Source organism: Emticicia agri (genome assembly GCF_004168285.1).
Taxonomy (GTDB): Bacteria; Bacteroidota; Bacteroidia; order Cytophagales; family Spirosomataceae; genus Emticicia; species Emticicia agri.
On sequence record NZ_SEWF01000010.1, the window covers coordinates 1 to 57,671 of the forward strand.

General features: G+C 38.9%; 49 protein-coding genes (1 of these 49 running past the window's edge). 30 read left to right on the plus strand and 19 right to left on the minus strand.

The annotated features are described in order from the left end of the window. Window positions 1–264 precede the first annotated feature (264 nt). Both EWM59_RS08550 and EWM59_RS08555 read right to left on the minus strand, forming a co-directional pair. Window positions 265–927 carry a 3-keto-disaccharide hydrolase gene (locus EWM59_RS08550; RefSeq protein WP_130020546.1) on the minus strand — a complete coding sequence of 221 codons (663 nt, stop codon included), beginning with the start codon at window positions 925–927 and terminating at the stop codon, window positions 265–267. A gap of 72 nt (window positions 928–999) precedes the next feature. Beyond that, a complete protein-coding gene (locus tag EWM59_RS08555) occupies window positions 1,000–2,268 on the minus strand; it encodes an acyltransferase family protein (RefSeq protein WP_130020547.1) in 1,269 nt (422 codons plus the stop codon). A gap of 171 nt (window positions 2,269–2,439) precedes the next feature. Here EWM59_RS08555 and gnd point away from each other — a divergent pair, with 171 nt between their 5' ends. The 3 genes from gnd to EWM59_RS08570 are packed head-to-tail and all read left to right on the plus strand — an operon-like array spanning window position 2,440 to window position 5,236. Then, window positions 2,440–3,342: a phosphogluconate dehydrogenase (NAD(+)-dependent, decarboxylating) gene (gene gnd, locus EWM59_RS08560; protein ID WP_130020548.1), complete on the plus strand. Its 903-nt coding sequence runs from the start codon at window positions 2,440–2,442 to the stop codon at window positions 3,340–3,342. A 9-nt stretch (window positions 3,343–3,351) separates the two neighbouring features. Further along, window positions 3,352–4,797, plus strand: a complete 1,446-nt coding sequence (locus tag EWM59_RS08565; RefSeq protein WP_130020549.1) for a gluconokinase — start codon at window positions 3,352–3,354, stop codon at window positions 4,795–4,797. Further along, on the plus strand, window positions 4,787–5,236 hold the full coding sequence (locus EWM59_RS08570) for a RidA family protein (protein WP_130020550.1): 450 nt from the start codon (window positions 4,787–4,789) through the stop codon (window positions 5,234–5,236). The genes EWM59_RS08565 and EWM59_RS08570 overlap by 11 nt, the downstream gene beginning before the upstream one ends. 50 nt (window positions 5,237–5,286) lie before the next feature. Here the strand turns inward: EWM59_RS08570 and EWM59_RS08575 are convergent, their stop codons facing one another. From EWM59_RS08575 to EWM59_RS08590, 4 genes are all read right to left on the minus strand, one after another. Continuing rightward, the gene (locus EWM59_RS08575; protein WP_165372145.1) at window positions 5,287–5,784 is read right to left on the minus strand and encodes a GtrA family protein; all 498 of its coding nucleotides are present in this window, start codon (window positions 5,782–5,784) and stop codon (window positions 5,287–5,289) included. 252 nt (window positions 5,785–6,036) lie between these two features. After that, a complete protein-coding gene (locus tag EWM59_RS08580; RefSeq protein WP_130020552.1) occupies window positions 6,037–7,746 on the minus strand; it encodes an alpha/beta hydrolase in 1,710 nt (569 codons plus the stop codon). Between the two features lie 24 nt (window positions 7,747–7,770). Then, complete coding sequence (locus EWM59_RS08585) at window positions 7,771–8,532, minus strand: cupin domain-containing protein (protein WP_130020553.1); 762 nt, start codon at window positions 8,530–8,532, stop codon at window positions 7,771–7,773. A gap of 4 nt (window positions 8,533–8,536) precedes the next feature. After that, on the minus strand, window positions 8,537–9,133 hold the full coding sequence (locus EWM59_RS08590) for a YdeI/OmpD-associated family protein (RefSeq protein ID WP_130020554.1): 597 nt from the start codon (window positions 9,131–9,133) through the stop codon (window positions 8,537–8,539). A 383-nt stretch (window positions 9,134–9,516) separates the two neighbouring features. On the opposite strand from EWM59_RS08590, the gene EWM59_RS08595 reads away from it, so the two are divergent. Continuing rightward, the gene (locus EWM59_RS08595; protein WP_130020555.1) at window positions 9,517–9,879 is read left to right on the plus strand and encodes a DoxX family protein; all 363 of its coding nucleotides are present in this window, start codon (window positions 9,517–9,519) and stop codon (window positions 9,877–9,879) included. On the opposite strand, the gene EWM59_RS08600 is transcribed toward EWM59_RS08595, so the two are convergent. Further along, complete coding sequence (locus EWM59_RS08600) at window positions 9,859–10,086, minus strand: hypothetical protein (protein ID WP_130020556.1); 228 nt, start codon at window positions 10,084–10,086, stop codon at window positions 9,859–9,861. The two genes, EWM59_RS08595 and EWM59_RS08600, sit on opposite strands and share 21 nt — an antisense overlap. A gap of 38 nt (window positions 10,087–10,124) precedes the next feature. Further along, entirely contained in the window at window positions 10,125–11,177 is a 1,053-nt protein-coding gene (gene rlmN, locus EWM59_RS08605; RefSeq protein ID WP_130020557.1) for a dual-specificity RNA methyltransferase RlmN, read from the minus strand. A gap of 140 nt (window positions 11,178–11,317) precedes the next feature. Here rlmN and EWM59_RS08610 point away from each other — a divergent pair, with 140 nt between their 5' ends. The 8 genes from EWM59_RS08610 to EWM59_RS08645 all read left to right on the plus strand — a co-directional run bounded on the left by EWM59_RS08610 (window position 11,318) and on the right by EWM59_RS08645 (window position 27,639). Beyond that, window positions 11,318–12,115, plus strand: a complete 798-nt coding sequence (locus EWM59_RS08610) for an SDR family oxidoreductase (protein WP_130020558.1) — start codon at window positions 11,318–11,320, stop codon at window positions 12,113–12,115. A gap of 249 nt (window positions 12,116–12,364) precedes the next feature. Then, complete coding sequence (locus tag EWM59_RS08615) at window positions 12,365–15,544, plus strand: SusC/RagA family TonB-linked outer membrane protein (RefSeq protein WP_130020559.1); 3,180 nt, start codon at window positions 12,365–12,367, stop codon at window positions 15,542–15,544. A 21-nt stretch (window positions 15,545–15,565) separates the two neighbouring features. Then, window positions 15,566–17,095 carry a SusD/RagB family nutrient-binding outer membrane lipoprotein gene (locus EWM59_RS08620; protein ID WP_130020560.1) on the plus strand — a complete coding sequence of 510 codons (1,530 nt, stop codon included), beginning with the start codon at window positions 15,566–15,568 and terminating at the stop codon, window positions 17,093–17,095. Between the two features lie 308 nt (window positions 17,096–17,403). Next, entirely contained in the window at window positions 17,404–20,592 is a 3,189-nt protein-coding gene (locus EWM59_RS08625) for a SusC/RagA family TonB-linked outer membrane protein (RefSeq protein WP_130020561.1), read from the plus strand. 70 nt (window positions 20,593–20,662) lie between these two features. Then, entirely contained in the window at window positions 20,663–22,105 is a 1,443-nt protein-coding gene (locus EWM59_RS08630) for a SusD/RagB family nutrient-binding outer membrane lipoprotein (RefSeq protein WP_130020562.1), read from the plus strand. 330 nt (window positions 22,106–22,435) lie between these two features. Further along, window positions 22,436–25,456 carry a SusC/RagA family TonB-linked outer membrane protein gene (locus tag EWM59_RS08635; protein ID WP_130020563.1) on the plus strand — a complete coding sequence of 1,007 codons (3,021 nt, stop codon included), beginning with the start codon at window positions 22,436–22,438 and terminating at the stop codon, window positions 25,454–25,456. Window positions 25,457–25,478: 22 nt separating this feature from the next. Further along, window positions 25,479–26,876, plus strand: a complete 1,398-nt coding sequence (locus tag EWM59_RS08640; protein WP_130020564.1) for a RagB/SusD family nutrient uptake outer membrane protein — start codon at window positions 25,479–25,481, stop codon at window positions 26,874–26,876. Between the two features lie 109 nt (window positions 26,877–26,985). Continuing rightward, window positions 26,986–27,639: a hypothetical protein gene (locus EWM59_RS08645; RefSeq protein WP_130020565.1), complete on the plus strand. Its 654-nt coding sequence runs from the start codon at window positions 26,986–26,988 to the stop codon at window positions 27,637–27,639. 73 nt (window positions 27,640–27,712) lie between these two features. On the opposite strand, the gene EWM59_RS08650 is transcribed toward EWM59_RS08645, so the two are convergent. Together EWM59_RS08650 and EWM59_RS08655 are read right to left on the minus strand one after the other, a co-directional pair. Next, complete coding sequence (locus EWM59_RS08650) at window positions 27,713–28,861, minus strand: cysteine desulfurase family protein (RefSeq protein ID WP_130020566.1); 1,149 nt, start codon at window positions 28,859–28,861, stop codon at window positions 27,713–27,715. Window positions 28,862–28,965: 104 nt separating this feature from the next. Further along, window positions 28,966–29,433 carry an Lrp/AsnC family transcriptional regulator gene (locus EWM59_RS08655; RefSeq protein ID WP_130020567.1) on the minus strand — a complete coding sequence of 156 codons (468 nt, stop codon included), beginning with the start codon at window positions 29,431–29,433 and terminating at the stop codon, window positions 28,966–28,968. Between the two features lie 148 nt (window positions 29,434–29,581). On the opposite strand from EWM59_RS08655, the gene rocD reads away from it, so the two are divergent. Next, window positions 29,582–30,820: an ornithine--oxo-acid transaminase gene (rocD, locus tag EWM59_RS08660; protein ID WP_130020568.1), complete on the plus strand. Its 1,239-nt coding sequence runs from the start codon at window positions 29,582–29,584 to the stop codon at window positions 30,818–30,820. Window positions 30,821–30,836: 16 nt separating this feature from the next. Here the strand turns inward: rocD and EWM59_RS08665 are convergent, their stop codons facing one another. The 4 genes from EWM59_RS08665 to EWM59_RS08680 form a co-directional block, all read right to left on the minus strand. Continuing rightward, window positions 30,837–31,391, minus strand: a complete 555-nt coding sequence (locus EWM59_RS08665) for a hypothetical protein (protein WP_130020569.1) — start codon at window positions 31,389–31,391, stop codon at window positions 30,837–30,839. Window positions 31,392–31,470: 79 nt separating this feature from the next. After that, on the minus strand, window positions 31,471–32,358 hold the full coding sequence (locus EWM59_RS08670; protein ID WP_130020570.1) for an FKBP-type peptidyl-prolyl cis-trans isomerase: 888 nt from the start codon (window positions 32,356–32,358) through the stop codon (window positions 31,471–31,473). A 14-nt stretch (window positions 32,359–32,372) separates the two neighbouring features. Beyond that, the gene (gene bamJ / locus EWM59_RS08675; RefSeq protein ID WP_130020571.1) at window positions 32,373–33,215 is read right to left on the minus strand and encodes a BamJ family beta-barrel-assembly machinery protein; all 843 of its coding nucleotides are present in this window, start codon (window positions 33,213–33,215) and stop codon (window positions 32,373–32,375) included. 38 nt (window positions 33,216–33,253) lie between these two features. Continuing rightward, window positions 33,254–34,294: a DHH family phosphoesterase gene (locus EWM59_RS08680; RefSeq protein WP_130020572.1), complete on the minus strand. Its 1,041-nt coding sequence runs from the start codon at window positions 34,292–34,294 to the stop codon at window positions 33,254–33,256. A gap of 224 nt (window positions 34,295–34,518) precedes the next feature. Between EWM59_RS08680 and EWM59_RS08685 the strand changes: the two genes are divergently transcribed. Continuing rightward, window positions 34,519–36,021 (plus strand): glycoside hydrolase family 32 protein, encoded by a 1,503-nt coding sequence (locus EWM59_RS08685; protein WP_130020573.1) that lies wholly within the window; start codon window positions 34,519–34,521, stop codon window positions 36,019–36,021. A gap of 37 nt (window positions 36,022–36,058) precedes the next feature. Here the strand turns inward: EWM59_RS08685 and EWM59_RS08690 are convergent, their stop codons facing one another. After that, the gene (locus EWM59_RS08690) at window positions 36,059–36,268 is read right to left on the minus strand and encodes a hypothetical protein (RefSeq protein WP_130020574.1); all 210 of its coding nucleotides are present in this window, start codon (window positions 36,266–36,268) and stop codon (window positions 36,059–36,061) included. Window positions 36,269–36,334: 66 nt separating this feature from the next. Between EWM59_RS08690 and EWM59_RS08695 the strand changes: the two genes are divergently transcribed. The 15 genes from EWM59_RS08695 to EWM59_RS08765 all read left to right on the plus strand — a co-directional run bounded on the left by EWM59_RS08695 (window position 36,335) and on the right by EWM59_RS08765 (window position 50,957). Beyond that, window positions 36,335–37,732 (plus strand): Gfo/Idh/MocA family protein, encoded by a 1,398-nt coding sequence (locus tag EWM59_RS08695; RefSeq protein ID WP_130020575.1) that lies wholly within the window; start codon window positions 36,335–36,337, stop codon window positions 37,730–37,732. Window positions 37,733–37,736: 4 nt separating this feature from the next. Beyond that, entirely contained in the window at window positions 37,737–38,129 is a 393-nt protein-coding gene (locus EWM59_RS08700) for a hypothetical protein (protein WP_130020576.1), read from the plus strand. Window positions 38,130–38,383: 254 nt separating this feature from the next. Beyond that, complete coding sequence (locus EWM59_RS08705; protein WP_207219957.1) at window positions 38,384–38,794, plus strand: PH domain-containing protein; 411 nt, start codon at window positions 38,384–38,386, stop codon at window positions 38,792–38,794. A gap of 4 nt (window positions 38,795–38,798) precedes the next feature. Continuing rightward, on the plus strand, window positions 38,799–40,223 hold the full coding sequence (locus tag EWM59_RS08710) for an anthranilate synthase component I family protein (protein WP_130020577.1): 1,425 nt from the start codon (window positions 38,799–38,801) through the stop codon (window positions 40,221–40,223). Window positions 40,224–40,318: 95 nt separating this feature from the next. After that, on the plus strand, window positions 40,319–40,885 hold the full coding sequence (locus EWM59_RS08715) for an anthranilate synthase component II (protein WP_130020578.1): 567 nt from the start codon (window positions 40,319–40,321) through the stop codon (window positions 40,883–40,885). Window positions 40,886–40,899: 14 nt separating this feature from the next. After that, window positions 40,900–41,886 (plus strand): anthranilate phosphoribosyltransferase, encoded by a 987-nt coding sequence (gene trpD, locus EWM59_RS08720; RefSeq protein WP_130020579.1) that lies wholly within the window; start codon window positions 40,900–40,902, stop codon window positions 41,884–41,886. Then, window positions 41,883–42,470, plus strand: coding sequence for a Uma2 family endonuclease (locus tag EWM59_RS08725; RefSeq protein ID WP_130020580.1), 588 nt, complete (start codon window positions 41,883–41,885; stop codon window positions 42,468–42,470). Before trpD ends, EWM59_RS08725 begins: the two co-directional genes overlap by 4 nt. 12 nt (window positions 42,471–42,482) lie before the next feature. After that, window positions 42,483–43,271: an indole-3-glycerol phosphate synthase TrpC gene (trpC, locus tag EWM59_RS08730; protein ID WP_130020581.1), complete on the plus strand. Its 789-nt coding sequence runs from the start codon at window positions 42,483–42,485 to the stop codon at window positions 43,269–43,271. A gap of 108 nt (window positions 43,272–43,379) precedes the next feature. Beyond that, entirely contained in the window at window positions 43,380–44,018 is a 639-nt protein-coding gene (locus EWM59_RS08735) for a phosphoribosylanthranilate isomerase (protein ID WP_130020582.1), read from the plus strand. Between the two features lie 30 nt (window positions 44,019–44,048). After that, complete coding sequence (trpB, locus tag EWM59_RS08740; protein ID WP_130020583.1) at window positions 44,049–45,257, plus strand: tryptophan synthase subunit beta; 1,209 nt, start codon at window positions 44,049–44,051, stop codon at window positions 45,255–45,257. Window positions 45,258–45,412: 155 nt separating this feature from the next. Then, entirely contained in the window at window positions 45,413–45,793 is a 381-nt protein-coding gene (locus tag EWM59_RS08745; RefSeq protein ID WP_130020584.1) for a Dabb family protein, read from the plus strand. Window positions 45,794–45,880: 87 nt separating this feature from the next. Then, a complete protein-coding gene (trpA, locus tag EWM59_RS08750) occupies window positions 45,881–46,657 on the plus strand; it encodes a tryptophan synthase subunit alpha (protein WP_130020585.1) in 777 nt (258 codons plus the stop codon). A 171-nt stretch (window positions 46,658–46,828) separates the two neighbouring features. After that, window positions 46,829–48,100, plus strand: a complete 1,272-nt coding sequence (locus EWM59_RS08755; RefSeq protein WP_130020586.1) for an aspartyl protease family protein — start codon at window positions 46,829–46,831, stop codon at window positions 48,098–48,100. 254 nt (window positions 48,101–48,354) lie between these two features. Next, window positions 48,355–50,337 carry an ATP-binding protein gene (locus EWM59_RS08760; RefSeq protein ID WP_130020587.1) on the plus strand — a complete coding sequence of 661 codons (1,983 nt, stop codon included), beginning with the start codon at window positions 48,355–48,357 and terminating at the stop codon, window positions 50,335–50,337. After that, window positions 50,334–50,957, plus strand: coding sequence for a response regulator (locus tag EWM59_RS08765; protein ID WP_130020588.1), 624 nt, complete (start codon window positions 50,334–50,336; stop codon window positions 50,955–50,957). Before EWM59_RS08760 ends, EWM59_RS08765 begins: the two co-directional genes overlap by 4 nt. Window positions 50,958–50,997: 40 nt before the next feature. Here EWM59_RS08765 and EWM59_RS08770 read toward each other — a convergent pair whose 3' ends face one another. The 4 genes from EWM59_RS08770 to EWM59_RS08785 form a co-directional block, all read right to left on the minus strand. Further along, window positions 50,998–52,143 carry a pyridoxal phosphate-dependent aminotransferase gene (locus EWM59_RS08770; RefSeq protein ID WP_130020589.1) on the minus strand — a complete coding sequence of 382 codons (1,146 nt, stop codon included), beginning with the start codon at window positions 52,141–52,143 and terminating at the stop codon, window positions 50,998–51,000. A 44-nt stretch (window positions 52,144–52,187) separates the two neighbouring features. Further along, entirely contained in the window at window positions 52,188–53,273 is a 1,086-nt protein-coding gene (locus tag EWM59_RS08775) for a GRAS family protein (RefSeq protein WP_229239318.1), read from the minus strand. A gap of 360 nt (window positions 53,274–53,633) precedes the next feature. After that, window positions 53,634–55,880, minus strand: a complete 2,247-nt coding sequence (locus EWM59_RS08780; protein ID WP_130020590.1) for a S8 family serine peptidase — start codon at window positions 55,878–55,880, stop codon at window positions 53,634–53,636. Window positions 55,881–55,900: 20 nt separating this feature from the next. Then, the gene (locus EWM59_RS08785; protein WP_130020591.1) at window positions 55,901–56,203 is read right to left on the minus strand and encodes a LytTR family transcriptional regulator DNA-binding domain-containing protein; all 303 of its coding nucleotides are present in this window, start codon (window positions 56,201–56,203) and stop codon (window positions 55,901–55,903) included. A gap of 301 nt (window positions 56,204–56,504) precedes the next feature. Between EWM59_RS08785 and EWM59_RS08790 the strand changes: the two genes are divergently transcribed. After that, window positions 56,505–57,671, plus strand: partial view of a dihydroorotase gene (locus EWM59_RS08790; RefSeq protein WP_130020695.1) — the 5' portion only. 162 nt of this gene lie beyond the right edge of the window; 1,167 of the gene's 1,329 nt are visible here — the first part of the coding sequence; the start codon lies at window positions 56,505–56,507; the stop codon falls past the right edge of the window.

Consider the following 57,671-nt stretch of genomic DNA (forward strand, 5'->3'; position numbering starts at 1 on the left):
TGGCCATAAATAAATCAAAAAATGTACGGCTTAGACGCTTATCTATTTGAGAATCAAGTTTTGTGAGAATACTTTGAAGATATTGACTGGATTGACTTAGAAGAAAAGCACCTGTCTTATTGTGTGTTTGCTTAGTTTTTGATAATATTGTAAACATAAAAAGACCTCCTGATTGATTTGTGTTTGTAGTGATTCACAAATTTAACCAGAAGGTTCTTTTTTTTTATTTACCAGTCCCAAAATTCGGGATGACTCATGTTTGTTTTATTCCAGTTCTCTGATTCTGATATTTCTGAATGAAACCATATCGCCGTGGTCTTGTAAGGCTATTTTGCCTTTGGCGTGTGGCTTGGCGTAATCCCATGTCGGGAATTTACTTTTAGCCACCATCGAATGCCAGTCGGTGCTACCATATTCATATTCCACTACTTTTTCGCCATTCAGCCAATGCTCAATGTGGCCATCTTTGATAATAATTTTCCCTTTGTTCCACTGCCCGGCAGGTTTTACAATACTAAAATCCTTTGGCGGCTGCAAATCGTAATTAGAAGCTGTTTTCTGAGAATCTTTCAATTGTGCAGGGTAATTTTTATCATCGATAATCTGGTATTCAGGACCCGACATATAGCTGGCTTTTGCTTCAGGTGATTCAATTACTTTGTAAATCACTCCGCTATTACCTTTAGGTGCCGCCTTGAAATCAAACTCTAATTCGTAGTTTTCATATTCTTTATCAGTTACAAGGTCGCCACTACCGCCGTGTGTCATCAATACTCCATTCATTACGTGCCAGCCCTTTACCTCTTTTGCCTGCCAGGTATGCCAGCCATTAGTGGTTTTTCCATCAAACAATTTTACCCATTTTCCTGTCTGTGCCGAGGCATTGATGGCACAAATAGCTAAAGCAGAAATCAATAATTTTTTCATTGTCAAATACTTAGGTTGATATAGAACCGATTGAAGAGGTTCATGGTGAAAATTTGTACTAAGGAACGAAATTTACACTTTAAAAATTAATTTTCTTCTGTAAAAAAACCATAAAATCACAAACCAGATAAGCACATATACCAAAGCACCCGCCAGAGAAGCATTTTTTGGCTCACTGAAAAACGGAGCAATGCCATATTCATACATCCATGCTATTAATCCCGGGCTTTCTTCAGGTGTTCTATCTACTACCGGAATTTTTATCATATTCAGTATCCGTGGAATAATGCCTGAAAAGAAAAATACAACCATCGGATTCACCCCGAAAATCACAAAAGGTTTGTTCCAGAAATCAAAGCGTATCACATCTATCACAAAATACAGAATCCCTAATGCCAACAAGGCCCATCCGGCTGTGTATAGCACAAAAGAGCTTGTCCAGAGTGCCTTATTGATAGGAAAAACTATGCCCCATAAGAAACCTATCATTACACTCACTACTCCGGCAGTAAGCAGATAAATAGCTTTTTTGTTTTTCTCAAAATTATTGCTCAGTAAGGTGCCTGTCAACACCCCGGCTATCCCTGTTCCGATAGCAGGAATCGTGCTTAAAATCCCCTCAGGGTCCCATGTTTTTGAAGTAGCCCATAGATGCCCCGGCAATAAGAAGTTATCTAACCAGGCTGCTAAATTAGTGCCTTTCTCAACATTAGCAGCACCAACTCCTGGCACAGATACCAATGTCATTAAAGCCCAATAGCCCAATAAGCATACCAGACCAATAATAAGCTGGGTGATTGTGTTGGTAGTAGCATACAGAATAGACACAATCATATAAACAATAGCTATGCGTTGCAATACGCCCGGAATACGCACCTCTTTAAAATCTTCGGCTACAAAAGCTAAAACCATCATAACAATAAACAGCCCTACGGCTATAAAAAACTGTCTTTTTTTATCATAATCACCCAATAAAGCCATTGTAACAAGGGCGGTAATACTTAAACGTACCAGTAGTAGTGGAATGCCTGTCAGTGAACCAATATTTATTTTGGAGAAGAAATTGAGAAACAAACCCAACAAGAAAAGCCTAAGTGTACGGGTAATGATGCGTTCAAAAGTTGAAGCATCGAACCTTTTGATAGGCATTGATAAAACCGTAGATATACCCACAATGAACAAAAAGAAAGGAAATACGAGGTCGGTTAGTGTACATCCATGCCATTCGGCGTGTTCAAGCGGTGGATATAGATTACCCCAATCACCCGGGTTGTTCACAATGGTCATAAGCATGATGGTCATGCCTCTGAAAACGTCTAATGACGTCAGGCGTTGCTTCATTTCTGATTAGGTTTATTTTATGGCAAGTTAATGAATATCTGCCTGAATTGTTGCAATTGCTACCTTTTATCAATTCAGATTCCTGTAAGCAAATAAATTTTTGTAGTTTTGAATCAGCGAGTAAGCTATCATTATTTATCATTCAAACCTACCCTGTTCAGGGATTTTACTATGCAAATTGGAATTGTCGGTCTTGGTAAAATGGGTTATAATTTAGCCCTTAATTTACGTAATCATCATTACGAAGTAGTAGCACAGGATGTAAATGCCGAATCGGTCAGGAAAATCGGAGAAGAAGGAGGTATTACTACTGCCAATACTTTGAAAGAAGTATGTGAAAAACTGACTGGTAGAAGGGTAATCTGGCTGATGGTTCCGGCAGGGAGCATTGTTGATAGTGTAATTGAAGAGTTATTGAATTACCTATCTGCTGACGATATTGTTATTGATGGAGGAAACTCTCATTATAAAGAGTCTGTGAAGCGTTATAACTATTTAAAAAGTAAAGGCATCAGTTACCTTGATTGTGGCACGAGTGGTGGCACCAGTGGGGCTTTGCACGGCGCCTGTACGATGATTGGCGGAGATAAAGAAACATTTGCGTATGTAGAGCGTGTATTTAAAGATATTTCGTTAGAAAACGGGTATCTATACACCGGAGCATCAGGCAGTGGGCATTTTGTGAAGATGGTACACAACGGTATTGAATATGGCATGATGCAGGCCATTGCCGAAGGTTTTGAGGTTTTTGAACGCTCGGAATATGACATTAATTTTGAGGCTGTAGCCAAACTATTTAATCATGGTTCGGTAGTACGAAGCTGGCTGATGGAACTGACTGAAAATGCTTTCAGAAAAGACCCGCATTTAGATGCCATCAAAGGAATTATGCACTCGTCGGGTGAAGGTAAATGGACACTTGAAACGGCGCTTGATTTGGGTGTGCCAACGCCTGTTATTGCTTTGTCTTTATTGATGCGTTATCGTTCACAGCAGGAAGACACTTTTTCGGGTAAAGTAGTAGCGGCCTTGAGAAATGAGTTTGGTGGACATGCAGTAGAAAAAGCGAATTAGGAAGATTGCATGGCAGAAATAACTTTTGACTATTTTGTGGGTATTGATGTAGGAACTACTACTACTAAAGCTGTTGCTTTTGATACAAAAGGGAACGTATTGAGCCAGTTCAGCAGTGGCTATGATATGACACACCCACACCCTAACTGGAGTGAGCAAGACCCTGAAGAAATCTACGAGGCTTTTCAGAAATCTTTGAGCATGATTGTGCTGCCCTCACTGGCTGATAAAAGTATTGTTTCTTTTTCATCGGCCATGCACGGATTAATAGTGATGGATAAAGATGGCAAGCCCCTTACCAGATTAATGATATGGGCTGACAACCGTGCTACTGAATTAGCCAATCAATTAAAAGCAACAGACTTAGGGCAGGAATTGTATCATCGAACAGGTATCCCGATTCATCCTTTTTCGGTTTTCAGTAAAATATTATGGCTGAAAGAAAACGAGCCGGAGATTTTCAGCCGGACACACAAATTTATAGGCATTAAAGAATACCTGTGGTTCAGGCTATTTGGTGAATATACTATCGATTACTCTTTGGCATCAGGTAGTGGACTGTTTAATTTCAGCGAATCAGCCTGGGATACTTTAGCCTTAACTACTTTAGGTATTTCGGCAGAGCAGCTACCCCGGTTGGTTTCTACTACGCATATACAGAAAAACGATACAAACCCTAATCTCCCTTTAGTAAATTATGTGATTGGCGCAGGTGACGGGCCTTTAGCTAATTTAGGGTCAGGAGCCATGAATCCCGGGCAAATGGCTTTTACGATGGGTACAAGCGGTGCTGTAAGAATGTGTGTAGCACAGCCGTACACCGATGCCAAAATGCGGACTTTCAATTTCTTCCTTTTTGAAAATCAATATATCATCGGTGGTGCTACTAATAATGGCGGAATAGTACTACAATGGCTGGAAGAACAGATATTAGGCTCAAAGAACTCTATTGCTAAACTGATAGAAGAAGCACAGAAATTAGAAATAGGTAGCGAAAATCTTTTGTTTTTGCCCTACATTTTAGGCGAACGAGCCCCTGTGTGGAATGCTAAGGCAAAAGGGGTATTTTTTGGGTTAAGCATTACGCATACGCAAGCCCACCTTGTAAGGGCGGTTATGGAGGGGTTAATTCTGAATGTGTATTCGATTGGAAAGATATTAATGGAACAACAGCAGATACATGAAATATGTGCCAGTGGAGGCTTTGCCAAAAGCGATTTCTGGTTACAGTTAGTTGCCGATATTTTTCAGAAAAAAGTAGTTATCTGCGAAACCGTTGAAGGCTCGGCATGGGGTGCGGCATTATTAGCCATGAAAGCCCTGAATATGAAAGAAGCAGCCAATACAGTAGCGAAAGGAAAAGAGTTTTTACCTAACCTTGCGGTTGCTGAAAAATATAGTCAGCTTCACCAGAAATTCGAACGGCTTTATGAGAAATTGAAAGATGAATTTTAAGAAGCTGTTTGAGTTAAAGATAATGATAGAAAAAGACTTTATAAATCCGGAGGAGTTACCTAAATGGGAAAATGCCTTTTCTCAGGTAGTAGTGGTTGATAGTGGGTATTACCGAACTATTTATCTTTCAGGGCAGGTATCAATGGATAAAGACAATCAAATCATTGGCTTAAATAATTTATCAGTTCAGGCAAATCAGGCTTTTCAGAATGTTAAAACTGCACTATCTTCTGTAGGAGCAGTACCGGAAGATGTTGTTAAGCTAAATATTTATATAAAAGACTATCGCTTTAGTGATGCCGAATGTATCAGTGAGGCCTTTCAAAAGATTTTTACACATAAGAAACTTCCTGTAAGTACATGGCTTGGCGTACAATCTTTAGCCTTAGACGGGTTATTGATTGAAATTGATGCTATTGCCATAGTATCATCTAACTAATTGAGTAGAGCATTTAATTGATAAAAATTCGCAAAATCGTCATACATCTATCAACTCCGCTGAAAAAACAACCTGAAATTGTGGTAGATACCTGTAGTTCTAAAAGTAAAATGCTTGTGTGAAATGAAATTGACTACAAAGCTCATTCCCATCCCGAAGAAGTGAGAAATCAAGCCTGCTATATCTATACTTTTATTAAACATAAGTTGTTCTTTGCCAAAAACACCCCATTCGTCTAAAAAGTACTTGCAATAATAAGCACCTTTTACTGTAATAAAGCCTGAAATAAAAGAAACCAATAAGAACTTTATCCCTTCTCTGAAAGAGTTTTTGGAGTGCCGTTGATTAAAAGCGAAAATCTTGGTAAGAAAAAAACCGATAATAAAAGCCACTATATAGCCTGTGGCGATAGATAATTCAAAAGAAAACCCGAAGAAATTTTGTGTAAGAGAACTTACAATCAGCTGTATAACGACCCCCGAACAGGCAATGAGGAAATACGAAATCAGTTCTTTATATTTGGCAAGTCTGCCTTCTAATTTTATCACAATATATTTTTACTTTTTGAATTTTTTAATCTTATTTATTCATAGAACGTCAAAAGTAAGAAAAATTTATGAGGTGGGTACATTAAATATTGTTAACTACTCTTTTGTGGCTCATGTGGCGCAAACGTCCCGTTCGCAGTAATACTTCAAATAGTGAGAATATTGTCAGACACCAATTACTATTCAAAGTTTACTGCGAATTTAAGTAACCGCGAACTGGAAGCGACCGTCGCTCGGTTCGCCCCGCAAGAATTAATACCTCCAACTTTTTAAGTCAACGCCTTTAGGAGCCGTCTTCTTAACTTCTTCTGCCCATTTGGGTATAAACATCCGGTGATAACGCAGTCTTGAAATAGCATTTGGCTGAGTATGGTCGCCATTCCAGCAATGTTCGGCTCTGTCGCCATAATCCACTTCTCCATCATACGAAGGGTTCGATAAGCCTTTCAGCATTTCTTCGGTCAGGTATACTGCATTATTCAGGTAATAGTTATCCATATCGCCGCAATAAATGTGTATTCTGCCCTTCCACTTCTCACCATTTTTAGCCCAGTCTCTTTTCAATATGTAAGCTAAATCATAGTTCTCTTTCCAGTAATTGGCAACCTCTTTATCTATCACCCCGGTTTCTTTATCCCATATCCGTTTGGGATAGCCATCTTTGCCCACGGGCGAATAAACCGCTTCCCAGATGTCAAATTGCTGTCCGCTGCGGGTTTTAGTACCTAAGGCCAGTTCCCGCATATTCATTTCAGCTACTGTAGCCGATACCTGGCCAAGGTAATCTCTGTGTCCAGGTTTAGCTAATTTTTTAAACTGACTTTCGTACCAGTAAGCGTTTTTATCTTCGTAGATATTCACAGTAGTAAAAGCTCTGAAATCTATCGGGTCAGGACAAGCCGCATAGCAACCATTGTATTGGTCAGGGTATTTCACCTGCACTGCCAATGCCTCCCAGCCACCTGTTGAGCCACCATAGGTAAACCTTGCCCAGCCTTCGCCAATACCTCTGAATCTTTTTTCAATTTCAGGAATCAGTTCATACGTAATGGCATCACCATAAGGCCCGATATTCTCTGAATTAACGGCATAAGAATCGTCATAAAACGGACAAGCGTGTTGAATCTCGATGGCTAATACCCGAGGGAAATCCTTACCTGTCCATATTTTGTAGAAATCATACGCTTCCTGCTGAACTATTTTGTTATAGCCATAGAGCTTAAAACGTGCATTGTAATCGTCAGTTTTCAGGTTCTCATCAGGCGGAATAGTACGGAAGCCATCAAAATCATCAGGGAAATGCCCGTGGAAAATTGCCAATGGATATTTTACATTCGGGTGTTCATCAAAACCTTCTGGTAATAATATATGTGCGCCCAGATACATAGGTCTACCCCAGAACTCTGTCAGCAATTTGCTCTGAATCTTGATGTGTTTGATATATTTGGTATCTTTAGGTTCTTCAATTGGCGGAATTACCTGGTCTAAACTTAGTTTTATTACTGAGGTGCCTTTAGGGTCAAATTTTATTTTGATGGGTTTTGAATACAAATTCCCCGGTGCCCTGTTCCATTGTTGTCCTTCTCCTCTATCCATAGGCATTTTTACCGTATGCCCGTCTTTCCGATGAAACGTTTCATATTTATGTAGCAATACCTGTACATAATATTCTCCGGCAGGCACTTCTTTCATGTATCTTTTCGGATAGCCAAACCCATTGGCATTGTTGATTACTTTGGCCTGTGCGCCATTCCAGTTTTCGGCATCTATCCCAAATACCAATTGCGTATTCAGTGCATCGGTTATATCAAAGCGTGGCTCTCTATCGGCACTGGTTGAGAGCATTACTAATAACCGACCATCTAAAAGCCCTTGCTGATTAGGTGCTGTAATGGAAAACTGAGTTTGTGCAAAGCTACCTGCCGACAAAAGCAGAAAAGCCCAAAGGAGATTTTTTTTCATAAGGTTTAGTTTAGTATATGTTTGTTAATGATGTTGCTTTCCATACTTTTTCAAAGCCGTCTGCACATCCATTTTCGGGGCACGTATCAGTCCATTGCCTGTTTTTTCTCCGGCTTCAATATCAATGTTATGAATATCATATTCTTTTCCACCCAAATCGAGCATAATCACATCAAAAGTAAAGGCAGTTTCAGTATTAGCTATAAACCAGTGGATATTATTTTTATCGTCTGAAATAGAGGAGCTACTACCCACTTTAGCCTTTTTTTCGATAGTTGGTTTGATGAATAGGTTCTTCTCATCTTCTTCTACTTTATCATAATGTTTCAAGGCAAATTCTCCTTTTAAAACTAAATGTGCCGACGACATATTGGAATGTCCATGAGGGATAATCGCCCTGTCTTTTTTCATACCAAAAATTTTCTTGATGAAAACAGTCTTTTCAGGCAAGCCGTCCAGTTTCGGAAACGTAATCATTTTAGTATTTACGCCTAAATCAGGATAATCAAAGTTTTTGGTCAAGGTTTGAAAATCAATGAATTTCAATAACTCTTCTAATGCTATATGATTGAATAGCTTCTCTACCTGGGTTTGCCATAGCACCGGAGAAATCTTTTCCAGTTTCAAATCATTACAAATCTCACTCAATTGTTTTGCCCAGTGATTGGCTATAGGCAAGATAGGCCTGGCAAAAGCCTGTGAGCTGAAAAGACTTTCTAACAAAAAATAGTTAAGGGCTGTACCCAATAGTTGTTTACCAAAATCCCGTCTGTTTTGTATTTGCATTAATTTACTTTTGCTTAGGTGTATATTGGTTTGCACGTATGTTTTTTTCTGCGAGTGTTACTATTTCTGTGATTCTCTTCTCACGGGTTGCTTCCTGTCTGGCATTAAGCAGCCACTCCAAAATACCTCTTTTTACCGAGCGGGGGAAAGCCTCAAAATAAGTCTTTGCTGTTGGATTATTGTCCAAAGCCGCTTGCAAATCAGCCGGGTTTATCAGGTTTTCTACATCATCAAGGGCTGTCCAATAACCGTTTTCTTTGGCAAAATCAATTACTTTCATGCCTGCTTCTGTCATTAGTCCATCAGCAAGTAGTTTATCAACTTTAGCTTTATTGACTCTACTCCAGTTACTTTTAGGATTACGTCTGGCAAAAAACTGATAGTAATAGTCTTCGTTTCCACTTTTGATTGAGCTATCAACCCAGGCAAAACAAAGTGCCTCATCTACGGCCTCGTCATAAGTAACACTTGGTGTCTGACTCTGTTTTTTATAGATTTTAATCCAGATACTTTTTTCCTGGTTATGATTTTCCGATAGCCATTGCCTCCATGCCTGTCTGTTTTCAAAAGCAATTGCATGTGCAAAGTCATTTTTTGCCATTTTCTTTACTATTTAACAACCAGAAGTTCCATAAGAGTAAGCATTTCAGGCAACCAATAAATCTTCGATTTGCTTTTATAAAGTCAGAGTTTCCGGCTTCAAAAATATGCGAATATAACTCTATAGATTACAAACAAATATAATTATCCTTTGGTAAGGCTGAAAGGCTTGAGCCATTTTAATTTTTCAAGCTAAAACTGGTGTTTTAACTAGGAGTAACACCCTTATTCTATCTCTTTAAAATAAAGTTATGGTAGTAAATATAGAGTAAAAATCTGCTACTGAAAAAAGAATAAAATAATTTAAAAAAACTGAAACATTGCTGACATAGGGTTGTCAATAGGGGGTAGTACCTTTGTTAAGGAAACAAAATAACCTTAATTATGGAACTATTAACAACTCTTCAATGGATTTTAGTAGCACTTTTTGTAGGGCCTACTTTTTATTACGGTTATGTAAAAATGATTGCAGAACCGGCTAAAATCAGAAAATTTGCCGCCTGGGGCTATCCGATAAAAATGATGCAGGTACTTGGTGTGGTTGAGATTATCGGAGCGGTAGCTATCTTGTTCCCCGAACTTCGCTTGTTTGGAATTGCTATCTGGGGCATTATCTTAACAGGTACCTTTTTTAATAATATGATTCATCGTGAACCCAAAAAGGAATTATTTGCCGTATTAACTGTACTGGCTCATCTCCTACTGATTCTGGTCTTGAATATGTGGCTAAATACTACCATCAAATAAAACAATTAATCCACACAACTCAACGCTACCTTTTCTATACATCTTTTTAAAATGAGAAAGGAACATGGAGAGTGGAACAAGCAGAAGTAAATGCCTTTTCCATTCTTCTTTTCTCCACACATCACTACCTTTTCTATACATCTTTATAAAAGCTATATTTTTAAAAGGAGAAAGGAACATGGAAAAAGTAAAATTTCTTTTTTCCATTCTTTTTTTCTCCGTGTTCCATTTTTCCCTTCTCCCCTCTAAGCAGCAGCAACATTTGGTTCTTTAATGGCTAATTGCCCACAGGCTGCATCAATGTCTTTCCCTCTACTTCTCCTTACATTCACCACAACGCCTTTATCCTCCAAGAACTTAGCAAACTTGCTGAGTTTATCTTCTGATGTATTAATGAAATCGGCTTCGGCAATTGGGTTATATTCTATAATGTTTACTTTGGCAGGTACTTTCTTGGTAAACTCCCACAATTCTTTGGCATCTTGCAGAGAATCGTTGAAGTCGTTGAAAACAATGTACTCAAAGGTAATGCGGTTGCCTGTCTTTTTATAGAAATAATTGAGGGCAGTTGCCAGGTTCTTCAATGAGTTGGTTTCGTTGATAGGCATAATCTCATTGCGCTTTACATCATTGGCTGCATGGAGCGATAAGGCCAGGTTAAACTTTACGCCATCATCACCTAATTTCTGAATCATTTTAGCAATACCGGCAGTGCTTACGGTTATACGCTTGGGCGACCACCCCAATCCATCAGGTGAGGTAATGCGCTCGATAGACTCTAACATACTGGCATAATTGAGTAAGGGTTCTCCCATACCCATATAAACTATATTGGTAAGTGGCGCCTGATAGTGTTGCTCTGCCTGTTCTTTGATTAATACAACCTGGTCGTAAATTTCGGCCGCATCAAGGTTTCTTTTGCGAGGCATATAACCTGTTGCACAAAACTTACAGGTAAGCGAACAACCTACTTGTGAGGATACACAGGCCGTCATACGGTCATCTGCCGGAATCAATACACCCTCTACCAGATTACCATCAAATAATCTGAAACCCGATTTGATGGTTTTATCGTTAGATACCTGTTTTCTGAGAACAGATACGGTTCTAATTTCAAAATTTTCTTTTAACAGCTCTCTTGTTTTTAACGAAAGGTTAGTCATTTCGTCAAAACTCCTTGCCGACTTTTTCCACAACCATTCCGAAATCTGTTTTGCCCGAAAACCCTGTTCGCCATTTGCTGAAAGCCACGTTTTCAATTGATCAACAGAAAGCTTTCGTATATCTTGTTTTTCCATATTTTCTTCAACTATTTTGCAAAGTTCTGAAATATTTAGGGTTTTTACCAAGATATACTGAATTATCCTATCAAAACCTTAGTTTATTTAAACAATAATTAAAGAATAGAAGTTTTGTCGCTTGAAAGAATTAACAAAAAATGAAAAGATTTTTAAATAAGGTTGTCTGGATTACAGGTGCTTCCTCAGGTATTGGCGAAGCTACCGTTTATGAGTTTGCTAAAGAAGGTGCCAGACTGGTTATTTCGGCCAGAAGAGAAGATGAATTACAAAGGGTAAAGAAAAACACAAATTTGCCTGATACCGACGTATTAGTGTTACCCATTGATGTAGAAAAACAAGATGAATTTCCGGCTAAAGTTAAAGAAGTGTTGAAGTACTTTGGTAGCATAGATGTACTGTTTAATAATGCTGGTATTTCGCAGAGAAGTTCGGTCATAGAAAGCGATATGGAGGTCTATCATAAAATTATGGACATTAATTTTTTTGGTGTGGTGGCTTTAACAAAAGCAGTATTGCCTGTGATGCTCAAACAAAAAAGCGGGAGCATAGCGGTTACCAGTAGTATATCAGGCAAATTAGGCACACCTATGCGCTCGGGTTACTGTGCTACCAAACATGCACTACATGGTTTTTTTGATTCATTAAGAGCCGAGGTATGGAGAGAAAATATCCAGGTTACTATTATTTGCCCCGGCTATATACATACTAATATCTCTGTTAATGCCATTTCAGGCGATGGCAGCAAGCACGGCCGGATGGATCAGAACCAGGCCAGAGGAATATCACCGGAAGATTGTGCTACAAGTATAGTTAATGCCATTGCTATTGGTAAGCAGGAAGTATATATTGGTCGCAAAGAGGTATTAGGTGTTTATTTAAAACGATTTTTCCCGGGCTTACTTTCCAGGATTATGAGAAACCAAATACCCAAATAATATTCTGCCAAAATCAGTTTCAGGAAAATACTTTAGACTTTATTTACTTTTCAATTTCTCCGTTTTTCTAAGAAAAATCCTATGTTATTGGCCAATTAGTTCATTTATTTGTAAAAAAAATTAAAAATTTATTTTTTTTTATTTGAATTTATTTTTTGAAAAAAAAAGTTATTAATTTAACGTTCGAATAAGTGGCCTAACACACCTATTTATAATAAATTAAACTAACAAACAAACTAAACAAACTGTATGAGGAAACTTCTACTTGCCTGCATGATGCTGGTATGGGGTAGCTATGCTTATGCCCAAAATGTCAATGTAACCGGAAAAGTTACGGCTGACGATGGTTCGGTTCTTCCCGGTGTGAGTGTCGTAGTAAAAGGCACAAATCAAGGTGTACAAACAGACGCAAATGGTATCTACAAAGTTTCTGCAAAAAAAGGTGCGTCCCTTTTATTCAGTTTCATCGGTTTTGAAACACAAACCGCCGTTGTCGGTAATGCTACTACTATTGACATCACTTTAAAAAGTGATGCAGCTCAATTAAATGAGGTGGTTGTAACTGCTCAGGGTATTCGTAAAAACCTGAGAGAAGTAGGTTATGCTTATTCAAAAGTAAGTACTGAAGATGTAACAGTAGGTCGTTCTCCTCAATTAGCGCAGGCGCTTTCAGGAAAAGTAACCGGGCTGGCTGTTTACAACGTGAACAATAGCGTTGACCCATCTGTAAAAATCGTATTACGTGGTTTCCGTTCACTAACCGGTAATAATGAAGCCCTGATTGTTGTTGATGGTATGCAGACTACTTCTACTGTATTAGCCATGATTAACCCAAATGATATTGATAATATCTCTATCCTGAAAGGTGGTCAGGCCGCTACATTGTATGGTTCGGCAGGTATCAATGGTGCCTTGGTTATTACAACCAAAAGAGGTACTAAAGGTAAAATCAAAGTGGGTTACTCAAACAGTACTAACTTTGAGCAAATCAGTTTCTTGCCTGACTTTCAGGATAAATACGGTTCAGGTTCACACTACTACCCATCGTTTGGTTCAGCCGGTTATAGTGCCGACCCATTGGTGCGTATGAAAGGTAACTGGAGAGCTTATGAAAACCAACAATTTGGAGACCCATTCGATGGCTCAATGCGTCAGTTAGGTCGTAGTGCAGAAGATGGTACTACTAACATAGTAAAATATGCCGCTGTTGATGGGGCACGCTACAAGGCTTTTGATACTGGTGTTTCTATGAACAACCAGATTAACTTCTCGGGTGGTGATGATAACAGTACTTTCTATATGTCATTAGAAAATCAGAAGATTCAAGGGATTGTACCTAACGATAAAAGTGAGAGAACAGGTGCCCGTGTTTCTTCAACCAGAGAATTCAACAAATTATCAGTTGGTTTCAATGCAAGTTATACACAAGCACAGTATGACAGAACTTCTGCTGACTTCTATAACGACGTAATCAACCAGCCGGCCAACCTTCCGATTGATGAATACCGTGACTGGCAAACTGATAAATTTGCTAATCCGAACGCATTCTTTAACGATTATTATAATAACCCGTATTTCAATGCTGATAACAACCGTCAGGTTTACAAAGATGCCAACATCAGCGGTAACCTGAACGCTACTTATAAAATTACGCCTTGGGCTACTATCAGCAACCGCTTAGGTATCATGAACAACTCTCGTACTCAGAAAAACCGCACAGGTAAATTCTTATATTCTGATTACGCTAAAACAAAAGCCTTTATTGCTGAACCATTCTTCCGTGATGGTGATGGTACAGGAGTGTATCGTGCTATTACTGATATCTTAGGTGGTGTTACCGACTTCACCAGAACTGAAAATGTTTTAAACAACGAGTTCCAGTTATTATTAGAGAAAGACTTTGGTCCGTTTGCTAATAAATTAATCTTAGGCCATAGCTTATACCAACGTTATGTAAAAGAAGTAACGGTTAGTTCAAGCTCAATTGTAGTACCTGATATCTACAACGTTTCAAATCGTCAGGGTGAGCTTGGTGGTGGCGAAGGCAATACTTTGCAACGTCGTGTGGGTTATTATGCTGACTTAACCTCTAACTTCAAAAACTGGTTGATTCTGAACGGTACTTTCCGTTATGACCAGACTTCGTTGTTCTACAAACCAACTCGTCCGAACAATCTTTGGTCTTATCCTTACTACGGTGTTGCTTTGTCGTTTATCCCAACAGATGCGTTCCCGTCTTTGAAAAGCAATGTGCTAAACTATGCCAAATTGCGTGTGAACTATAACAAAAACGCCAATGACAATATTGATGTATATGGTTTAGATTTAACCTATCCGAATGGTCCTAACTTCCCTTATGGCAATACAGTAGGTTTAACGGTAGGTAACAGATTGCCTGATGCCAACCTGAAACCGGAAACTGTAACATCAGCCGAGATTGGTGGTGAATTCCAGTTGTTTGATAACAGAGTAAATATCGACGTATCAGCGTATACGCAAAACTCAAAAGGACAGGTAATTACAGTTAAAGTTCCTAACTCAACAGGTTTCCCTAACTTGTTGATTAACGTAGGTGAAACCAAAAACTTCGGATACGAGGGTGAGTTTAAATACTTAATTTCAAGAGGAAACAAATTCTCTTGGGATGCAAGTGTCAGATACTCTTATAACGATAACAAAGTATTGGAATTATATCCTGGTATCAACGAGTTCTTGCTAAGTGGTTATGCTTATGCGAGCACATACGTAATTAAAGGTTCACGCTTCCCGATGTTGAAAACTGACGGTTATCAATATGCACCAGATGGTTCAGGTTATCGTTTAGTAAGCCCTACAACGGGTTATCCTTTACGTCAGACAACCTTACAAACAAGAGGTGGTACATTACCTCGCCACATTGTTGGTTTAGGTTCAAGAATGAGCTATGGTGATTTTGCCTTTACTTTCAACTTCGAGTATCGTGGTGGTAACTATATGTATAGCGACTTAGGACGTCAGATGACTTTCACAGGTTCTGGTAAATGGACTGAAAACAGAACAGACCAAATCTTCCCTAACTCTGCTTATTTAGATGCTGATGGCAAAGTTGTTCCTAATACAACGGTTAAAGTTCGTGAGCCGGAATACGCACTATGGGTTGACCAGTATCGTTTGATTTCTGAAAACTTCGTAAACAGTGCCTGGTTTATCAAATTACGCGACATTAACCTGTCTTATAGCGTTCCGCAGAGCCTGCTTGCCAAAACAAAGATTTTCTCAAATGCAAGTATCGCTGTTTATGGTCGTAACCTGATTACTATCGTAGATAAAATGAACTTCTATACTGACCCTGAGTATAGCTTCACCACAGGAAACGGTTTGGGTATCAATAATACGAGCCAGACTCCTCCTGTACGTCAGTATGGTGTGAACCTTAACCTTACATTTTAATCAACAATACAATTGAGAAACATGAAATTAAAATCAATAATCATATCTGCATTGGTTGTTTTGGTTGGTAGTAGCTGTAAAGAATCATATTTTGATATTAACACTAACCCTAACACCCTGCCTACTGCATCGCCAAGTTTTGTGTTTACTAATGCAGTAAACGTAACGTCAACCAATATGCTTGGTTACAATGAAATCGGTTCATACTGGGCCGGTCAATGGACACAAGGAAATGGTTATATCATTAATACTGCTCAATTTGCCTATAACTTTACCGATGGCGATTTTAACTATTGGGATGGTATTTACGATAACCTTTCGGATTACGAGTATGTGATTCAGAACGCTGATGCCAACAATCAGAAATACTTCAAAGGCCCGGCTAAAATCATGAAAGCCATGGTGTATCAGCAATTGGTTGATATGTATGGTAATGTTCCTTTTTCAGATGCATTGAAAGGTACAGCATCGTTGGCTCCAAAATTTGATGACCAAAAAACTATCTATGACAACCTGGTTAAATTGATTGACGAAGCTCAGACAGATATGAAAGCAAATCCTTTTGCAAGTGCCTTCGCTAATGCTGATCTCGTATTCAGAGGTAACCTTACTAAATGGGCGCAGTTTGGTAATTCATTGAAAATGAGAATCTTGATTCGTCAGTCAAAAGTTCCTGGAAAAGAAGCATTTATCAAAAGTGAAATTGGCAAAATTATAGCTGAAGGTTCAGGTTTCATTACAGGAGAAGAAGTAGGTATAGGTGGTTCAGGTTTCTATTTAGCTACAGCAGGTAAACTGAACCCTGTATATGACCGTTGGGGTTATGATGCAAACGGAGCAAAAAGAGCTTTAAATAACTACCCACGTATTACTGAGTTTTTAATTAATAGCTTGAAAGCAACGGGAGATACCCTTCGTATGAAGAGAATTGCTTATGCTAATAGTGGTGAGAATGGTAATGCTCCGGGAACAAGTACACTTAAAGAAGTTTCTGCTAATTATAGAGGAACTCCATTTGGTGTGAGTTCTGGGTATTTACCGGCAAACACTGTACCGCTCGGCCCAAGCCTGATAGTTAAAGGTGAGTTTAATCGCCCATACATTATCATGACTGCGGCTGAGGTTCAGTTCTTATTAGCAGAAGCTAAACAAAGATATGCCGATGTAGCACTACCCAATACAGCGCAACAATATTTTGAAGAAGGTATCAAACAATCATTCCGTGTATTAGGTGCCGGAGCTGCCAATGCTGATGCTTACAAAGGCAGTGGTGTGGTTAATTATGATTGGGAAGCCTCTACTGATAAATTAGCGGCTATTGCTATTCAGAAATGGATTGCTCTGAATAACTTCAGTGGTTTTGAAGCATGGGCAGAATACAGAAGAACTAATCTTCCGGTTACTCCGCAAAGTATCCAGATCATTGGTGAAACCAAACGTCCGTTGCGTTTATTCTATCCTAATACTGAAAATGGTTCAAACGGTGCTAACGTAAAAGCACAAGGTACGGTTGATGTATTTACAACAAGATTATTCTGGGATGTTGATTAAACAACACACAGATATATTTTCAGAAAAGGGCCTCTTCGGGGGCCCTTTTTGGTTTCTACTCTTGAATAGTAGCTGTTGCATATGGCTCAATTATTTGCTTAAAGTATTTCATAGAAGAGAATAACGACATTAATTTATCATAACCTTGTCGAATATTGTATGAATAGAGTCGCTACAATCTGCATATTCATCTCACACCTTATTTAAATTTTTTTAAAAAGTTTCCGAATTATCAGAAAAAGACTCTAACTTAGCATTAAAGTACAATAAGATTGTATAAAATTAATTAAAACAAACTAACGAACTGTATGAGGAAACTTCTACTCGCCTGCTTTATGCTGGCCTGGGCAAGCTGCGCTTTTGCCCAAGATGTAAATGTAACCGGAAAGGTTACTGCTGATGACGGATCTGCTCTCCCTGGTGTAAGTGTTGTGCTGCAAGGCACCAACAGAGGTACACAAACCGATGCTGATGGTAATTACAAAATTACAGCTACTAAAGGGTCAACACTCTTGTTTAGTTTTATTGGTTTTGAGACACAGACTATTCCGGTAGGCAATATGTCGGTAATTAACATTACCTTAAAGAGCGACGCCGCTCAATTGAATGAAGTAGTAGTAACTGCCTTGGGTATCTCACGTGAGAAAAAATCACTGACTTATACCGCTCAAAGCATTAATTCAGACAAATTAACTGTATCTCGTGACGCCAACGTAGGTAATGCCTTGGCAGGTAAAATTGCTGGGGTACAGGTATTAGGGCAATCTGGTGCCAAATTTGGCTCGCCTAATATCCGTATCCGTGGGGTAAACTCATTGACAGGTGGAGACCCGCTTTACGTAGTAGATGGTACCCCTGTGGGTAACATTTCTGATGTAAACATGGATGATGTAGAAAACCTTACCGTATTGAAAGGACCATCGGCAACCGCTCTTTACGGTAACCGTGCTTCAGGTGGGGTAATTGTTATTACTACCAAACGTGCGAAGGCTGGTGAAACTACTTTTACTATCAACCATAGCACAACGATGGACAGAGTAGGTCTTCTACCAAAATATCAGAATGAATACGGTGGTGGTTATTCACAAGAATGGGAAACCTTCCAATTCAACCCTGCTATTCATCCTGCGGCGTGGTCTTCATTTAACGGACAAAAAATCCTTGATTATTCAGCCGACGAAAGCTGGGGGCCACGTTTAGATGGTTCTCCTCACCGTTCGGCTTTCTCGTGGCAACAAGGCCCTGAGTTCGGACAACTGACTCCTTATGTAGCTTCTCCGAACAACGTCAGAGATTTCTTTGAAAAACCATTCAGCCACAATACCAACCTGGCCTTTTCAAGGGGTGGAGACAATTTCCAGAGCCGTGTATCCTATACACATTTAGATAACAAAGGTATCATCCCTAACAGTAAACAGACAAGAGATTATATCAGTGCTAAAAACACTTTCAACATCACCAAGAAATTCTCTGCCATGCTTGATGTTACCTATTCGGCTACCCGTGCTCAGAACGTGCCTGCCGATAACTATGGTTCGTCAGGTGGTACATTAGGTGGTGTAGGTCTTCCAACGGGTGTTCCGATAGCGGCAGTTGGTTATAATCAGACTGTTGGTTCTTTCAATCAGTGGTTCCAACGCCAGATCAAAATTGAAGATTTAAGAAACTATAAAAATCCTGACGGTACGTTCAGAAGCTGGAATATCGGCGGCCCGCTTGATTCAAAACCAAAATACTGGGATAGCCCATACACACAGATGTATGAAAGTACTAACCTTAACAACAATGACCGTATTTATGGTAGTTTTGGTTTAAGCTACAAAATCTTTGATTTCCTGACTGCTTCGGTTACTACTCGCAGAGACTGGAGAAATTATTATGGAGAGGGCAGAATTGCTTCAGGTACATTAAATGCTGGTGGGTTGGGTGCTTATGCCAACTATGCTACTACCGGATATGAAAATAACCATGAAGCCATATTGGCATTAGACAAAGCATTCGGAAAAATTTCGGTAGTAGCTACTGCCGGTGGTAACATCAGATATGCTAAAACAACTGTAGTTTCTCAGGCAACTGTGGGTGGCCTTACTACGCCTGGCTTCTATAACATTGCTGCCTCAAAAGACCGGCCGTCTGTCTCAAATAGTATGTTTGAAAGACAGGTGAACAGTTTATTTGGTAGTGCCAGTTTAGGGTATGATAATACTTATTTTATTGAAGGTACTATCCGTAATGACTGGTCATCAACACTTCCGGTAGCACATAATTCATACATTTATCCTTCAATTGGAGCGAGTGTAGTAATATCTGAATTGTTACCTAAAAACAGTATTCTATCGTTTGCAAAAATCAGAGGTAGCTATGCACAGGTAGGTACAGATGTAGGCCCTTACAACATTTATCAGGTGTATGGAACAGGTAACCCGTTTGGCTCTAACCCAACTCAGTATTTACCAACACAATTACCAAATGCTGATTTGAAACCGGGTCTTTCTTCAGCGTATGAAGGTGGTATTGACCTGAAATTCTTCAACAACCGTGTCAGTGTAGAATTTACTGCTTACAAAAACGATAACAAAAACCAGATTCTTCCTTTGTCAGTACCTGCTGCCAGTGGCTATAACTCGACACTTATCAACGCAGGTTTGATTCAGACACAAGGTTTTGAGCTACACATTGGTGCAACTCCTGTGAAAACTACTTCAGGCTTTACCTGGGATATGGATATTAACTTCGACCGCAGTACTTCAAAAATCGTTGAATTGGCTGCAGGTTTGAGTAACTATCAGTTAGGTGGCCCAACCTGGAGAACTCTGACAGTAAATGCACGTGTAGGAGAGCAATGGGGTCTTTTGCAAGGTAGAGGATATGTAACTAACGACAAAGGAGAGAAAGTAGTCGGCCCTGACGGACATTATTTAGGACAAGACAGCAAACTTTTAGGTTCAGTTCTGCCTAAATTCAAAGGTGGATTCCTGAACGTATTTACTTACAAAAACTTCTCATTGCGTGCTAATATCGACTTCATTGTTGGTGGTAAATTCTTCTCTACTACCCGTATGTTTAATGCTTATGCTGGTTTAGCAGCAGAAACAGCAGGTCTGAACGAATTAGGTAAGCCAAAACGTGACCCTGTATCAGAAGGTGGTGGTATTTTATTGCCAGGTGTAACAGCTGACGGTAAAACAAATACAGTTCGTGTTGAAACACAATCATTCTACGAAGACAAAATGTTTGCTTTCAACGAAGCCTGGATTTATGACCAGACTTACGTGAAATTGAGAGAGGTTGCATTAGGTTATAATATCCCTAAAACATTGTTTAATGGCAAAGTATTCAAATCGGCTAAAATTGCTTTACTGGTACGTAATCCGGTTTTGATTTATAGTGCAGCAGGTGGTGGTATCGATATTTCAGAAGCTGAACTTTACTGGACAGAAGGTGGTCAGTTACCTCCGGTTCGGTCATACGGTATCAACCTTAATTTAGGATTCTAATTATTAGAAATTCGGCAATAACTTTTCCCATTCAGCGTTAAATACTACTGTCGTTAAATACTATTAAAAAATGAAAAAAATAACAGCGTATAAATCATTAGCAGTGGCATTAAGCTTAGCAATTGCCACTACCTCTTGCGACCCCGGTGATTTTGGCAACATGAACATCAGCCCAAATAACCCGGCGACACCTAATACCGCAGGATTTCTTACAGGCGCTTTGCGCAATATCGGTGGCATGACTACCGAAATGGTTCCGGCACTCTATACGCAGCAATTTGGTGATGTAACCTATATTGAGGATTCTCGTTATAAAACCATTAACTTCAATTTCAATGGTTTTTATACAGGGCCATTGGTTACCTATCAGGCCATTATTGACCTGAATACCAATCCTGACACCAAAACTACCGCAGCAGCCAATGGGTCTAACAATAACCAGATTGCGATAGCACGTATTGCCAAAGCCTATACGTATATGTGGATGACTGACCGTTGGGGAGATATTCCTTACTCTCAGGCATTAAAAGGCAAAGAAAATTTCAGCCCTGCTTATGATACGCAACAAGCCATCTATACCGACTTGTTTAAAGAGTTAAAAGAAGCACAGGCACAATTTGATGGTGGTGCAACCGTAAAAGGTGATATTCTGTTAGGTGGAAATGCTACTCGCTGGAAAAAATTTGCCAATACCTTACGTATGATTATGGCACTTCGTCTATCGAAAGTAGATCCGGCTAAAGGTAAAACAGAATTTGCAGCTGCTATGGCAGATGGTCCGTTGGCTTCTAATGCCGATAACGTAAAATACGGATACCTGGCAGAAGCAAACAATGAGCACCCGTTGTATAATAACTATATTACTTCAAACCGTAAGGATTTTGCGGTAAGTAGTACCTTCATGAACTATCTGATTAAAACCAATGACCCTCGTATTCCGGGTATGGCAGACCAGAACATCTTGCAAAAATATGTAGGTGTGCCTTATGGTGTGTTCCCTCCTACCTGGAAAGCACAGGATGTATCGTTGGCAGCAACTGCCATACGTCAGCAAAATTCGCCTGCTAATGTGGTAACCTATGCACAAGTATTGTTTTCGCAGGCAGAAGCGGCAAAATTGGGCTGGATTTCAGGCGACCCTAAAGCATTCTACGAAAGTGCTATCAAAGCATCTATTGAGCAGTGGATTGGTGCAGGGGCTACAGAAGCAGTAGTAAATGCTTACCTGCAACAACCTGATGTAAAATATGACGATGCTAAGGCATTCGAGCAAATTGGTACACAAAAATGGATAGCACTTTTCTACCAGGGTAATGAAGCATGGGCTGAATGGCGTCGTACAGGATACCCTGTATTAACTCCGGCGGCAAATCCACTAAACCCAAGCGGACAGATTCCAAGTCGTTTAGCTTATCCGGTTACCGAGCAAACACTCAACAAAGTAAACTACGATAAAGCTGTAGCTACACAAGGCCCAGACACGCAGGATACCAAAGTCTGGTGGGATAAATAACAAAGCATAATTACCGAAACACATATATCGCAAAGAGGCGGCCAGTAGGCTGCCTTTTTTGTTTCACGGCACTATTTATAAAAAATTAATCTTCTAATCAATCTAAATTACAACTAAAAAAAATACCAATTTAAAAAACATAAAGTACTTATAGTCAATAAAATACAAAAACATCTTTTTGTATTTTATTGAAAATATTCAAACTTATTCTTCAATTTTTTTAAAAAAAACTGTTGTTTTTTGAATTTTCTCTCCATTATTTTTGTAAAATGATTACTCTGACAAGGGTATTTTTCCAGTAAAAACAAACTAAAAACCAAACAAACGATTATGAGGAAATCTCTTCTACCAAGCCTTTTCTTGGTGTTGTTTTGGAGCGTGCAAGTGTTTGCACAAGACAAAACTGTATCAGGCAAGGTTACTTCATCTGATGATGGTTCTGTTCTTCCGGGTGTGAGTGTTACCGTAAAAGGCTCAACCAAAGGTACAACAACAAATGCAGAAGGTGTGTATAGCATCACAGTACCAAGCAATGCCACACTTACATTCAGTTTTATCGGCTTTGTTACACAACAAGTTCAGGTAAACAATCGTACCGTTATTGATTTACAGTTAGCTTCTGACGCACAGGAATTGGCCGAGGCTATTGTAGTAGGTTATGGTACAACGTCTTCTATCAAAAAAACAGGAGCCGTGGGTGTTGTAAACTCAGACAAAATTGAGAATACACCTTTTACCTCTGTTGATAAAGCCATTCAGGGTCGTGTAGCAGGTTTGCAGTCAGCAGGTGGTTCAGGTCAACCTGGTTCAGTTCAGAATATCCGTATCCGTGGTATCGGTTCAATGACAGCAGGTTCTGACCCTCTTTATGTAGTAGATGGTGTACCTATCAACTCTGGTGACTTAACAAGAAATACAACTACTGCCAATGCTTTAGCAGGTATCAACCCTAACGATATTGAAAGTGTTTCGGTATTGAAAGATGCCGCTTCTGCGTCTATTTACGGTTCTCGTGCAGCCAATGGCGTTATCCTGATTACTACTAAAAAAGGTAAAGCAGGTAAAACCAAAGTGCGTTTTGATACTGAAATCGGGGTAGCAAATATTGCTTATCTGAGCGATGCTAACCGTCCGTTAACTTCAGCAGAATGGCGTGAATTAACCGCTGAAGGTATTGTAAACGCAGGTATTGCCCCTGATATTACCGCTGCCGGAGCTTTGGTTGACCAGAACTTCAGAACTAACAATGGCGTAAATACTAACTGGTTAGACGAAGTTACCCGTACAGGTACACAGCAACAATATAACCTTTCGGCAAGTGGTGGTAACGAAAAAACACAATTCTACTTTTCGGGTGGTTATTTCAAACAAGAAGGTACAGTTATCGAGTCGTTGTTCAACCGTTACACCGGTAATATGAACCTGACTAACAAAATAACTGATAAATTGACGTTGAAAGCCAACTTAATGCTTTCTTCTACAGGTCAGAAAGGCCCTGGTACTGGTGGTTTGTTTGCTAACCCTGTCTTGACAGCCTACTTCTTATTACCATCTTATTCTCCAAGAAATGCTGATGGTTCGCCAAACATTACCGGTCCTGATTTCCCTGCAGGTGCACTTTTCAATCCGCTTGCGATTGCGCAAATGGATAAAAGAAAAACATCTGGTATGAAAGGTATTTCTACAGTAGCTTTAGAGTATCAGGTATTGAAAGATTTGAAACTTTCGTCTAAAATTGGTTTAGATTATAACAACTACGAAGAAGACGTATATAACAACCCATTTCAGGGTGATGGTAGAAATGATGCCGGACGTGCGTCAAGATTATATACCCGTTATTTCAACTGGGTATGGACAAACTTAGCTGATTATACCTGGGATATTACCAAAAACGATGATTATGTATTGAACGTAATTGCCGGATATGAAGCACAAAAATCACAACAATATTTCTCTAATGCTGTTGCTTATGGGCTTCCTGCCAACCTGAATATCATCGTTCCATCTGCAGGTTCGGTTTATAACTCAGCCATTGGTTCAAACAGTGATTACTCTTTTGCCTCAGCTTTAGCAATGGCTAACTTCTCGGTACAAAACAAATACGTTTTGTCTGGTAGTTTCCGTAGAGATGGTTCATCAAGATTTGGTAGCAATACCAGATATGGTAACTTCTGGTCTGTAGGTGGTGCATGGAATATCCACAAAGAAGCATTTATGACTGATCTTACCTGGATTGACCAGTTGAAATTAAGAGCTTCTTATGGTGTGAATGGTAACGCTGCTATTGGCGATTACGACTGGCAACCAACCTATGCTTATGGTGCCGGATTCAACTACTTAGGTGCAACCGGTAGTGGCCCTAACGCTGTAGGTAACGTAAACCTTACCTGGGAAGAAAACCGTCCGTTAGACATAGGTTTTGATGCGACTTTATTGAGAAAACGCTTAAACGTTACGGTTGAGTGGTACACCAGAAAAACAACAAACCTGTTGTTAGATGAGCCATTATCAAGAACAACCGGATTTACCAGCTTTAAAAACAACATTGGTTCATTACAAAACCAAGGTGTTGAGGTGGCTCTTTCAGGAACTCCATTGATTATCGGTGATTTCACCTGGGATGCAAGTTTCAATATCTCAATGAACAAAAACAAAATTTTAACGCTTGTAAATAATACTGACCAGGTAGCTGGTGCGTTTATCAGAAGAGTGGGCGAAGACTTCCAGTCATTCTACGTAAGAGACTGGGCAGGTGTTGACCCTCAGACTGGTGCCCCACAATGGTGGATTGACGGCACTCGAGCTGAGAAAACCAGCACCTATAACAGTGCTAAACAATTTATTGTAGGTTCGGCTACGCCAAAAGCATTCGGTAGCTTGGGTTCTACTTTTTCGTTCAAAGGTTTAAGTCTTGATTTCTTGTTCTACTATAACTTCGGAAACCTGGTACGTGATAGCTGGGCTAACTACACGCAAAGTGATGGGTACAATGCAACCTTTAACAGAGTGGCTGCTCAGTTGGAAAGATGGCAAAAACCTGGTGATATTACCAATGTTCCTAAATATGTATATGGTGGTTCAGGTGCATCAAACTCTTTATCGAGCAGATATTTATATGGTGGAGACTATATCCGTTTAAGAGACATTACTTTTGGTTATACTTTACCATCGAACATCATTTCAAAAGCGAAACTGAGCAACGTAAAATTGTACGTAAGAGGAAGCAACATCTGGACATGGGTGAAAGACAAAAACTTACCGTATGACCCAGAGACTTATATCAATAGTTCTACAAACTTAGATATTTACCTTCCAAAAACGTTTACAGGTGGTTTACAAGTTGCGTTTTAAACAAAAAATTTTAAGAATTATCATGAAAAGATTCAATCATAAAATAGTGGTTTTAGGAATGGTGGTTACAAGTTTTCTTTCTTCTTGTAGCGATTCTTTTCTGGAATTATCTCCATACACCCAGGTTCCGAACGAAGCAGCAGTAGCCACAGAAGCTGACTTATTGGTAGCTTTAAGAGGAACTTACGCACAGTTGAGAAGTGCCAACTTGTTTGGTCGTACTATTCCGGTTATCGGAGATTTAGGTGCCGACAACGTGTTTCTTTCTTCAAGAAACTCAGGTAGATATTTTGCATTCGACCAATACGTAGTTACTACAGCAAATGCAGACTATGAAGGTTACTGGAATAATGCTTATACAGCTATTTTAAGAGCTAATAACATTATTGATGCAAAATTGGCTGACAACGCTAACGTAAATCAGATTAAAGGCGAGGCTTATGCTTTAAGAGCTTTATTGTATTTCAATCTGGTTCGTAGCTTTGCTAAATCTGGCGATATGGCAGCAGAAGGAGTACCTATTGTATTGAAATATGACCCGACTTTAAAGCCAAAACGTAATACCGTTCAGGAAGTTTATACGCAAATTCAGGCTGACTTAGATAAAGCGTATGCTGGTATGACAACTTATACTGGTTCGGCCAGATTTTCTAAATTTGCGGCACGTGCTTTGGCAGCTAAAGTTAGCTTCTATCAAGGCGATTACGAAAAAGCCTATACTACAGCAACTGAAGTAATCAACAATGGCGGGTTTTCTTTATTAACAGCAGATAAAGTATTAGCTTACTGGGCTTCTCCAACTTCTAATGCTGAAACCGTTAAAAGTGAAACTTTATTTGAAGTATCGGCTGATGCTACACTGAACGCAGGTACTGACGAATTAGGGTATATCTACAACCAACAAGGTTACGGTGATTTATTAGCAAACGAAGAGTTGTATAAATTATACTCAGAAACCGACATTAGAAAGAAACTAATCGTAATTGGTTCAAGAGCACAGGCTGAAAATCCTGCTTATATCGTCAACAAATACCAGAACGTAGCAGGCGACAGAGACGATAAAAAAGTACTTCGTATGTCAGAAGTGTACCTGATTGCAGCTGAATCTGCGGCTCGTACCAACAAGGAAGCAGATGCTTTAAAGTATCTGAATGCCTTGGTGGCTCAAAGAGACCCTTCATTAGTATATGCTTCTACCGGAGCTACACTGATAGAAGACATCATTACTGAGCGTAGAAAAGAATTAGCTTTTGAAGGCGACAGATTCTATGATTTGAATCGTCTGAAAAGAGACATCGTTCGTGTGGGTGGCAGATACCAGCTAAGAAATGTACCATTCAGCAGTAATTTCAGAATAGGTCCAATCCCACAATCTGAAAGAAATGCGAATCCAAATATTTCGCAAAATCCTGGATATTAATTCTGTTTTTTCTTTAAAAGCCCGACTTAGCTTTAAGTCGGGCTTTTTTATACCTTTATTTCTCAACCTATCGTTATATCAACAATGTGATTTAAAAATTATTCTGATTATGAGAAAAACTATTTTGTGCATGACCCTTTTTCTGGGTGCTATAACTACCCGAGCCCAATATATGCAAGATGTAAATGGTAGGCCTTTACTGGCGGGTAAATATGTAGATTTAGTGGGTACACCTTATCTTTTTGAAGACTGGACTAAAGGCGAAGTAACCTTAGAGAATGGAAAAAACCACAAAGACCTTGACCTGAAATATGACCAGATAGAGGGGATTGTGTTCTTCAAAGGGAAAAATGGTGCTGATATGGGTTTTACCTCAATGGTAAAATCTTTTATACTCTACCCTAATAATGTAGCTATGAGTTTTGTTCAGATTCCTGAAATAAAAGAAACTGAAAGAGACCCCTATTTTGAAGTATTAAGCGACGGCAAGAAAGTAAAATTGCTAAAGAAAACAAAGAAGGTAATCAGAGAAGGAAAAGCCTATGGTTCGGCAAGCGGAACCAGAACATTTTCTGAAAACACCATTTATTATCTTCTTAAAGCGGATGGTACTTATACTAAAGTAAAAAAAGATAAAAAAGCCATTATCAATGCTTTAAGCGATAAATCAGTAGAAGTAGAACAGTATATAAAAGATAACAAAACGAATTTTAAAGAAGACGCCTCTGTTGCTGCAGTGGTTAATTATTATAATACTCTATAAATGAATAAGGGGCTTTTGAGCCCCTTTTCAGCATACATGTCTTTTATCCCCCTTTAGGGGTTAGGGGCTTTTTTCACGCCAGTATCTTTTTGGCATATATTTCTGTCAGTACCTCTACTACTTTATCTATTTCTTCTTCTGTATTGTATTTGCCGAAAGAGAAACGAACATTGGCTCTGTCAGGTTGTACATGTAAAGCACCTAATACATGAGACCCCACATCTGTACCGCTTGAACAGGCACTTCCGCCTGAACAGGAAATCTGAGATATATCTAAATTAAACAATAACATATCACTATCGGCACTTGGCGGGAAACTCACACTCAATACCGTATAAAGGCTGTTTTCTACATCAGCCGAGTCTCCGTTGAAAGTAATTCCCGGAATATTTTCTGTCAGTTTTTCAATCATCCGGGTTTTTAAGCCTTTGATATGCTGCTGGTGTGCCTGCATATCCCGGTAGGCTATTTCAAGGGCTTTTGCCATGCCTACAATACCATATACATTTTCAGTTCCGCCACGCATATTACGCTCCTGCGAGCCTCCATGAATAAACGGGTGAATTTTATTAGTAGCATTGATATACAAGAAACCAACCCCTTTGGGCCCATGAAATTTATGTGCCGCTCCTACAAGAAAATCTATGTTTAAATCCTGTAAATTATGCGTATAATGTCCCATAGTCTGCACCGTATCAGAGTGGAAAATGGCCTTATACTTCTTACATATTTCGCTCACCTGCTTCAAATCCAGTAAATTGCCGATTTCATTGTTACCGTGCATCAAAGAAACGAGTGTACGTGGTTTTGTGCTTAATAGCTCTTCTAAGTGAGCCATATCAACATGGCCTTTTGCGTCAAGTTTTACATAACTTAACTCAATAATGCCTTGCTTTGCCAGATGCTCTAATGTATGCAATACGGCATGATGCTCGGTTGGCGAAGTAATGGCATGTTTTAGCTGATAAGTATCAATACTACAGGTAATAGCCGTATTATCTGCCTCGGTTCCACCCGATGTAAAGAAGATTTCTGAAGGCGATGCACCCAATAAAGTAGCGATACTTTTTCGGGCTCTTTCTATGGCCGAACGCACCTGACGACCATGCGCATGAATAGAAGACGGGTTCCCGAAATTTTCTGTCATCAGAGGTAACATGGCCTGCAAAACTTCATCGTCAAGACGAGTAGTAGCGGCATTATCAAGATATATACGTGACATTTTTTATTTGGTTTCTGCAAAATTAATATTTGTTTTTGTATTGTACAACCCACACAATCAATAGACTAAGCAAATTTTATTTGGCAAATCCTGAGTAATGAGCCTTATAGCTCTACACTTGCATTTCTTTTGAATGCTGCCCCGAAATCAATCATTGATTCTGTTTTGAGCACGCCGTTGATATTATCTATTTTATCATACAATACCTTTCGCATATGTTCGCTCGATTTAGCAACAATGCGGGTATAGAGCGTATATTGGCCTGTGATATAATAACATTCGGTTACTTCGGGTATTTTTCTCAGTTCTTCTATAATCAGTTTCGAATCTGAATCTTCTTTCAGGATAATACCTGTAAAAGCACTCCATTCATAACCTAACTTACGTTCGTCCAGAATAATTCCTGCACCTTTCAGAATACCCACTTTCTTCATACGGGCGATACGTTGGTGTACCATCGTATTAGAAATATTCAGATTTTTAGCAATTTCAGAGTAGGGCTTTCGGCCATCTTTTTCTAATTGTATCAGAATCTGTTTATCAAAATTATCCAAAAATTCTTCGTTCAGCATAAGTCAAAATATATTTTATTAGCACATTATCTATTAATATTTTTTAATTTATTCCATGATAGGGTAAATATAACTTAATTATTGTTTATTATAAGTCATTTTAACATTTTTGTCGTATATATCAGAGAAAAGTTAAATATCTGAAGTTATGGTAGTAGATACTCATTTAAGCGAACAACTCATAGAGTTAGAAGAACGCTACGGCGCCCATAATTATCACCCGCTATCAGTTGTTTTAGATAAAGGTAATGGGGTGTATGTATGGGACGTTGAAGGTAAACGTTATTATGATTTTCTATCGGCTTATTCTGCGGTTAATCAGGGGCATTGTCATCCACGGATTATCAATGCTTTAATTGAGCAATCTCAAAAACTGACACTTACCTCAAGGGCTTTTTATAATTCAATGCTTGGCCGTTTTGAAGAATACATTACCCAATACTTTGGCTACGACAGAGTATTGCCAATGAATACAGGCGTAGAAGCGGTTGAAACAGCCATGAAATTGTGCCGTAAATGGGGTTATCAGGTAAAAGGTATTCCTGAAAACAAAGCAAAAATAATTTTTGCAGGTGGTAATTTTCATGGCCGCACACTATCAGTCATTTCAGCCTCTACCGACCCGACAGCCCGTAAAGATTTTGGTCCTTACATGAAAGGCATAGAAATAGTGCCTTATAACAATATAGAAGCCTTAGAAGAGGCATTAATCAATGACCCCTATATTGCAGGTTTTATTGTAGAACCTATTCAGGGAGAAGCGGGTGTAGTAGTGCCAGACGACAACTACTTGCCGGAAGCCTTTCGTTTATGTAAAGCGAGCAATGTGCTTTTTATTGCTGATGAAATTCAGACAGGTATTGCCCGGACAGGTAAATTGCTGGCAACCGACCACTATAATATCCGTCCTGATATGATTATCTTAGGCAAAGCCCTTTCGGGTGGTGTATTGCCTGTTTCGGCAGTATTGGCAGATGATGAAATTATGCTCACACTGAAACCGGGCGAACACGGTTCTACTTATGGAGGCAATCCGCTTGCCTGTGCTGTAGCTATGGAAGCATTGAAAGTAGTGAAAGATGAAAACTTAGCCCAGAATGCCGATTATTTAGGAAATATTTTCCGCCGTGAAATGCAGAAGTTAGTTGATGAAACAGCTATTGTTACCCATGTACGTGGAAAAGGTTTATTAAATGCCATTTTAATTGACACTACCGAAGATTCTGACCTCGCGTGGGATATATGCAACCAACTGAAAGAGAACGGGCTACTTGCCAAACCTACGCATGGCAATAAAATACGTCTGGCTCCTCCTTTGGTGATGACCGAAACCCAGTTGTGGGATTGTATAGAGATTATCTCAAATACTATCAGAAGTTTTGAGTAACCAGGGTTACCTATTATTAATACTCCCAGTCTTTAGGTAAGTCCATTTGTCGGGCATAATAAGAAGGTGCATATTTGTGCACTCGTTCCAAGAGCTTATTTACATCACGCTCAAACTCTATGTAGTAATCTTCATGGAGTTTGGGCAATTTTTTTAGAATAAATTCTGTTCGCTTGGCTATATAGAGTGCCACTGTATCTGACTTACTGTTATATTTCTCTAATAAGCTGAACTGGTTATCGAAGAAACTATTCAACAGATAAAGCGTCAGTTCAATCTCGCCATATTTGTCTTTAGTTATTTTTACATGATTCGTGATTCTGCTATTCAAATCACGCATATCCATCATCATCCAGCCGGGTGTACTATGCGTCATTTTTGAAACCCTCAAAATACTTTTCTTAATTTCTTCCCTTCTCTCATTCAAAAAAGATTCATTTTCGAGCAATTGGTATTGCAATTGCTCTATTAATAATTCACTCTTCCCAATCAGGCGTAAAAGCATTTTGTCTTTCTCCTTAACAGGCAGGCTCACAATTGCTTTTTCAAGTTCTTTAGGTATTTTCGACATAGTAATTAATCCAATCCTGAATAAACGATAAAGCCCCTGAAAAGTTCAGGGGCTTTAAAATTACAAAAAATAATGATTTTTATTTAGTACTCTTAATCTCAACCACAAATATTAAAGGCGAATAAGGTGGAATGGCGTATGCACCAGTATTATCTTGCCGACCTTGTGGCCCGTAGCCAAGTGCCGACTTAAAGACCAATACGGCTTTTTCTCCTACCCGCAGTTTTTGCAAGCCTTCTTCAAAACCTTTAACTACTCCGCCACCACCTAAGTACACATCTATTTGTCCGGTATCAAACTGCTTGATAGTACTTGCCAGATAGCCTGTATATTTTACAGTAGTCGTCTGGCCTGCGGCCAGTTGTGTTCCGGTAGTTTGTGTCATTTTAAGCACCTTTACACCAGACTCCGTTGTATCTGTTGAAACGAAAGTTGTATTCGTACCATTCTGAATATACTCGTCTATTTGCTGTGCTTCACTACGGTATCTGACTGCCTCCAAATCAAACACGATAACCGATTTACCTGGAATTTTATCACGTGCCTGCTCACCAAAAGCCAAATAAGAAGGAACTAAAAAAGTACCTCTTTCGCCTTCTTTCAATATACTGAGGGCATCTAATAGTCCTTGCAAATATATTGTACCACCAAAAATAGCCGAATAAGGCGCATTTTTTAATCTTTCAGTACTGTCAATTCTTGTACCATCTAATAAAGACATCACAAAGTGTATCTTTACTTCATCACCTAAATTCGCATTTTTCCCCGCAGCATTGGGCTTTGTAATCTGGTAATACATTCCATTGTCTGCTTTAGTCATCTGCAGGTTTTTGGTGTTGATATAATTCAACATTTGCTGGTCGTTCAGCTTAACGGTTTCTTCGAGGTCGTTAGTAAGAAAACCACTACAAGCATTTAATAAAACCGAACAACCTACTACAACTAATCCAAGTACTATCTTTTTCATTACAATTAAATTATTTATTTCACATCTATAACTTCCATTTCAAAAATCAATGGGCTGAATGGAGGAATAGGGCCACTACCCTGCTCGCCATAAGCTAAGTTTGATGGAATAAAAACGATATTTTTTTCGCCCTTTTTCATCATCATCAATGCTTGTTCCCAACCCGGAATTACAGCACCTTGCCCAACAGGAAATTCAATGGGTTGTTTACCAACAGAACTATCAAATATGGTTCCGTTCATCAATTTTCCCGTATATGCTACTTTGACGGTATTTCCTGCTATAATGGTTGCACCAGTTCCTTCTTTCACAACGACACGATAAATGCCATATTGTGTCTTAGTAGCATTAGGAAAATTTTTCTTGGCAAAATTATCCATCAATTGCAACTCATTATTTTTCTTTTCTTCCTGTGCTTTCTGGAATTGTGCCATCGTCTGAATGTTTCTTACTTTTACAATAAATCTCATATCAGAGCCTTTAGATACACCTGGAGGCAATGGTTGCTGAGCACGCATAAACAACGAATCGGCGCTTACATAAATCGTAGCACTATCGCCTACTGACAAGTGAGTAATGGTATTGATAAAATCACCTTTAAACTGACCTTTCTGAACAGGCATGGTTATAGGCTCTTTTCTTTTATAAGTGTCTGTAAATACAGTATCGTTGGGTGCTTTTATTACTAAATCAAAAGTTACCAGATCTCCTTCTTTTGGTTTTACTTTACCATCTCCGCCTTCGTGAATCTGGTATTTTGAGCCATCAGACTCTTGGGTTACTTTAAAGTTATCGCAAGAAAAAAGCAAACTTGTTGCTAACGCAAGGCCTAATGTAGGTTTCAAAAATTTTGTCATGAAATTTATTAATTATAATATAGTACGTAATAAAATATTTATTCGCTGTTTAATAATTGTTCTTTATATCGGGGCAGAAGACTCAGAAATTTTTCAAGCGTTTTTTCCAGACTCACATAAGAACGCCCGCCTGCTGCATTTTTATGCCCACCGCCATCAAAATGATTTCTCGCAAATTCACTTACCGAAAAATCTTTTACCGAGCGGAACGAAATACGTATCATGTCGTCTCGCTCTACAAACATGGCTGCCATTTCCACACCTTTAATCGATAAGCCATAATTTACAATTCCCTCAGTATCTCCGTTTTTAGACCCATATCTGGCTAATTCTTCTTTAGAAATAGCCATGTAAGACACCTTGTATTCAGGCAGAAATACCAGTTTCTGACTTATGGCAAACCCTAAAAACTGAATACGGTCTAATGAATTATTATCAAAAATTTTCCGCTGTACACTATTGCTCGCCACCCCTATTTCTATCAGCTCACCGGCTACTCTGTGCAAATCTTTGGTAGTACTATCAAACCTGAAAGACCCCGTATCTGTTACCAAACCTGCATATAGGCACTCTGCACAGGCAATATCAATCAGGGCTTTATCGCCAAGGATTTCAATCAGCTGATAAATTAACTCACAGGTAGCTGCTGCCTTCTCATTCCAGAATACAAAATCAGCAAATCTTTCAGGTTGCTGATGGTGGTCTATCAATACTTTTTTTGCAGAAGCTTTTCTCACATACTCTTCCATGCCCTTGATACGGTTGATAGCCGAAAAATCAAGGCAAAAAATAATTTCTGCATCAGCTATCAGTTGCCTGGCTATCTCCTGTTTCTCACTTTCAAAATTAATTACTTCCTTCTCACCCGACATCCATTGTAAAAACTCAGGGTAATCGGTAGGTGTAATAACCGTAACAGTGTGATTTTTTTTCTTTAAATAGGAGGCCAAACCCAACGATGAACCAAGCGCATCGGCGTCTGGATTTTGATGAGTAGTAATAACAATTTTTCGGGGTGATGCCAATAAATCGTTGAATTCTTGTAATTTTTGTACCGAATCTGTGAAAAACTCTTGCATAGCGCCGCAAAGGTACAAAGTAATGATGGGAAAACAAACATGCAAAAACCAATGCTAAAGCATTGATTAAATATTTTTTATAAAACATTCAGTATATTTTCAATAAATTGAATATTCTGAATTTTCAATAAAATATGAAAAATTAGATAATTAGTGACGATAAAGTTATTTGAATTGATATTTTCTTTTATGTTTGTGTAATAGACCTCTATAATCTTTCTCCTATGAAAAACCTTATTCTTGCCTTATGCCTTTTTGTCTCTTATGTAGGATATGCCCAACAGGCATCTACCGAACAATGGAGGCCCAATTTTCATTTTTCGCCTGCAAAAAACTGGACAAATGACCCTAACGGGCTTGTCTATCATGAGGGAGAATGGCATATTTTCTATCAGTATAATCCGTTTGAAAACAAATGGGGACACATGAGTTGGGGGCACGCCGTAAGCAAAGATTTAGTAAATTGGGAACACTTGCCCGTAGCTATTCCTGAAGATTCGGTATGGATTTTTTCAGGCGGTGTGGTCATAGATAAAAACAATACAAGCGGCTTTGGTGCCAATAGCATGGTGGCTATTTATACAGCCGATTATCATGGCAAGAAAGAAAACCAGCATCTGGCCTATTCAACCGATAAAGGGCGTACCTGGACAAAATATAAGGGCAACCCTATTATTCCTGCGCCTATGCCGGGTGGAAAAGCCATGAAAGATTTCCGTGACCCTAATATGTTCTGGCATGAACCAAGTAAACAATGGGTGATGGTAGTGGTATTGCCGCTTGAATTTAAAGCACAATTTTATGGCTCAAAAAATCTGACAAACTGGACTTTGTTAAGTGAGTTCAGCAAGCAAGGAGATTTAAGAAAAATGTGGGAATGTCCTTCGTTAATAGAATTGCCTATTGAAGGAGAACAAGGCACCAGGTGGGTATTGATGCTGTCTTCTAATGGCCCTCATCAGGACTTTATAGGTATGCAGTATTTTGTTGGCACCTTTGACGGCAAAACCTTTACTAATGATAATCCTGCTGATACTAAACTTTATGTTGATTACGGAAAAGATTTTTATGCGGCAATTCCTTTCTATAATGCCCCTAAAAAAAGTATGTTAGGCTGGATGGCAAGCTGGAATTATACTGATGCCCTGCCTACTTTTCCGTGGAAAGGACAAATGAGCATACCCCGTGAAATTTCATTAAAGAGAACCAAAGAAGGAGTAAGGCTTTTACAAAAACCTGCCGAAGAAGTATTAAAAGCCAAAAACTGGCGTGGACTTGTACAAATGGAAGAAATGGGGATAGAAGAAGATAACGGCATGATGTGGCAGAATCAGGCCGGGTCTTATATGATTGATGTAGAGTTTGAGTTAAATGGTGCCAGAGAAGTAGGTGTAAAAGTGATGAAAAACCCGACTAATAATCAGGAGACATTGATTGGGTATCAGAAAGACAGCGAACAACTCTACATTAACCGTATTAATTCAGGTAAAGTGATTGCCCCTAATTTTGCCTCAATGGATGCAAGCCCTATGAAAGAAGAAAGAGGTACTGTAAGATTATTGGTTTTTGTTGACCAGTCGTCAATTGAAGTATTTGGCAATGAAGGCGAAGCAGTAATAACCAGTCTTATTTTTCCTGAGGGTAATAGCGGAAACTGGCAGTTATTCAGCCGGGGAGGCAGAGCCAAAGTTACGAAACTGAAAGTGTGGGAATGGCAGAAAGATTAATCTGTCTGAAAACAGAAGCTGAATAAATGGTAAAAATTTATTCAGCTTTTTTATTTTGCCAACGTTGCTTAAAAAACAAGAACAGGCTTATAATAGCCCCTACTGCAATTACGTAAAAATGAATTTTCTGGGTAAGCAATGCTAATTCCTGATTGCCCGAGTAATAGGCTACCAACACCGCTGCCGTAATAATTATCATGACAGCAAGCATGATTACAGGCAGTTTCTTCACTAATTTTCCTTGCATCAGTTTACATATTTGGGTTTATACTATATTTGCAAATGTAATCAATTTCAATGATTCTACCCTACTATGGACAGTTTTTCAAGACGTGATATACTTAAAACATTCGGCTTAACTGCAGGTGGTTTATCTTTTTTAAACACTGATACTTTTGCCGGAGATTCTATTGATGAACCCATCGAATTACCTCATGATGACCGGTATATCCCGCTCGAAAAACCGGTTACGGCCATTGTTTTAGGAGCAGGTAACCGGGGCAATGTATATGGGCGTTTTGCACTAGCATTTCCCAATGAATTAGATATAGTGGGTGTAGCAGAACCAATTCCGTTCAGAAATGATAAGTATGCCAGTGCGCATCAGATAGCAGATAAAAACCGCTTCAAAACCTGGGAAGATGTTTTTAAGGTACCCAAATTTGCCGATGCCATTATTATCTCAACACCCGATGACCTGCACTATGGCCCTGCCATGAAAGCCCTCGAAATGGGGTATCATGTATTGCTCGAAAAACCCATTTCACCTTCATATCAGGAATGTCTGGATATTCTGGCAATGGCAAAGAAAACCAAAAGAATCATAGCCGTTTGCCATGTATTGCGTTATACGCCGTATTTCAGAAAACTGAAAGAAATTGCTCAGAGCGGTCAGTTCGGGCAATTGATTAGCGTTAACCATTTAGAGGGAATCGAATATCAGCACATGGCACATTCTTATGTGCGAGGCAACTGGCACGTAGCCAAAGATACGAATCCGATTATTCTGGCAAAATCTTGCCACGACCTGGATATTTTACGATGGATTATCGGAAAACCCTGTAAAAGTATAGCCGCCTATGGCTCTTTAAGCTGGTTCAGAAAAGAAAATGCACCCGAAGGCAGTACCGAGCGTTGCACCGACGGCTGTAAAGTAGAGCCCGAATGTCCTTTCTCGGCTTTAAGCATCTATCATAAACAACGCTTACGTATAAGAGTATTGGATGTAACCGATGACCCTGCCAAGCAGGGCGATGAGATTTTAGCAAAACTAAAAACTTCTCCGTATGGTCGTTGTGTGTATCGAATGAATAACGACCAACCCGACCATTATACGACTTCAATGGAGTTTGAAGGCGGTATTACCGTTAATTTTGCGATGGAAGCCTTTACGTCTTTTGAAGCCCGTAAAACCCGTCTGATGTTTTCGCACGGAGAAGTGTGGGGAGACATGGACGAAATCCAGACCTACGATTTCCGTACCAAACAAAATACCAAATGGCGAGCCAGTAAACTGCCCGAATATAAAACTCAGGCATCAGGCCATGCCGGAGGAGACTATGGCTTAGCCCGCAATTTTGTACAGGCAGTAGCCCAGAATAAACCCGAATTATTAACATCAACCATTGAAGCCTCCATTGAAAGCCATGTGATGGGTTTTATGGCAGATAAGAGTCGGTTAGGCAAACAAATGGTAGAAGTAAAAATATAACATAATGCGTAAATTAGTAATTATTGCTTTGCTGGCCTTAGGTGCCTGTAAAAATAAAGAAGCAGATTTAGGAGATTTTGACTTACAGAGTTTCAAGACCGACAGAGGTGGTTGCGAAGATAAAAGGGTAAAACTGATTGACCCTCTGAAAGCACTCCGACCTAAAATATTAGGTTTAACCGAAAATCAGATTATTGAAAACTTAGGTCGGTACGATTATCAGATTCTGAGTCGTCGGAACGAAAAGGTGTTTGTCTATTTTTTAGAAAAAGGACCTCAATGCGAGCAGATTCAGAACCCGACCAATGCACGTTCTATGTTACTATATTTCAATGCAGCCAGTTTGGTAAAAGAAGTATCTTTTCAGAACGGAGGGATTATTGATACATATAAGTAAAATTAATTTTTGTTCAGGGGCTTTTTTTATTCCTTAATCCACCAAATAAAAAAAAACTGAGAAAATTTTGTTTTTAAAAATTACTCAATACTTTTGTACCAAGATTTTAAACATAGACAATGACTCAACAAAATATCATAGCTAACATCTGGTGGTGGCGTTCTTCCGACAAAGGATGAACAGCATAGCTATGTATTGAGTAAAAGATATATTCAGCGGCTTACAGTTCATCCTGTAAGCCGTTTTTTTGTGCCATGTATTCAAGATTCATCTCAAAAATAAGTTACTGGCTCTTTGCTCCTTTACTATCTTTTCTGGTAGTACTGATGGTCATGACAGCCTTACAAGAACTCTGGATTGGGACAATAATCCTTTTAGCCACAGCTGCGCTGATTCTGAGTTTCTTATTGAGAACTTATTATCAGATTGAGGGCAACATGCTGAGAATTGTATGCGGATTTCTGATTAATCAGGAAATTGACATAAAAAAGATACGAAAAATAGTAAAAACAGATAATCCGGTCAGTTCTCCGGCTTTATCGGTAAAAGATAGAATTGAGATTTATTACGACAAATATGATTCTGTGATTATTTCGCCCGAACGGCAGGCAGAATTCATCCAATCACTGAAACTGATAAATGCAAATATTAGCACAAACCTCTGACACAATGCAAAAGTTTGGTATAACAACCCGATACAAACGTTTACTGGCCGATATGCTTACGCCTGTCGGTATTTTTCAAAGAATCCGTAATCAATACCCTCATTCGGTTATTCTCGAAAGTGCCGATTACCACGCCATGCACAATAGTTTCAGCTATATCGCCTGCGACGAAGTAGCCAGTTTTCAATTAGACAACGATGTTGTTACCCAGAGATTCCCTAACGGCACTAAAAGCGAGTTTCCATTAGCTAAGCGTAAAGATGCCGTAGGTATATTGCAGGATTTTGCTGCCAAATTTGAAATGCCTAAAAGCGAGTTTTCTTTTATCACTAATGGTCTGTTCGGGCATATTACTTACGATTCGGTTGAATATTTTGAAGACATAGAAATTCAGGAAAAAAGTGCTGAAACTACTATTCCGCAAATTCTGTACAGGGTATATCGGTATGTAATTGCTATCAACCATTTCAAAGACGAGTTATATATTTTTGAACATACTTATACGCCTGAAGGCCAAGAACCTCAACCGGATAAAGAAGGCCTGGAAAAGTTAGAGTTTTTTGTCAAAAACCCTAAAGTAACCACGTCAAAATTCAAAGCTGACGACGATGAATCGACCAATATCAATGATGATGATATGCGTGAAATTATCAGGAAATGTATTGGGCATTGTTTACGTGGCGATGTATTCCAGATAGTACCTTCAAGACGCTTTTCAAGAAAATATGAGGGCGACGATTTCAACGTTTATCGTGCGCTCCGCTCAATTAATCCTTCCCCTTATTTGTTTTATTTTGATGGAGGTAATTACCATATTTTCGGAAGTTCGCCTGAAAAGCAGATTTATATTAAAGATGGTCAGGCTGAAATTCATCCGATTGCGGGTACTTTCAGACGTACCGGCGATGATGAAAGCGATGCCGAATTAGCACGCCAGTTACATGCCGACCCTAAAGAATCAGCCGAACACGTCATGCTGGTCGATTTAGCCCGTAACGATTTATCCAGAAGTTCAGACGCTGTAAAAGTAGATATTTTTAAAGAAGTACAATTTTATAGCCACGTGATTCATCTGGTATCGAAAGTAACCGGACAAATGCACAAAGGTACAAACCCTTTACAGTTAGTAGCAGATACTTTTCCGGCAGGAACACTCTCGGGAGCACCCAAGCACAATGCTATGACAATTATTAACCGATTTGAACCAACCAACCGGAGTATCTATGGCGGTGCCATTGGTTTTATGGATTTCAAAGGTAATTTCAATCATGCCATTGCTATCCGTACATTTTTAAGCAAAAACAATACGCTTTATTATCAGGCAGGTATGGGCATTGTAGCAAAATCAGACATAGAATTAGAAATGAAAGAAATTCATCTGAAATTAGCTGCCCTAAGAAAAGCAATTGAAATGGCGAGCGAGATATAGAGTATGGGAAAAGGGGGAACGGAAAATGGAAAAATTAATCACTCATTCACACAATCACTCATTCACTCAATAGTCAATTAGTTATTAATAAAAATATGAAAATTCTGGTTCTTGATAATTATGATTCATTCGTTTATAACCTGGTCTATATTCTGAAAGACCTGGGTGGGAACGTAGATGTATTCAGAAACGATAAAATAACTTTAGATGAAGTAGCCCAATACGATAAAATCCTGCTTTCGCCCGGGCCTGGTATTCCTGAGGAAGCGGGAATCATGATTGACCTGATTAAAGAATATGCCCCTACGAAAAGTATTTTTGGGGTGTGTTTAGGCCATCAGGCCATCGGCGAAGCATTTGGGGCTAAACTACACAATATGGGCGATGTGCTACATGGAGTTACCACTTCTTGTATCATTACGGATAAAGAAGAAAAACTTTTTCAGGGTGTACCCGAAAAAATAGAGGTTTGCCGCTACCATTCATGGACGGTTGTTCCTGAAACCATGCCCGAAGAACTAAAAGTAACCGCCATTGACGAAAAAGGGTTTGTGATGGCAGAAGCGCATAGTAAATATGATGTAAGGGGGGTACAGTTTCATCCAGAGGCTTATCTCACCCAACATGGCGTAAAAATGGTTGAAAACTGGTTAAAAAATTAATTTGTCCAAATCCCATGAAACAGTATTTGCAGATTTTATTGCAGGGTCAACCCTTATCAACTCAGGAAGCTAAAGAAGCCCTGTTGACTATAGGCAAAGGAGAAAGCAATCACTCACAGATTGCCGCTTTTCTGATGGGGATTCAGATGAGAGGCGTTACGGTAGAAGAGTTAGAGGGTTTTCAACAAGCCATGCTTGAACTGGCAGTGCCTATTGATTTATCTGATTTTGACCCGATGGACGTATGCGGTACAGGTGGCGACGGGAAAGATACATTCAATATTTCTACTACTTCGGCATTTGTAGTAGCCGGAGCAGGGCAAGCCATTGCCAAGCATGGGAATCATGGGGTATCTTCTGCGGTGGGTTCAAGTACTGTTTTAGAGTATTTAGGCGTTCAGTTTACCAACGATATTGATTTTCTGAAACGCAGGATTGAAACGGCAGGTATTTGTTATATGCACGCCCCCCTATTTCATCCGGCTATGAAATATGTAGCACCTATCCGTAAAGAATTAGCCTTGAAAACCTTTTTCAATATGTTAGGACCCTTGTTGAATCCGGCTAAAGTGCAGAAACAATTAACTGGAGTATATGATATGAAAGTGTTTGATTTATATACACAATTATTCAACCGGACAGCCTCACAGTTTGGTATCATACACGATTTAGGCGGATACGACGAAATTTCTTTTACGAACGATTTTAATATAGGTACCCGTTACGGCGTATTTGTTCATTCTCCTTCGCATTTTAGTTTTGATTTAACCGAGCAATCTGACTTACACGGAGGCAATACCCTTGAAGATTCAGCTAATATTCTGATAAATATCCTCGAAAACAAAGGTACACCCGCACAAACCAATGTGGTATTAGCCAATGCCGGAGTAGCTTTGAGTGTAGCCAGAGGTATCAGTATTTTAGAGGGCATTGCGCAGGCTAAAGAATCTTTGGAAAGTAAAAAAGCCTTAAATTGCTTAAAAAAACTCGTTGAGCCATGAACAAGATAGAGGACTTAGACCTGAATGGTGTTTATACCTATGCCGATTATCTGAAATGGGCATTTGATGAAACCGTAGAAATTATCAAAGGGCGCGTATTTAAGATGTCTCCTGCACCAAATTTAAAACATCAGAGAGTTTCTTTAAATCTTACGCTCGAATTTGGCAATTTCTTTAAGAAAACGCCTTGCCATTTGTTTGCTGCTCCTTTTGATGTGCGACTTACCCGCTCGAAAAAGAGTAATTCAGATAAAATTTACACGGTTGTTCAGCCTGATTTATGTGTGATTTGTGATGATGAAAAATTAGATGAACAGGGCTGTGTGGGCGCTCCTGATTTGATTATCGAAATTCTTTCACCGGGTAATACCCAAAAAGAAATGAAAGACAAATTTGAAGTGTATCAGGAAAACGGAGTGAAAGAATACTGGTTAGTAGAACCTAACGATAAGGCAGTATTTGTCTATGTATTAAACGATAAAGGAAAATACATTGGCCTACAACCATTTACAGAAGATGATTTTATCAGTTCAACAATATTTCCTGAATTGTCCATAAGTTTAAAAGAAGTTTTTGCAGAATAGCAATTATATACCATGACCATTTTAGATAAAATAGTTGCCCGTAAAGCCATTGAAGTAGCAGAAGCCAAATCGACTATTTCGATAGAAGATTTAGCAAAAGAGCCGCTTTTTTCAAGAAAAACCGTTTCACTTAGTACAAGATTATCTACTGTGGGGTCTTCGGGTATCGTAGCTGAACATAAGCGTAAATCTCCCTCAAAAGGAATTATCAATGACCAACTAACCGTTGAATTTGTTACGAATGGCTATGCCACAGCAGGGGCAGCAGGGCTATCGGTACTGACTGATGCGGATTTTTTTGGTGGCACCAAAGAAGATTTACATAAAGCCCGGGTAGCCAACCCGGATACCCCAATCCTGAGAAAAGACTTCATGATTGATACCTATCAAATCTATGAAGCCAAAGCCTGGGGTGCCGATGTTATCTTATTAATTGCGGCTTGTCTTAGCCCTGCACAGATAGAAGAACTTAGCCGGAAAGCCCATGAAATAGGCTTAGAGGTATTATTAGAGATTCATGATGAAGAAGAATTACAAAGAAGCCCTTTAGAGAATGTAGATATTATTGGGGTAAACAATAGAAATCTGAAAAACTTTGCCGAGAACAACGTGAACGCCTCTTTAGCACTGGCCGACAAAATTCCTGCAAGGATTGTGAAGATTTCTGAAAGTTGTATTAGTCAGCCCGAAACAATCAATCAATTAAAAGCTGTCGGATATAAAGGTTTTCTGATTGGTGAGACCTTTATGAAAGATGAGAATCCGGGCGCAAAACTCGCTGAATTTATTGCTAAAATCTAAGAAAAAATGTTAATTTTGACGTCTTTTTATAGGTTTTTCTACAATTCATGCTTTTGTCCCGAGTATGAGTAAAATTAAATTTCCTTTGGGGGCAAGGAAATATTTTTTATGAAACTGAAAGTATGTGGCATGCGTGATGCCGAAAACATTAAAGCACTTGCTGAGCTGAAACCAGATTTTATCGGCTTTATTTTTTATGATAAATCACCAAGATTTGCAGGGAATCAGTTAGACGTTGAAGTAGTTCAGTCTATACCCAGAGAAATCAGAAAAGTAGGTGTGTTTGTAAATGCAACTGTAGATTATATTTTGCAAAGTGTAAAAAAGTATAATCTTCAGTACGTACAGCTTCATGGCAACGAAACACCAGATTTTTGTAAAAGTTTACGATTAAAAGGTGTAAACATCATTAAGGCATTCCGGTTAGATGAATCATTCATTTTCAGTCAGCTAAACAACTACAAGCCGCACGTCGATTTCTTTTTGTTTGATGCCAAAGGAGATGGCTACGGTGGCAATGGCGTAACATTTGACTGGAACATTCTGAAAAAATACGATAACCAGAAGCCTTATTTTTTGGCCGGAGGTATCAGCCTTGAGAATTTAGATGAACTGTCAACCATTACGCCAAAACCTTATGCCTTTGATGTAAACAGCAAATTTGAGCTTGAACCCGGTGTAAAAGACATCGAAAAAATAGCAGAACTGATTGCCAAAATGCGTGAACGGAAAAGTGTACAGGTATGATAAAAGAATTACGATAGAAAACTTAATACAATGACAAGCATAGAACAGTATAAAGGACAAGAAACAGCCTTTGGAGTAAATGATAAAGGCTATTATGGAAAATTTGGTGGTGCCTACATTCCTGAAATGTTATACCCTAATGTAGAAGAGCTACAACAAAACTACTTACAGATTATCCATCAAACCGATTTTCAGGAAGAATTTCAGGATTTGTTGAAAAATTATGTAGGTCGTCCTACTCCTTTATATTATGCCACTCGCCTGTCAGAAAAATATAAAACCAATGTTTATCTGAAGCGTGAAGACCTGTGCCATACAGGCGCACACAAGGTGAATAATACCATCGGGCAGATATTATTAGCCAAACGATTAGGCAAACACAAGATAGTAGCCGAAACAGGCGCAGGTCAGCATGGAGTAGCTACAGCTACTGTTTGTGCATTAATGGGTCTGGAATGTATTGTATATATGGGCGAAATTGACATTCAGCGTCAAGCACCGAATGTAGCCCGTATGAAAATGTTAGGCGCAGAAGTACGCCCGGCTACCAGTGGGTCAAAGACGCTGAAAGATGCTACCAATGAAGCCCTGAGACACTGGATTAATAATCCGGTAGATACACATTACATTATCGGAAGCGTAGTAGGGCCTCATCCATACCCGGATATGGTGGCCCGATTTCAGTCGGTTATTTCAGAAGAAATCCGCTCTCAACTTCTGGAGAAAATCGGCAAAGAAAATCCTGATTATGTAATTGCCTGTGTAGGGGGTGGCTCTAATGCTGCCGGAGCATTTTATCATTTCTTAGACGAACCGGAGGTAAAACTGATAGCTGCCGAAGCAGGTGGGCATGGGATTCATTCTGGTTTGTCTGCCGCCACTACCTTTTTAGGAAAACCGGGTGTTCTGCATGGGAGCAAGAGTATTCTGATGCAAACCGAAGACGGACAGGTAGTAGAACCACACAGTATCTCAGCCGGATTAGATTATCCGGGCATTGGACCCTTACACGCACATTTATGGGATTCGGGCAGAGCAAAGTTCTATGCTATTACCGACGATGAATCTATTGAAGCAGGCTTTGAATTAACCAAATTAGAAGGCATTATTCCTGCTATAGAATCGGCTCATGCGCTTAGTGTTTTGAAGTACCTGAATGCCGGAGTAAATGAAACAGTAGTTGTCAATCTCTCGGGGCGTGGAGATAAAGATTTGGCTACTTATATGAAGTATCTATAATTATTTCTCATTGCCACAATGTGCACAAAATACACGAGGACACCTTGTCTATTTATCACAATTTCAATTAGGTGATTCTTTACTCAATAGTGTAACATTGTGCCTTTTGTGTACATTGTGGCAAAAATAAATCAAACAACAATCCAAAATAAACAATGAAAACCCTTCTATTAACCATCGCTTTATTTTCATTTACTTACATGGCAAATGCACAAAAAAATGAGCCGGCGAAACTCCTTCGTCATGCTGTTTTATTCAAATTTAAAGATTCAAGTAGCCCGGCTGACGTTAAAAAAGTAGAAGAGGCTTTCAAGGCACTACCAGGCCAGATTAAAGAAATCGCTGATTTTGAATGGGGAACCAACAACAGCCCCGAAAATCTGAATCAAGGATTTACTCATTTGTTTTTTGTGAGTTTTAAAACAGAAAAAGACCGTGAGGTTTATCTGCCGCATCCGGCACACAAAGCTTTTGTGAGTGTATTAGGGCCACATTTAGATAAAGTATTGGTACTTGATTACTGGGCAAGCAAATAATTATCTTCTTTCAGGCGAACAGCATTTTATCAATCAGGTTGCGTTCGCCTGTTCTTTTCTTCTTCGCTTATTTTTATCTCTATATTTATGAATCGTATTACAAAGCTTTTTCAAACCAAGCTTCATAGCGTATTGAATCTCTATTTTACGGCAGGTTATCCTACGCTGAACGATACCATGCCTATTTTAGAAGCATTGCAGGAAGCAGGCGCTGATATTGCCGAAATAGGCATGCCCTACTCTGACCCTGTAGCTGATGGTGAAACCATTCAACAATCAAATCAGGTTGCTTTAGATAATGGCATGAGCCTGAAAGTACTTTTTGAACAGTTAGCAGGTATGCGTCAGAAAGTACAGATTCCGGTGATACTGATGGGTTATATCAATCCGGTGATACAGTTTGGTATCGAAAATTTTTGCCAGAAATGCCAGGAAGTAGGCGTAGACGGCTTGATTCTGCCCGACCTGCCGATGGAGGAATATTATGAAGAATACAAGCCCGTTTTTGAGAAATATGGTTTGCTGAATATATTTCTGATAACTCCTCAAACCACAGAGGCTCGTATACGCCGCATCGACGAAATTTCCGACGGGTTTATTTACATGGTAAGCAGTGCCAGCGTAACAGGCAAAACTTCGGGTATTTCTCCTGAGATGGAAGCCTATTTCAACCGGGTAAATGCCATGAATCTGAAAAATCCGAGATTGATTGGTTTTGGGATAAAAGACCATGAAACCTTTACAAAAGCATCAGAATATGCCGCTGGGGCCATCATCGGAAGCCAATTTATTCGGGTTTTACAATCAGCCTCAGATATTAAAACTGATGTGGTGGAATATATCAAATCTGTAAAAATAGGTTAGGTTTTAAGGAAGTTTGGCATAGATTTTTTCTTTTTAGTCATTTTTTTTTAAAAAGCATGAAAAATAGGCTTAAAAGGTAAAACTCTTTTGAAAAAACTTTTGTTTATCTAAAAAATATTCTAAATTTCCTTAGAATTGTAATACCTATATTTATTAGAAAAGGCTATAGCTATGGAAAAGTTTTACAAACTCTGCATAATAGCTATCTTATTGATTACAAGCCAATTGGCTTTTGCTCAAAAAGACAGGAAGAAAGATACCAGATACGGGTATCATTTTAAAGGGAAAAAACAGAAATTCGCAAAATTCCCGTTTGACCTACATGCTAATCTTATTGTTTTAAAAGCTGCCCTTGACGACTCTGATACCCTACGTTTCATTCTTGATACGGGGGTAACTTCAACCATCGTAACCGACCCCAAACGAGCACTGACCTTAGACGTAAAATATGTACGTCGGGTGAAAATAACAGGCGCAGGTGAAGGCGGAGACTTAATGGCCAATGTGTCGGTAGGGCATACTATTAGAATGGGAGATATAGTGGCAACCCAACAGAATATTGTTGTGTTAGATGAAGATGTACTGAAACTATCTGAGTTTTTAGGAGTACCTATTCATGGTATTTTCGGGCATGACATTTTTAGCAATTTTGTGGTTACTATTGACTTCGAGCATAAAATGCTCTCCTTAACAGACCCTAACAAGTTTAAGTATAAGCGGTCAATGGGTACCATTTATCCGATTGTATTGACGCAATCGAAACCTTATACCGATGCCATTGCTATGGTAAGCAACGATAATAAGGAAATTCCGATGCGGTTGGTCATTGATACGGGGGCAGGACACGCCCTTCTGTTAAACGCCAGCGAAAAAGAACCTATCCAGTTACCCGGTAAGGTAATGAGAGCAAATCTGGGCAGAGGTTTGAATGGCGAAATTAACGGGCATATTGGTAGAGTGGACAAAATACGTATGGGCACGCTCGAAATGAAAGATATTTTAGCTTCCTTTCCTGATAGTCTTTCATTCAGTATGAAGTTTCCGCCCACCACTCAGGGGCGCCAGGGGAGCATTGGTTGCGAATTATTAAGACGTTTTACCGTAACCCTCAATTACAAAGACGGATACATGATTCTGAAACCTATCAAAAACCGTCTTAAAGAAACTTTTGAACACGACATGAGTGGCATGGATGTTCGGGCAAGAGGCGATAATTTTAACCAGTATTTTGTCAATAAGGTTATTGAAAACTCTCCGGCATACGATGCGGGTCTTAGAGAAGGCGACGAAATTATTTTCGTCAATAACCAGAATGTAAAAGACATGGCTATCAGCGAAATTTACAAAATCTTATCAAGAAAAGAGGGTAAAGATGTTGAATTATTTATCAGACGAAAGGGAGAATTAAAATTTACCAGCTTCAAACTGAGAAGAATGATTTAAACGTATTGATAAAAGAACTTGTAGAAACGGGATAATTGCCACACAATTATCCCGTTTTTCTTGGTATATATCAGTATTCAATTCAGATATATTGAAGCGAATAGTCATCAGCAGATTAACCAGAGTAAAGCTATATAGGGGGAAACCCCTGTTTTAGCTTATGTAATAAGTAGTTATGAATTTTTAGCCTAATTTTGATTGAAGAGTTCCCGGAAGATACCTATATATATGCACTGACCTATTACACTAACCCGATGCTGAGATTATTTATCATTCTATTCATAGCTGTTCTAAGTTTGGTATCGTGTTCTGAAAAAAAATCGGATAATCAAATCTATCAGAAACCTTTAAAGGAAGAATTAGATGCTTACTGCACTTATCTGAATGCCGACAGCAGTCTTCATGACAGCACCTATCTACCTGTTTTCTATCAGCGATTTAACAGATTAGTGGATGAAAACAAAATTGACTCTGCCTCACAGATTTTATTCTGGGCTGGCAGAAATATGGCGAGCAATTTTAAATACGATACTGCTTTCCTTCGGGTATCAATTAATTTCGTTGCCAGACATGGTTCCAGGATTCAGGGTCGGTATTTTTCAGGTATTTATCATAATATAGGAGTGACCTATTGTGATAATGGCGAATACGATAGATGTTCTTACTATCTGAATAAAGGAGTCATTGAGCCCAAAGATTTTTATACTTATCAGAATGTGGCTGATATAAACTATGGTTTAATCTTTGGACACCTGAATAACGGTAAACTTGAGCAATCGCTTAAATCTGCGTACAAAGCTGCCGAAATGTTTGAAGAACAGAAAGATACCACTTTTCTGGCAGCTTGCTATTCTGGTATTGCCTGTATTTTTCGTTATCAGGACGATTATGTTGCCGCCGAAAACTATGAAAATCAAGGGCTTAAAATTGTAAGAAAAGCTAAAGACACCACCGGTATCCTCACGGTTTCATTAAACAGAATCGATTTATATAACCAGATGCAACACCCGAATCTGTTTCCGTTTATAGATTCAACCGTAAATATATTCAGACAATGGACAGGAAAAATAGAAGATGATAAATTAGCTGTCAATAGCTGGTATGCATTCAAATTAATTCATGATAATAAATTAGCTGAAGCGAAGAAGGTACTTGAAGAAATAAAACCGATAAGCCTCAAAAGGAGTTACGGTTCTTCTTTAGACTATTATTACAATGCTTCTTCAGCGTACGATGTAAAAGTGGGAAAAGGCTCTGAGAACATTGGCTTTTACCTAAAAAAAATCCCTCAGCTAAAAGAGAATGAAGATTATTTACGGCTAGCACTCTATAACCAGATATTACATGATGATGCCTTCATGAAAGGCAATCATAAAGCTGCCCTACAATACCTCGAAGCTGCCCAGATAGCACAGGATAGCCTCAACAACAGAGCCCTCAGGATAAAAGTAAAAGAATTTGACAGAAAGTATCAGAGCGAAAAGAAAGAGCAACAAATAGCATTACAGAATAAGGAACTGACTCAGAAAAATACGTTTATTGCTCTTCTGATCGCTTCTATTATCGGCTTGATAGCTGCCGCATTAGCCTACTATTTATGGCAAAGGCAAAAAACCCTGAAACAGGAAAAAGAGAGTAGTACCAACTTTACCAAGCAATTATTAGAGAATACAGAAGAAGAACGTAAACGTATTGCCGGAGATTTGCACGATAGTATCAGCCACGAGCTACTGAATCTCAAATCAAACTTGACTCAGGACACTAAAATTGTCAGTAAAAAAATTGATACCATTATCAATGATATCAGAGGTATCAGCCGTAACTTACATCCGGTTATGTTTGATAAGATTGGTTTAATCCCTAATATTGAACAATTAGTTGAGCGGATTCAAAATCAGCATAATTTCTTTATCAGTACTGAAATCAACTATTCAGGCTCGTTGAATTCTGCCAATGAATTACAAATTTATCGGGTTATTCAGGAGAGTTTAAGTAATATCATTAAATATGCTAATGCACATGCTGCCAAAATTACTATCGATGAGCAGCCAACCCATATTATGATAGAAATAAAAGATAATGGAAACGGTTTTAGCGTAAAAGAAACACTTAACAGTGGCAAAGCTTTCGGCTTACACAACATTATTGAAAGAAGCCGTGTGATTGGTGGTGAAGCGCAAATCCATTCATCGGCTGATGGTACCATCATTACGATCCATATTCCTAAAACATTATGAGAATACTCATTGCCGACGACCACCCTTTCACCCTGATGGGTACCAAAGCCTTTGTTGAGTCTTTGGGCTATACTATAGAAGATGTATGCTCAAATGGCATAACGGCTTTTAACCTGATTCTGACTCATCAGCCTATTATGGCTATTTTAGATATAAATATGCCGGGAATGGACGGACTCGAAGTTTTAGAAAAAGTGCATCGGCAGCGGTTAGCCACCCGAATTATTTTACTTACCATGCACAAAGAAATGACTATCTTCAAAAAAGCTAATCAATGGGGAATAGCAGGGTATATTTTAAAAGAAAATGCACAGGATGAATTACAGAAATGCCTGGAAATAGTAAAAAAAGGAGGCCAGTATATAAGCAAAAATCTCGAAAATGATTTGGTGATTGATACCCATTCAGCCGGACAGAGCTATGCTATTGAAAAACTTACTTTTACCGAGAAAAAAGTGCTGGAATTGATAGCCCAACAAAAGACCTCAAAACAGATAGCTGATATGCTTTTTATTTCAGAAAAAACAGTAGAGGGCCATCGCAGTAATATTATTCAGAAACTTGAACTACCTAAAGAAAAAAATATTCTTCTGATATGGGCTACCAAGCATTTTAAATGATAAACATTGGCTATCACCCTATCTGGATAATAGCTAATGTTTATTCTACTACCTGCTGTTCCGAAGCTATAAGCTCTTTGATAGAACACTTATACTGATTCAATGTATTTTTAATAATTCTTACTACTTTGTTCATTTCTATTTCAGTACCAATTGTCAGACGAAGGCATTGAGCTATCGGATAGCTAACCATAATGTTTCTGGCTTGCAATGCACTTTTAATTTGCGTTAATAACGCTGCATCATAAAAACGAAGCATTAAAAAGTTGGCCGAAGAAGGTAATACTTTAAAAGAAGTTTCATCTGACATTTCGAGAAGCAGATAAAAAATAAAGTCTCTGAGGTTTTTAATTCGTGCCTGATTTACTTTTAAAACATTCTTATACGATGGATTAGTCAGAAACTCGGTTACTACCGCTTCTGTAAAAATGTTGATTGTAAACGGAATTGTATATTTTTTTATCAGGCTAATTAATGAGGCACTTCCGACAGCATATCCGAATCTGATGCCCGGTAAACCATAGCCTTTTGAAAGCGTTTTAAGCACCAAAAGATTGGCATACTTATTTACCAGCGGTAAAGCAGACTCTCCTCCAAATTCTCCATAAGCCTCATCTACTATAAAAATGCAGTTTACATAGCGTTTCAATAAAGTTTCTAAGGTTGCCAATGGCAAACTGGCTCCTGTTGGGTTGTTAGGCGATGTAAGAATAATTAAAGAGGGCTCGCTTACCTGAGGGAAATGAGTCAGGTCAGAATAATCTTCTTCACTTATATTCCATTGTCTGTAAGGTATTCGCTCATTCTGACAAACCTGATGATAAAATGTAAACGTAGGATTCTCAATAATTGCTTCTGAAAGAAATTTTGAACAGCAACTGATAATTTGCTGGATAAGCTGAGAAGAACCATTACCCAATACAATATTCTCAGGAGCTAAACCTGCCTCTTTGGCTATTAAAGTATGTAGTTGAGTCTGATTAAAATCCGGGTAACGATTCCAGGCTAAATCTATCATCTTCTGTGCCAGTTGTTGTTTCAGATTCTGCGGAATATCAAAAGGCGTTTCGTTGCAATGTAATCTCATTACTTCTTTTGATTCCAACTCTGCCCAAAGTGTCTGCTCTATTTGTGTATATCCTGACTTCTGATTATTAACTGATAATATTTGTTCTGCTGAGTTCATTTCAATGTTTTTAAATAGGTTTTCAATAAATAGTGTGTAATGTATTAATTTGCCCAGAACAGGCTCGTTATTTCTTCTCCCTCAAATTCGGTGGCATATCTGTCAGGCAAATCAGTTTTGATATTTGTGCCGTTTAGCTCCAGGTATTCAAATGATGCCACACGTTTTTGCAGCAGAAACCCGGTTTCTTCAAATAATTGTACCCATTGTTCTGTAGCAAAGTGTTTTTCAACCCTTACTTTTTCTGTATTACCCAATACGTCGTCAATTTCACGGCTAAAAAAGAGTTTCAATGCTGCTTTTTCAGTAGTATTAATCGGCAGTGTATCTATAATTTGAAATAGAACCCCGTAGTGATTGATACAATTCTGGAAACGCTTCGGGTAAGATGGCTCAAAATGATTAGAATTAGGCTCACTCAACACAAAGGCCTTTACATTCAGATTTTTCAGGATTTCAAAAACTGCTTTTCGCTGGCTCATCTGCTGAATGTGATGCAAGGCGAAAGACGCATTTACATAGATTCCATCGTTCTCGGCAGGTAACATCTGAGACAGTTCTCCTTGTGTCATTTGCTCTATAAATGCTTCTTTTATGATTAATTTTACCTCAAAAGAGGCATTTTTACTGGCACGTCTGATATTTTCTTCAGTTAATCTTAAAGCATCTGCAAAAGGCTCTATTCCGATAATGGTCAGACATTTAATTTGATTGGCTGATTTATTTTTGAGACCTTCAATCATATTGCTTACCTGAAAACCTGTGCCAATACCTATATCCATCAGTACCGGATTGGTATGGTTTACTAAAGCATCTATCAGTAATGTATTGATACAATGCTGGCTGAGATTTGCCAGAGGAAACTGCTGAATCAACAACTCGAACAAGCGAATCTGAGTAATTTCGAAACGTTGTAAATAAATATGTTCCTCCGACTGCCCCACCATCAGGTGTTTTCTCATGGCTTTGGCAAGCGTGTAAGTAAACATGGCTTCGGGGTCGTCAAGGTCTTCTAAAGATTCATAATAAATATCATTCAATAGGGCTTTGTCAACCTCGGTTAAGGCATGAGGCATTCTGTTTGCTAAATCTTTCAGAATCATCCGGGTATTTTCTAACATAGTTTTCATAGAATATTTTTCGTTTAGATTGATGCCTCAAAACTATTCTATGAAACCCGCTCGGTAAATTTTTTTTAGACAAAGGGCAGGAAATGAATATTGAATGACTTTCAATTAGAAATGAGTCGAAAAGCAGAAATCCTGATAAACAGGGAGTTTGAGGATTCTCCTGATGTAGAAAGTAGAAATAATAAGCCTTTTTACGAAAGAGATGTATTAACATAGAATAGAGTTCTGCAAGTTTCTACCGTTTCATGCAGGCGTTTAATAGTATAACTATCAAATCTACCTGCATTTCTAACGGCAACCCTCATAGAACTCTAATCGAATGATTAAATTTAACCTTATAATAGCTGAATTTTTACACAATCAATTTTCACATCCACCGATAGTAGCCTGAAACACTGCACCTGTGGCTACTTCAAAAGTATTTCCACCGCCATTGGCACTTGGTTTCAATTCAATTTTATTTCCGGCTCTTAAAGTTAATTTGGCAGTACCCGAAAGCCTATTGCTGGCTTCAATAGAATTACTTGCTTTAAGAGAAAGGGTACCTGTAACCATATTATCAGTCGGGTTTACCAATGTAAGCGTAGCAGGGCAAGGAGCACCACCGCCTTCTAAGATAACTGTAACACCGAATCTTGCACTCTCGCATCCGTTGACCGTTTGTGAAGCATAATAAATAGTACCATCAACCAATGGTGTAGTGCTATTAAGCTGTGTACCACCTGTAGGTGCACTATACCATTTAATTCCGGTTCCTGTAATTACTATATCTGCAATAGTAGAGCCATCTGCCAATGTCTGGTTTGCAGTACCCGTTGGCGCAGCCATCATAGTACCTGTTACTATTAGCGAAACCATTCTTGCATCTTCAGGAGATGTAGTTTTCTTTCTGATAGCAATGCGGTATTCCTGATTAGGGGTTGGGTTATTAATTTTCACTTGTTTGTAGTTATTGCCATTTCCATCAAACCAGGTAGCAGAAATGGTAGCAGTTCCGGCTCTGTTAGCCATCGTAACCGGTTTCCATGTACGGGTATCTGCATTGGTACTCATGTTTCTTACCAACATATCAAAATCATATACCATTCTGCTTGTGGTTGCGTCAATAGGCTCTTCATCCGTTTGTTCAGCACCTTCATCATCCGTCCAGGCTATTGATACAATCAGAGGTTCACAACCACTGGCTCTCACCGTACGATATAATTCTGCTGTTGAATTATTAGTAGGGTTAGCCGTAATTTCTTCAATGTAAGCACCCTTACTTGTAGCATCAGTATGAGCCTGATTTGCAGGATTTACAGAGCCACTTCTGTACTTAATAGCATTGGCGGCTTTTTCTATGTTTACCAATCCCCAGCCAAATTTAGAGTCCGGGCCTATATTACCTAAATCTTCTGCCGTACCTAACAAAAGAGCTTTCAACGTTGAGGCTTTCATGTAAGAACCATTAAGCTGGTTATAATACTGTTGTAACAACAAACCCGAAGCTGCCACGGCAGGCGTAGCATAAGAAGTTCCGCTTGATTCATCGCCACTACCACTATAAGCAGTATTAGACGGAGTACTGGTACCTTCAATAGCAAAAAGCGACGAATTAATACCTGTTCCTTTGGCAACTACATCAGGTTTTACACGTCCATCATCAGTCGGCCCCCAGTTACTATACGATGACATGGATTTATCTCCATTCACTGCCCCTACTGTAACCACATTTTTAGAGGCCGATGTACCTGTAACCATATCATAACCAAGTTTAGTCCAGTTACCATTGATATGCTTATTCTGGTCATCTGTAGCATTAGGGTCCTGCTCATTACCTACCGCTACAAATGGTAAATAATTAGGTGCATTTTTAACCACCACGTCCATAGCTACAGATGAGGCATCATAAGCACCAAATCGCCAGAGTGGGTCTCCCTCGCCATTAGTATAACCATAAGAATGGTTAGAAATCAGGAAACCTTGCCCTGCAAAGGCTGTCATTTCTGTATAATCATTGTCCCAGTCGTAATTTCTGGCAGTTGCTCCATAGGCAATTCCACGTGCCGATGGTTGATTGGCAATGTCTTTCCCTACTATAGTACCCGAAACGTGTGTCTGGTGATTATTCCCTTTATAATTGTCTGCACTCCCATCCATCGTTTGTCCGGCTTGCATAGCTACTTTACCTGAGAGTAATTCATGGGTAGCTCTTACTTGTCCACCATCCCATATACCTGCTACCATGTTAGTCCCTGTAATATTCACTCCTACAGAACCACCGCTATAGAGCTGATTGGCTTTAATCAATTCGCCTGATGCCCGGTTTTTAGTATTAATATATACGGGATTACCCTTGGCATCAATGTATTTCAGGTAGTATAAAGAACCGTTTTTTACAAAACTTCTTTTTAATTGTGAATTTTTAGCTAAAAATTCCTGTATTTTTTTTTCGTCCTGCTCAAACCTTCTTTGAGATTGTTGTATCAAAGCATTGAAATTGACACGGGCATTGCCGTTAGTATAAGACTGAACTATTTTTTGTCTTTCTTCTTCAGTTTGTGCCTGCACAGAAAGAACACAACCCCAGAGCAGGGCTATTAATAAACGGGTATAGATGATTTTCATGATTAAAGAGGGACTAAGATTTATGAGAGAGTTTTAAATTTACGACGGGAATAGGTAAACCGTGAATTATCAATAAGTTCAACCACAAAACTTGTATCTGGGCTAATGACTTTCTGAGGATTTATGAGAACACCTTTATTGATGCGCTTAAAATCCTGAAAAACACTTTGCCAGTAATTAAGGCTATAACTTACAATTACTTTTTTGCCACAGTCAAATTTTACTTCATTATAAGGCTGGCTACCTAAGTGCTTGATATAGATAATGGCACTTTCTTCATTAAGATTGAGAACTCTTGAATTTCTGCTAAGAGGAGCGAGCATACAGTTTAAAACTTTTTGGGTTAAATGATAGGTTAGTTTATACTTCAGCAACTCATATGCCCATGACAAGAGAATACCAGTTGAGATAGTATCAACATTACAAATGTAAAATAAGTATGTATGGTGGAAAATAGGGGGAAACCCTTGTTTTAGTCAGATTACAGCGAAGTATATAATAGGTATTACAATAATAAGAGATTATATCCAATATTCTATCATGCTTTTACTTATATCTTTATTGATAAAGGCTTTACTCGTTTTATTTTTATTAATTTCGTGCCGGACATTATTATTGCATACCATGACTATTCTTATATTAAATGCCCTTGTGGTAAACGAAGGGAAAATTGAACCACGTGATGTATTTATTAAAGAGGGCATTATTGAGCAAATAGGTGCTGACTTATCGGGTCTGAAAGCTAACCGTATTATTGATGCCACAGGTAAATATCTGCTTCCGGGCGTGATAGACGATCAGGTACATTTCCGTGAGCCGGGTCTTACTCACAAAGCCACTATTTATACAGAAGCCAAAGCAGCAGTGGCAGGTGGTACCACCAGTTTTATGGAAATGCCCAATACGGTTCCGAATGCGTTAACTCAGGAATTATTAGCTGACAAATACCAGATAGGTGCTGAGACCTCATTAGCCAATTATTCGTTTTATATGGGAACATCGAACGATAATTACGACGAAGTAATGCGTACCGATATTCAGCAAGTTTGTGGATTGAAGATATTTATGGGGAGCTCGACAGGTAATATGTTGGTAGACGATGAACACGTGCTATCAAAAGTATTTGCCAATTTTCCGGCTTTAATAGCCACTCATTGTGAAGATGAAGCGACTGTAAAAGCCAGATTGGAAAAATATAAAACTATGTATAGCGATAATCCTCCTTATGATATACATGCCATTATCAGAAACGAAGAGGCCTGCTATAAATCTTCTTCTATGGCCGTTGAGTTGGCTAAAAAGCATAAAACTCGCCTGCATATTCTACATATTTCGAGTAGTGAAGAAATACCTCTGTTTGCCAAAGGAGCTATTGCCGATAAACATATCACTTCAGAGGTATGTGTGCATCACCTCTGGTTTGATGCCGAAGATTACAAACGATTAGGAAATCAGATAAAATGTAATCCTGCTATTAAGCATGGACACAGAGAAAAACTCCTGCAAGCTTTGCTCGACGACCATTTTGATGTAATTGCCACTGACCATGCCCCACATACCTGGGAGGAGAAACAACAATCTTACTGGCAGGCTCCCTCGGGTTTGCCATTGGTACAACATTCGTTAAATGTGATGCTTGAGTTTTACAAACAAGGCAAAATATCGCTTGAAAAGATTGTTGAGAAAATGTCGCACGCCGTAGCTGATTGCTTTCAGATTGAGCGCCGTGGCTATATCAGAGAGGGTTACTGGGCTGATTTAACTTTAGTTGACCTGAATCAGACAACACTG

Coding starts and splice junctions, on each gene's coding strand:
- EWM59_RS08670 (WP_130020570.1), bottom strand. CDS start 32,358: ATGAAAAAGATAGTACTTGGATTAGTTGTAGTAGGTTGTTCGGTTTTA.
- EWM59_RS08645 (WP_130020565.1), top strand. CDS start 26,986: ATGAGAAAAACTATTTTGTGCATGACCCTTTTTCTGGGTGCTATAACT.
- EWM59_RS08765 (WP_130020588.1), top strand. CDS start 50,334: ATGAGAATACTCATTGCCGACGACCACCCTTTCACCCTGATGGGTACC.
- EWM59_RS08655 (WP_130020567.1), bottom strand. CDS start 29,433: ATGCTGAACGAAGAATTTTTGGATAATTTTGATAAACAGATTCTGATA.
- EWM59_RS08770 (WP_130020589.1), bottom strand. CDS start 52,143: ATGAACTCAGCAGAACAAATATTATCAGTTAATAATCAGAAGTCAGGA.
- EWM59_RS08610 (WP_130020558.1), top strand. CDS start 11,318: ATGAAAAGATTTTTAAATAAGGTTGTCTGGATTACAGGTGCTTCCTCA.
- EWM59_RS08580 (WP_130020552.1), bottom strand. CDS start 7,746: ATGAAAAAAAATCTCCTTTGGGCTTTTCTGCTTTTGTCGGCAGGTAGC.
- EWM59_RS08725 (WP_130020580.1), top strand. CDS start 41,883: ATGAACAAGATAGAGGACTTAGACCTGAATGGTGTTTATACCTATGCC.
- EWM59_RS08715 (WP_130020578.1), top strand. CDS start 40,319: ATGAAAATTCTGGTTCTTGATAATTATGATTCATTCGTTTATAACCTG.
- EWM59_RS08565 (WP_130020549.1), top strand. CDS start 3,352: ATGGCAGAAATAACTTTTGACTATTTTGTGGGTATTGATGTAGGAACT.
- EWM59_RS08665 (WP_130020569.1), bottom strand. CDS start 31,391: ATGTCGAAAATACCTAAAGAACTTGAAAAAGCAATTGTGAGCCTGCCT.
- EWM59_RS08615 (WP_130020559.1), top strand. CDS start 12,365: ATGAGGAAACTTCTACTTGCCTGCATGATGCTGGTATGGGGTAGCTAT.
- EWM59_RS08680 (WP_130020572.1), bottom strand. CDS start 34,294: ATGCAAGAGTTTTTCACAGATTCGGTACAAAAATTACAAGAATTCAAC.
- trpB (WP_130020583.1), top strand. CDS start 44,049: ATGACAAGCATAGAACAGTATAAAGGACAAGAAACAGCCTTTGGAGTA.
- rlmN (WP_130020557.1), bottom strand. CDS start 11,177: ATGGAAAAACAAGATATACGAAAGCTTTCTGTTGATCAATTGAAAACG.
- trpA (WP_130020585.1), top strand. CDS start 45,881: ATGAATCGTATTACAAAGCTTTTTCAAACCAAGCTTCATAGCGTATTG.
- EWM59_RS08570 (WP_130020550.1), top strand. CDS start 4,787: ATGAATTTTAAGAAGCTGTTTGAGTTAAAGATAATGATAGAAAAAGAC.
- EWM59_RS08550 (WP_130020546.1), bottom strand. CDS start 927: ATGAAAAAATTATTGATTTCTGCTTTAGCTATTTGTGCCATCAATGCC.
- EWM59_RS08780 (WP_130020590.1), bottom strand. CDS start 55,880: ATGAAAATCATCTATACCCGTTTATTAATAGCCCTGCTCTGGGGTTGT.
- EWM59_RS08755 (WP_130020586.1), top strand. CDS start 46,829: ATGGAAAAGTTTTACAAACTCTGCATAATAGCTATCTTATTGATTACA.
- EWM59_RS08600 (WP_130020556.1), bottom strand. CDS start 10,086: ATGGAAAAAAGAAATTTTACTTTTTCCATGTTCCTTTCTCCTTTTAAA.
- bamJ (WP_130020571.1), bottom strand. CDS start 33,215: ATGACAAAATTTTTGAAACCTACATTAGGCCTTGCGTTAGCAACAAGT.
- EWM59_RS08630 (WP_130020562.1), top strand. CDS start 20,663: ATGAAAAAAATAACAGCGTATAAATCATTAGCAGTGGCATTAAGCTTA.
- EWM59_RS08690 (WP_130020574.1), bottom strand. CDS start 36,268: ATGCAAGGAAAATTAGTGAAGAAACTGCCTGTAATCATGCTTGCTGTC.
- EWM59_RS08760 (WP_130020587.1), top strand. CDS start 48,355: ATGCTGAGATTATTTATCATTCTATTCATAGCTGTTCTAAGTTTGGTA.
- EWM59_RS08590 (WP_130020554.1), bottom strand. CDS start 9,133: ATGGCAAAAAATGACTTTGCACATGCAATTGCTTTTGAAAACAGACAG.
- EWM59_RS08650 (WP_130020566.1), bottom strand. CDS start 28,861: ATGTCACGTATATATCTTGATAATGCCGCTACTACTCGTCTTGACGAT.
- EWM59_RS08555 (WP_130020547.1), bottom strand. CDS start 2,268: ATGAAGCAACGCCTGACGTCATTAGACGTTTTCAGAGGCATGACCATC.
- EWM59_RS08705 (WP_207219957.1), top strand. CDS start 38,384: ATGTATTCAAGATTCATCTCAAAAATAAGTTACTGGCTCTTTGCTCCT.
- EWM59_RS08585 (WP_130020553.1), bottom strand. CDS start 8,532: ATGCAAATACAAAACAGACGGGATTTTGGTAAACAACTATTGGGTACA.
- EWM59_RS08625 (WP_130020561.1), top strand. CDS start 17,404: ATGAGGAAACTTCTACTCGCCTGCTTTATGCTGGCCTGGGCAAGCTGC.
- EWM59_RS08635 (WP_130020563.1), top strand. CDS start 22,436: ATGAGGAAATCTCTTCTACCAAGCCTTTTCTTGGTGTTGTTTTGGAGC.
- EWM59_RS08745 (WP_130020584.1), top strand. CDS start 45,413: ATGAAAACCCTTCTATTAACCATCGCTTTATTTTCATTTACTTACATG.
- EWM59_RS08695 (WP_130020575.1), top strand. CDS start 36,335: ATGGACAGTTTTTCAAGACGTGATATACTTAAAACATTCGGCTTAACT.
- trpC (WP_130020581.1), top strand. CDS start 42,483: ATGACCATTTTAGATAAAATAGTTGCCCGTAAAGCCATTGAAGTAGCA.
- EWM59_RS08785 (WP_130020591.1), bottom strand. CDS start 56,203: ATGCTCGCTCCTCTTAGCAGAAATTCAAGAGTTCTCAATCTTAATGAA.
- EWM59_RS08775 (WP_229239318.1), bottom strand. CDS start 53,273: ATGAAAACTATGTTAGAAAATACCCGGATGATTCTGAAAGATTTAGCA.
- EWM59_RS08620 (WP_130020560.1), top strand. CDS start 15,566: ATGAAATTAAAATCAATAATCATATCTGCATTGGTTGTTTTGGTTGGT.
- EWM59_RS08685 (WP_130020573.1), top strand. CDS start 34,519: ATGAAAAACCTTATTCTTGCCTTATGCCTTTTTGTCTCTTATGTAGGA.
- EWM59_RS08735 (WP_130020582.1), top strand. CDS start 43,380: ATGAAACTGAAAGTATGTGGCATGCGTGATGCCGAAAACATTAAAGCA.
- gnd (WP_130020548.1), top strand. CDS start 2,440: ATGCAAATTGGAATTGTCGGTCTTGGTAAAATGGGTTATAATTTAGCC.
- EWM59_RS08595 (WP_130020555.1), top strand. CDS start 9,517: ATGGAACTATTAACAACTCTTCAATGGATTTTAGTAGCACTTTTTGTA.
- rocD (WP_130020568.1), top strand. CDS start 29,582: ATGGTAGTAGATACTCATTTAAGCGAACAACTCATAGAGTTAGAAGAA.
- EWM59_RS08640 (WP_130020564.1), top strand. CDS start 25,479: ATGAAAAGATTCAATCATAAAATAGTGGTTTTAGGAATGGTGGTTACA.
- trpD (WP_130020579.1), top strand. CDS start 40,900: ATGAAACAGTATTTGCAGATTTTATTGCAGGGTCAACCCTTATCAACT.
- EWM59_RS08700 (WP_130020576.1), top strand. CDS start 37,737: ATGCGTAAATTAGTAATTATTGCTTTGCTGGCCTTAGGTGCCTGTAAA.
- EWM59_RS08710 (WP_130020577.1), top strand. CDS start 38,799: ATGCAAAAGTTTGGTATAACAACCCGATACAAACGTTTACTGGCCGAT.